Consider the following 57,671-nt stretch of genomic DNA (forward strand, 5'->3'; position numbering starts at 1 on the left):
TAAAACAAAAATCGTTTTATACAACCTTGATTATTTAACTTTTTCAGCAGCCTCTTGAAAAAATGGGTTCTTTTTTTTGGCTTGAAATCATGATTTAACTTACGTTATACTTAAATCATAAAGGCAGGTCTATAGTTAACACAAACAGATAATCACACTAGTTATTCTCAACACATGTAAAGTGTTCAAGATTATTAATACAACCAACTCTATGATTACCTTAAGGAGGAGGGGAGACATGTCGATTACTTTTTTACCAACTCAAGAAATAAAAGATGAACAATTAACATTTGCCGTTATCATCTGTTCTTATCAAGGAAAACATGTTTTTGTCAGACACCAAGAACGAGAGACGCTAGAAAGTCCCGGTGGTCGTCGAGAAACCGGTGAAACGATTGAAGCCTGTGCCCGTCGTGAGTTAGTCGAAGAAACGGGCGCAAACAGCTATGAATTATCGTTTAAGGGTTATTATCAAATTGGAAGTACTACTTTTGGAGCTTTATACGAAGCTTCTATCGAGGATTTTGGGATTAAGCCAAATTCGGAAATTGCTGAAGTTATCGTAAGAGAGTCCTTACCTACGAATTGGACCTATCCTGAGATGCAAGCCGTATTAATGGCTAAAGTTTATCTAGAACAAGGTTTAAATCAACTATAATAATATTATGTCAACTAAAGAATCTATTTTGTTAACATGTCAACCTCTAGTCTGATGATGTAATCGAAACTTCGTAATAAAATTAACAAGAGTCGAATATCTATTTGTATTTTATTACACGCAAAACACTCGATTAAACGCCTTTTTCGTTTTGAGGGGCGTATTTTGGTTTAGGTTATTTTCTTGTTTATTGATATGCTAATAGTATATTAAGCGATTGGAGTTGTTTTTTATGGTAGTTGATCATTCAGAAATTTTATTTATTATGAGTAAAGGAATTAATACATTTAAAATTGAGTTAAGAATTGATAAGCAATGTAAACGATATGACAATTTTGATATTGAAAAAGTAAACGAAGTAATTCTTTATTATAACACTTGCTTAGCGGTATTGAGAAAAGACGATTTTATAAAGTTGAAGTATCGAAATCTAAGGAAACATCGTTTAATTAAACTCAGAAAATGATACTAAACTCTCTAAATAACCTTGTCGGATGTATTTCTCCTCGAAAAAAATGGGAATAAGTTATACAATCAAATTCAAATCGGATAAAAGGCAAGTGTTTATCTAAAAATCGCTATATAGCATAAAAATCAGACTCATAGAAAACGAATGGGGAAGGGGGATAACCCCATTTAAACAGATAGAGAACAAGGCAATGCTAACTGTATTTTAAGTATGATTTAATACGGAATAGATCTTTTAATTTTGAGTAAGATGGTTCGTTCGACATACGCTCAAATAATTGTTTTCAGGAAAGTTAAGACACAACAAAAATTTAGCAACGTAGTGGTTAAAATTTAAATGAAATAATTACATTTTATCAACGCACATAAATTAAGTTTAGACACGAACGTGCTAACAAAGCTATTGAAACTTTGGCTTTTATCAGCCTGAATAGCTAGGAACGCTTATAAATGACAGATCAACGAAAAGGACTTGCTAAGGACTCTAAATCTGAGTTGAACCAACGCTAATGGTCAAAAGCGAATTGTTAGATAGTTTAAATCAAGTCTTAACTAATGGAAATCAAGTGTTTGACGACGATTCTATGACCACTTCATCAATTGATTACATAGACATGGTCGAGATTGAATCTGAAATGTTAGTCTCAAAACAGTTGGAGATATCAATGAACAAAACGTATGCTCCAGAAATACTTTGAGGAACAGCTGGTAACACAAAAACAGTTAAAATTATTAATAAGTCGTTATGGCGAACTGCCAAATATGTCAATTGATAATCATGCAAAACCCAACGGCACTTTCCAACAATACGATAAAGAAACTGGTGAACGTTTATTTTATAGTAGCAAGATTAGCCCAACCATCATTTTTCAGTCAATTATGTTTCAATTTCATTCAGTCTCAAACAGTTGCTATGACTGGGCTTAACATATTTCATTAAAAACTACTTTGTATAATATATATTATGTAAACTAAAATTAAATAATTTTAAAGTCCACTTATTCACAGCCCCCTTCCTTCTTGAAACCGACCTTCAACAGTAATTCAGAACATTAATTTATGAAGACCTGTCGATACCTACTCGATTAAAATCGATTTAACTTGCTCATAATCTTATTTGAGTTTACAATAGTTTAATTATGTTAATTAATTTTAGATCAGATGACAAAAAAACTTCCTTGAATTAGTCACTCAGGAAGTTTTTTTGTCAGTTCTTATTGATTGCCTCATTTATATCGATCAATTCTTCTTTAGTTAAGTAACGCCATTGCCCTTCAGCAAGATTTCCGAGTTTAACATTCATGATTCGTTTCCGTTTCAAATTGACAACCTGATAACCAAGTTCTTGACACATACGTCTTATTTGTCGGTTTAACCCTTGATTTAAAATTAAATTAAAGCTTTTGTGACCAATCACTTCGACTTTTGTTGGCAAAGTGATTTGACGCTTATCTGCCACTGGGTTATAAATTTCAACCCCTGTCTCCATGTTTATGACAAAATCACCTTCGATTTTTTTATCAACCATTACTTGATATTCCTTATCATGACCATTCTCTTCCCTAAGGATTTTATTAACAATATCACCATCATTAGTCAGTAAAATCAACCCAGTGGAATCTTTGTCTAGCCTGCCAATCGGGAAGATCATTTCAGGATAATTCATAAAATCAGTTAAATTTCCAGCGACCGCTTGATCTGTTGTACTGGTAACGCCTTTTGGCTTGTGTAAAGCGATGTATACTTTCTCAGTTTTTAAAGCAACAGGATTGTCGTCAACTGCCACAACTTGACCAGGCATAACTCTTAGACCAACAACGGCTAACTCTCCGTCTACAGTGACTCGGCCCGCTTCAATTAAACGGTCAGCTTCACGGCGAGAACAATGCCCTGTATCGCTGATGAATTTGTTCAATCGTAGGCTATCCTTTGCCTCATGTTGAATGTGTTGCCCTTCATTTACTTGGTTTACTGATTTTTGACGTGCTTGTTTCATAATTTACTCCCTTTAACTTATCGATATAGTCTGTCTAGCTTCTGTAATTATAGCATAATTTTGATAGGTCTTATATATAGCAGATCTATTATTAACCACTTTTTTTATCTCTTGAGGTGTAATAGATTAGATTTGAATTGCAGTGTTACGTTTTAAAGGAGGAATAACATGACAATTAAAAAGAATAAATACACCACAAAATGACTTTTACGAGTATGTAAATGCTGAATGGCTGAAAACTGCCCAAATCCCCGCAGAAAAGCCAGCAACCAGAAGCTATAATCAATTAGTGGTCGATGTAGAAAAACGATTAATGGCTATAATTTTAAGCCATATTTGAAACATGAAGATGGTCATTCTGAAACTAAACTTACTCACTTTATCAATTTCTATCGATTGACAGCAGATGACAATCAGCGTAATCTGGCCGGCGCTGCCCCACTTCTCCCGCATTTAGAGAAAACAGAGCAGTTAACCAGCTTTGATGATTTACAAAAACAAATGCCGGTATGAAAAGTTCTGAAGAGGATGCGGATATACTGGCATCTTATAACCCACAAACAATGTCAAAAGTTACTGCCAACAGTTCCTATCTTGATTTTACTGAGACATTAACACAACTGGTTGGCGAAACACCGGCTCATTTAATTGTGACAAACTTGGCCTATTATCAAGCCTTTAATAATATTGTGAACCCAGAACACTTCAACAAACTTAACAGCCGGATAATTATAGTTGAAACCCTCTTTTTAAGTAACTACTTAAGTGAAGCTGTCTTAGGCAGTCAGGTAATTACCAAACCAGATAAAGTGACTTATTATTTAGCCACTGCCTACTTTGATCAAGCAGTTGGTAATTATTATGCTAAGCGTTATTTTGGAAAAGATGGTTCTAATTAATGAATAACCCACGAACATAAAGATGGCTCTTGGGTTATTTTATCTTAAATTTAGCTGATGTAATACCACACAATAGCAAGTAGGATATATATTAAGATGCGATACCCTAAATAATTATTATACTTTATAACTTGGGCTAAATTGGTTTTTAAAAGCATGACGCCAGATGGATAACGAGGGTCTTTGTAATACCATGAATCATTTTCCAAAGGCAAATTATCTTCTAGTGAGTAAAGAGTCATATTAATATAAGCTAATTCATCGAAAGATCGCTTATAGATCGCAACTGCTACGAGTAAGCAAATAATCATCCAAAACATTGGTAACCAACGTACCACATATAATACCAATGTAAACGTTAAAAATATTTGATAATAAAGCATATATCGCTGCTCTTTCATCAGAGATTGATTAGAGAGTTGTAACCATTCTCTGAAATCACTTTCACTCATCGCAGCCTCTCCTTCCATAGTTAACACTTAACTCATCGGCTCTCCAGCCAACTACTCAACTCTTTCCATAAATATTGTAACACGAGATACGGCTTAACTCTAGCTAGCATTTTCATAAAGGGACAGCTTAATGAAAAACAAAAAAAGAAAGGAAAGTAGTTTCCGCTACTTTCCCCCATAGGATGAAAAAAATTTAAACAAAATTATTGTGAACATTTACATGTTTAATATAACATCTCTGCCAAAATTAACCAAATCAAATTCTTCATGATGATATGCAGTTTTTGAAACGTTTTCTACTAGTAATATAACTAAACTGTTCATTCTTAAGATAAAAGTGATATCTTTTGCACTTCTTTTCAATTTCCCTTAATATAATGATATGGATAATATGTTTATTCGTAAAAAAGAATCAGAAAAGGACGTGACTAGATTGACTCTTTTAGCACTAGATGTTGGCGGTTCAGCCGTTAAACACGGAATATGGCATGAGGATGAACTGATAGAAAAAGATAGCTTCCCCACTCCACTTACGCGCAAATTATTTTACGAAGCGATCAATGACTTGATAGAAGCTAATCAAGATACCTACCAATTCTCAGGCATAGCTCTTAGTTGCCCTGGGGATACCGATGAAACTACGGGAATGGTCAATGGCTTTAGTTATGTCCCCTTTTTACATTTAGGTGAGTTTCAACAAGAATTTTCTGATGCCGTTGATTTGCCTGTCTCAATGCTCAATGACGCAAATAGTGCTGCTCTAGCCGAGATGACAATGGGCATTGGTGTTGGTCATCAGGAAGCTGTTTTCTTGATTATCGGTTCAGGTGTCGGTCTGGCTGTCGTCAAAGGTGGTGACATCACTACAGAAGGATCCGACAAAATTGACCAGTTAGATAAATTAGTGGCCGATGGTGTTAAGACCTTTAACAACAGCAAAGTTTCCCCTGTCCATATTGCAAGAAGAGTTTCCTTAAAGAAATTGAAACTGCCATCAGCGATTGATGGGAAAGATGTTTTTCAGTTAGCTGATGAAGGCGATCCTGTGGCAACTAAGGAAGTCGCTTCTATGTATTCATCTTTAGCTGAAATTGTGATTTCAATCAACGGGGCGTTCAAACCAGAATTGATTGGAATTGGTGGTGGTATCAGTAATAATAAAGACTTGCTACCTAGCTTAAAAAAAGCAGTTGCTGAGTTGCTAAAAGACCAGAGTGGATTGCTGACGATATTCAAAAACCTCTTTTATAATCAGGAAGACTTACCCCAACCTAATATTCAATTATGCCAATTTAAAAATGATGCCAATCTTCTTGGAGCTGTTATTCATTTTCAAAAAACCAAATAAACCTAAAAAGCCAGCCACTCTCCTTCGGAGGATGGCCGGCTTTTTATTAAATAGTGATAGCGGAAACTTCAGTCATAAAGGTTTTAACTTCCTGAGCTCTGTTTTCTAAAAATAAGTTAACTATTTTACTGCCAATAACAGCTCCGTCACAGCTTTTGACAAAGGCTTCGACATGCGCCTTCTGTGAAATTCCAAAACCAGCAAGAACGGGGACATCCGTCTGTTGGCTTAATGACGTTAAATAACTACCAACTGATAAATCAAAATCTTGTCGTTGCCCCGTCGTTCCGTTCACTGTCACAGCGTAGATAAACCCTTCTGCTTGGCTAACAAGTTCACTGATTCGTTCTTCTGGACTAGTCAAAGATACCAATTGAACAATGGCAATATCAGTTCCCTCTAAATGAGGTCGTAAATAATCCTGATGCTCAGCAGGTAAGTCTGGAATGATCAAGCCTTTTACTGTCGTATCTTTAATGGCAGAGATAAATTCTTCTACACCCATGGCATAAATCGGATTAAAGTAACTCATGATTACTAAAGGTGTTTGTACATGTGTTTTTTGAATCACCTCAATAATCCCTTGAAGGGTAACCCCTGCCTTTAAAGCTTTTAAACCGGCTGTTTGAATTACTGGGCCATCCGCTACAGGATCGGAGAATGGTATACCGATCTCAATGGCACTGACATTTGCTGCCTCCAATAACTGTAGCTCATCCTCCAATTGATCCAATCCCTGTGCACCAGCCATTATATAAGGAACAATCAGCGCGTACCCATCATCTCTGATACCTTTTAAATGTGTTTCCAATGATTTAACCATGAACTTGATCTCCTTCAAAACGTTCTTTAATTTGAGCCACATCTTTATCTCCTCGACCAGATAAACAGATAATCATTGATTTGTCTGGTCCTAATTTTGCTGCCAATTCTACAGCGTAAGCAATGGCATGAGAGCTTTCTAAAGCAGGGATAATCCCTTCTGTTTGGCAAAGCAATTGAAATCCTTCTAAAGCCTGGTCATCGGTGATGCTGACATAGCGAGCTCGACCTAAATCGTCAAAATAACAATGTTCTGGACCCAAGCCAGGATAATCCAGGCCTGCTGAAATTGAGAATGCCTCTTCGATTTGCCCGTTTTCATCTTGTAATACTTTCATTAAAGCTCCGTGTAAGACACCTTCTTTTCCTTTCGTAATGGAGGCAGCATGCTGTCCCGATTCCAGACCTAATCCAGCTGCTTCCACACCGTACATAGCCACTTGTTGGTCATCGACAAAGGGATAAAAAAGTCCCATGGCATTGCTACCGCCGCCCACACAAGCTACTAGTGCATCGGGCAAATTACCGTCTAAAGCTAAAAACTGTTGGCGAGCTTCCTTACCGATGATACTTTGATAATCACGGACGATTTCAGGGAAAGGATGGGGACCTAAAACTGAGCCCATCACATAGTGAGTGTCCTCAACATTAGCAACCCAAAATCGCAAGGCTTCATTTACGGCATCTTTCAAGGTTTGACTTCCTGATTCGACACTTACAACTTTGGCCCCTAGTAATTCCATTCGGAAAACATTTAGAGCCTGCCGTTCAACATCTTTTGCCCCCATAAAAATAGTGCACTCCATGTTGAATAGTGCTGCCACTGTGGCTGTGGCCACACCATGCTGACCAGCCCCTGTTTCTGCGACAACTTTTTGTTTTCCCATCCGTTTAGCCAGTAGTACCTGACCCGTTGTATTATTAATTTTATGGGCACCAGTGTGATTCAAATCTTCTCGTTTTAAATAAATTTTGGCTCCCCCTGCTGCAGCAGTTAGTCGTTCAGCAAAATAAAGTGGGGTTTCTCGACCTACATACTGTTTTAAATAATAGTCAAGTTCTGCTTGAAAAGCACTATCTTCTTTTGATTCTGCGTAGACCGTAGTTAATTCTTTGACAGCTTTCATCAATGATTCTGGCACAAATTGTCCACCATATTGGCCGTAAAACCCATTTTTTGTCGGTGCTTCGTAATTCATTTGTTTATTCCCCTTTCGCCTTTGCGATAAATTCGATTATTTTTGACGGGTCTTTTTGCCCATCTGTTTCAACCCCTGATGAGACATCCACTCCATAAGGTTTAAAATATTGAATAGCCTCTCGGATGTTTTCAACGTTTAAACCACCTGCGATGAAGATACGCTCCATGGGTAAACTTTCTGGGTTAATCCCTTGCCAATCAAAAACGTGGCCACTGCCGCCCTCATAGGCATCACCAGGAGCATCTAGCAAAAAAGTCACATGCTCAGGATATAAAGCCATCTCAGATAACTCCTCCCCTGTTCTTAGTGTGAGAGCTTTGAGAACAGGAACATCAATGTTCGCTATTAAAGCCGAACTTTCTTGACCGTGCAGTTGAACCACATCAAGTGGGACTGCATTGACTGCTTCCGTGATTTCAGTCAATGAGGGATTAACAAAAACACCTACAGTCTTTACATTATTAGGGATACACTTGGCTAACTCTTGAGCCTCTTTAACGCTAACTTGTCGGCGACTTTCGGCAAATACTAAGCCAATATAATCAGCACCGGCTGTCACAGCTGCCTCAATATCTCTCTTGTGCCTTAAGCCGCAGATTTTGACCTTCATCTTGACACCTGTAAACTATCTGCTACAGCTCTAGGATTTTCAGCTCGCATCAATGTTTCTCCGACTAATACTCCATTAAAGTGGGCCGTTAAGCTAGCTACTTCAGTTGAATCACGAATTCCAGATTCGCTGAAATAGATCGCAGACGTGGTGAATTCTGGCCCTAACTGATGACTGACATCCAAGGAAACCTCAAATGTTGCTAAGTTACGGTTGTTAACACCAATTAACTTTGCGCCCAGGGCCTCGGCAATTTTCAGCTCCTCGAGATTGTGAACTTCAACAAGGGCTTCTAAGCCCAAATCTGTGGCTACCTGATATAAGCGAATCAAGCTTTCCTGATCGAGGGCAGCCACAATTAATAAAACAATAGAAGCCCCAGCATTACGAGCACGAATAAGTTGTTTTTCGTCAATCATAAAGTCTTTGCACAAAATTGGTAAGTCAATTTGAGCGGCGATCTCTTTCAAATCCGTGATAGAACCTTTAAAAAATTGTTCATCCGTCAATACAGAAATAGCACTAACCCCAGCTTTTTCGTAAGCCTTTGCTTGTTGGATAATATCGACACTTACCTTTATTTCGCCTTTAGAAGGAGAAGCGCGCTTAACTTCCCCAATCAGGTGCATTTGTTGTAATCGTCCTTTAACGGTGTCATACAAAGCAGGGCGTTTTTTTACAGCAATTAGTTCTTCCGCTGGCAACTGAGCTACTTCTTCTCGTTTCACGTCAATAATCTTAGATAAAAAATTGTTCATTGTTTAATTTCCTACTTTCAAATTTGCTTGAAATGCTAATAAATCGGTTAATACTTGATAAGCAGCCCCGCTTTGCAAGAGCTGATTAGCCTCATGCACGCCTTCTTGCACTGAGCTGACTTTATCGCCAGCAAATAATCCCAGACCAGCGTTAAGCAAAACGGTATCGTAATAAGGACTTTTGTGGCCTTTTAAGACGTTTAACAGGATCTCTGCATTCTCGTAGGCATCACCACCTTGAATAGCCTCATAATCATAATATGGGAGCCCCACATCTTCCGGTTTTAATACATGACCAGTGATTTTCCCTTCAGCCAATAAAACATAATGAGTCTCACCAGCTAAAGAAGCTTCATCCATTTCATAAGGCCCATTTACAACGATTGCTCGTTTCCGACCTAATTTTTGAATCGTCTCCGCTGTTTTTTTCAATAAACTACGACGGTTAATTCCCATTAACTGATATTCCAAAGCGACCGGATTAGTTAAGGGACCGATCAAATTCATAATTGTTGGTGTGCCAAGTGTTTTACGAGCAGGCATTACATATTTCATTCTCGGATGAACATGGGGGGCAAATAGAAACGTCAAATTAATTTCAGCAAGTTGTTGAGCCTGCTGTTCAGCAGAAACTAAAAAGTCAATTCCTAATGCCTCGCAAGTGTCAAAACTGCCAGCTTTACTTGAAATACTGCGGTTGCCAGTTTTTGCCACTTTCATCCCCGCTGCAGCTAATACAAACGCAGCGGTTGTGCTGATGTTAAAACTATTAGATAAATCCCCACCGGTTCCACAATTACAAATCGTATCCGTCAATTCGGTGTCAATTGGCACTGAGAATTCACGGATTGTTTCAGCTAATCCTGCCATTTCTTCTGCTGTCTCCCCTTTTATTTTTAACCCAATGAGTAAGGCGCCGATTTGAGCCTCACTTAATTCGCCTTTAAATAATTGTTGGGAAAGACTCTTCATCTCTTCTAATTCAAGATTTTCCTGTTCATATAGTTTGATCATTAATTCGTTCATCTGAATTTCCTTCTTTCTCAATAATTAACGTCATAAAATTCTTTAATAAGGCTAGTCCATAATCAGTTCCAATGGACTCAGGATGGAATTGCAAGCCGTAGACGGGTAAATTTCGATGTTTTAAAGCCATGATTTCCTGATCATCTGCTGCTACCCCGAGGATGTTTAGTTCATCCGGTAAAGTATCTGGTCGTAGGACCAAGGAATGATAGCGCATGATATCGAATTCATTGGGCAAACCTGCTAGCAATTGATCTTCTTTTTGACAAATCATCGTAGACACTTTGCCATGGCGTATTTCATTGGCTTGAGTAATCAAACCACCATAATATTGGGCAATGGCTTGATGACCTAAACAAATGCCTAACAGTGGTTTTAAATTAGCAAAGTGAGCAATTAATTTTTTCATCTCGCCTGCATCCTCTGGTCGCCCTGGGCCAGGAGAAAAAACAATACCTTGAGCTTCTTCGGCCATCTCCCAAAGATCAGCAGCATCATTGCGACGGACGATAACTTCGCCAAAAGGGCTTAAATAATGATGTAAGTTATAAGTAAATGAATCGTAGTTATCAACAAGTAAAATCATAGTTGTAAACCTCCACTAGTGCTTTAGCTTTGTGCAACGTTTCTTCGTATTCTTTTGTCGGATTAGAATCATGAACCACCCCAGCACCTGCTTGTACATGAGCCACTCCCTGATGTAACACCATCGTTCGAATAGCAATCGCAAAGTCAGCTTTTCCTGAGTGAGTTAAATAACCCACCGCCCCACCATAAACATTCCGTTTAACAGGTTCCATTTCGTAAATTCGTTGCATGGCTCGAATCTTTGGTGCGCCACTAACAGTGCCTGCTGGTAAGGTAGCTTTAAGTGCATCCATAGCACTTACATCAGAACGCAAGCGACCTTCGACTACTGAAACCAAGTGCATCACATAACGATATTTTTCGACTACTAAGTAAACTGGGACCGTAACTGAGCCAACCTCGGCAATCCGACTGATATCATTACGACTTAAATCGACTAGCATCTTATGCTCGGCTAATTCTTTTTCATCCTGAGCCAACTCTTCTGCTAACACCTGATCCTCACGGATGCTTCCGCCCCGCTTACGGGTACCTGCAATCGGGTTAGTTAATACTTTATCTCCCTGAACACTAACAAGACTTTCAGGAGAGGACCCAATAATGGTTGTGTCACCAAAATCAAGATAATACAAGTAGGCTGAAGGATTACTTAATCGCAACCCCCGATAATAGTCAAAGCTCTCACTAGTAAATTTGGCTGACAGTCGTTGTGATGGTACAACTTGAAAAAGATCACCTGATTGGATTAGCTCTTTACTTTTTAAAACAAGACCTTCATACTCTTTTTGACTAAGGTTGCTTGTAAACGTTAAAGGCTCTAGATTTATTTTTTTCTGTTCATCTAAATGAGGTTCTTTTAATTGGAGAACCATCTCTTGTAAACTCTTTTCCAAAACAGCTTCACTTCGCTGAGAATACAGATTGTCTTGAACCAATGTGACTTGTTCCTTAAGGTGATCAAATACCACAAACGATTCATAGACATAAAAGTGGCAATCCGGAATGCCTAACTGATCCGTAGGTATCTCCCCAACCGATTCATATAAGGCACAGACGTCATAGCCTACATAACCGATAGCCCCTGCTTCAAAAGGGAGTGTCGTGGACTCACCCTCTCGATTTAAAAATGACTCAATTGCTTTTAACGGATCTTTCACTTCTTCAATTCGATCATCGATTCTTAATTCATGACCAAAGGTCCTAATTTCATGAACTGGATCAACCCCGACAATTGAATAGCGTGCCTGATTTTTATCTCGAGGAATACTTTCCAGTAAACTCTTTTTCATTCCTTTTAATCGTAAATAAATACTTATAGCTGTTAAACAGTCCGCAGACATCGTCTTAATCTTTCTCATTTCTCAAGCATCCCTTCTTAATATACCTAGTATTATTCCTATCAACCTATCCAGCTTTAACCAAATCAACAGATTGACTACCTCTGATTTAACCAGATTTTTCTGGCGACCTACAAAAAAATAAAAAAAGCCCTCAAATGATTATTAATAATCATTTGAGGGCGAATTTCACTCACGGTGCCACCTCAATTTGGATAAATATATCCATCTCAACGGTTATCTAACAATAACCTGCTCTATAACGGGAGCTCCCGTAAATCCCTACTATTACTTCAAGATTTCACTAACAGGCCCATTCCTTCTTCTTTTGCTATTAGCTCACACCACCGCTAACTCTCTGAAAGCAACCAATAAAAAGTACTCTTCCTGCTTGACGCATTATTGTATTCAATTAAAATAAAAAAGCCCTCACACTTATTTTCTGATGAAAATAAGGACGAGAAACCCGCGGTACCACCTTAATTGATTGACTAGTCAATCCACTTAGTGATTCTGATAACGGATAATCATCCGAATGTGCTTACTAGCTTTCAGCACTTAGCTCAAAAGTCCATTCATAATTGTGATTTACTAACTCTCAGCCCCGCTAGCTCTCTTGAAAATCAATCAATTATTACTAATCTTTCTCATCGCCTGTCTTTTGTCTAATATTACTCGACTGAAGATTAAAAGTCAATGATAATTACTTATTTTATTTAACCTTAACTTCAAAAAACGTTTACAACCCTATAAAAACAAACAAACCAGTATTGCAATCATTTACTGGTTTGTTTGTTTTCAGTTAAAAAGATAACTTCTTTCGTATTCTGATTACGTTTAAGTAACTCATTAAATACCAAGGCTTTAAGTAAGTCATACTCCACTTCATTGATTCGTTGATGGCTGATAAGACTGTTCATAATCGCCTTTTCGATAATATCAAGACCTGATATCAATTCAGTTTTATCAATGACACTTAGTTTCCTAGTTAAGTGATAATGATCCGTTTCAATAATATAATCAAACGCCACTAAGGCCTCAATAAAAATATTGCTACGACTTCTTCTAGGTTGTTGACCATCTTGAATTAAGCTTAACTGTTTGCCGGCCATTTCAAGAAAATAATTGGCATTGACATCGCCAAGCTTCTCAAACAACTGTTGGCCCTTTGGTGTTATTGGCAAGCCTGAAAAATAATTAGCTAATCCGATAGGTTTATTATCAAGCCCATCAATATCAATAAATAAGTAATGACCACATTTTTGACAAGTTGACATCACGGGGCTAACAGTTTTAGTTGGTAAAGCAATTATGCGAGTAAGATCCTTTTGCTTCAATCGTGACACACTGTACGTGATGAGCCAAGGATTGTTTTTTAAAAGTGGAAATTCGCTTAATAAATAGTAACTTAATTCAGCCGTTATAGTCGTAGCCAGTTCAAGCAATTTTTTTAGTCTTTCAACTGATACCTCAGGAACTAAACTAGAGTATAAACGTTTATCCCTTTCAATTAACTTGTGACTAACAAACAATTCCATTTCCCGGTCTGCCTTTGGCCAAGAGATTGCTCTTTTTATCTCTTGCATACTAGCTCCACTATCTTGAGAAGACAGCCAGTTATGTATTAATCCTAGCTGATTTAAATTAATCAACTCAAAGGCGTCGGTTTGTTTTAAAAATGGTACTTTAACCATTTCAAACATATCATCACTCCATCTATCGTTTTTATCTTTCTAAATAGCCGGCGGATTTTATTAATAGAGAACCGGACAGTTTACATAATAAAATTATGTAAACTGTCTAGCTCGAAAATAAAAGAGCAACTCACAGATTCAAGTTGCCGCTTTATCTCTTTATTTGAATGCTTCAGTTAATTGCGGCACTACTTGTTTTTTACGCGATACGACGCCTGGCAAATGAGCAACCCCATTAACCAAGGTTGTACCAAAAGCTGCTTCAACTGTAGATTGGTGGTCCCCTACGACAATAATCGCAGAATCACTAGCCAAAATATTTGTCACGACTAAAATAAATAAATCATAGCCACCTTCTGTATTTTGCGCGGCCATTGCCGCTTCCAAAGCTGCTTGACGAGCTAGGACTTCATTCACATCAACAGTGTTAACCTGACCAATTCTAATTTGTTTATCGCCCATTGGGAAATTTTTAGCATCTGTATTAAGTAGCTCATCTTCTGTTTTCGTGCTTAAGTTTGTTCCTGCCTTGAGCATCTCTAAACCATAAGCCTCGATGTCGACTTGAGCAATTACCGCTAATTCTTTTGCCGCCGCAACATCTTCTGCTGTACACGTTGGTGATTTAAACAACAGTGAGTCAGAGATGATAGCTGATAACATTAAACCTGCAATATTTTGTGGAATATCAATGCCATGCTCTTTAAATAATTTTAGCAGAATTGTATTAGTACATCCGACTGGCTCTGCACGATAATAAAGAGGATTCGCTGTTTCAAAATTGGCAATCCGATGGTGATCGACCACGGCCAATACTTCCAAATCTTTAATATCGCTCACACTCTGCTGCGCCTCGTTGTGATCCACAAGCATAACTTGTGACACTTCATTAGCAGCCGTCTCAATGACGCGTGGAGCAGCAGTCTTAAAATGAGTTAAGGCATAATCCGTTTCTTCACTTGTCGTTCCTAAAGCGACCGCTTCAGCGTCGACCCCCAGTTGTTGTTGTAAATAAGCAAATGAAATCGCTGATGTAATAGCATCAGTATCGGGGTTTTGGTGCCCGAAAATTAAAACTTTAGACATAAATATGACTCCTTTATTCTTTATTTTTTAAACGAGAAATGTAATTCTCATTATTCACATACTGACCAAACTCATCAAAAAAGTGTTTGATTCGTGGGACTTCCAGTTTTTCTTTACGGTAAACAAAGGCAAGTTCCAATTGAATCGGTGGTTCAAAAGGGATGGCCCTAAGAACGCCCTCGCCTTGGTGTGCTTGGAAAAAAGAACGAGGCAAGGCGGTATTCGTGCCGGTTTCATTACTAAAACGGAACATTTGATCGGGTTTTGTAAAATGAGCCACACTTTCTGGTAAAGTTAAACCACGCTTTTCAAAGGCCGCCTGAATCACTTGGGAAACGAAATAACTTTTAGGGTAAGATACCCAAGGGAAAGCCACTGCTTCGTCAAAGCTAATACTTGTTTTGTCACTCAATTCCTCGTTATGGTGTAAAAAGAGTAGCTCATCATGAATGATATTACGGGAAGCGAAATCTTTGTGTTTCAGTAAGACACCAGTAGGCAAGTAAAGAATTGCAATGTCAATACGGTTCTTTTCCAGAAACTCCCAGACTTCTTTTCGACCAACCATAAAGAGGGTTACTGCTATTTCCGGGTATTCTTTGAAATACTCTGTGATAAATTTAGTGAAGACCTTATCTTCGACAGAAGCAGAAATCCCAATTGTTATTTTCCCTCGAGTACTGGAGTTCTCATCATGAATGCGCTCAGTAGCTTCTAATAAGACTTCGTAAATCGATTCAACTGTTTCTTTCATGATTAAACCAGCTTTTGTTAGATGCAGTTGTTTGCCCACCGTATAAAAAAGACTAGCTTCCAGTTTGGCTTCTAATTTTTTTATTTGTTGAGTCAACGCCGGTTGAGTAATGCCTAAAAGTTGAGCTGTCTTAGTGTAATTTAAAGTCTCTGCCAGTTGCAAAAAATAAGCAAACGCCCGTGAGGAAATTAATTTACTCGGGTGATCTTTCATCGACGAACCTTCTTTCTATCAAAGCTTTTTATCCCTAAACACTTGTATATTGTATCATAATTATAGCCAATTAGACATTCGTTTTAAGCCACTCCTCAAAAAAACAATCATTTTTCTCTCAGAGAAAAATGATTGTTGGCTATTCTTTCCATTTAGCTACTTTATCTGGATTTTTTTCAATCCAGTTTTTAGCTGCTACTTCGGGGTCTTCCCCTTTGTTGATTTGTAACATGACTTCTTCCATATCGGTTTCTTCCCATTGAAAATTATCTAGTACTCGATAAACTTCTGGTAAGTCCTCTTTGAGCCCTTGACGAACAATCGTATTAATAGACTCTTTTCCACCAAAACTATTTTCAGGATCATCCAGATACTTTAAATCATGTTTGGCAAACTTCCAATGTGGTGACCAGCCAGTTACGATGATGTCTTCTTTGTTGCGTATGGCTTGGTCTAAAGCGACAGTCATGACACCTGAAGAGGAAGTATCAATGGTCCAGTCTTTTAAATTAGGATAATCCTCCAACGCTTTTTCAGTCGCCATCACGACACCAGCGCCAGGTTCAATCCCAACAATTGTTTTTTTAGCCTCATCATCTAAGTCAGCAATCGAATCCACGTCCATATACGTTGGCACAACTAAACCCACACGAGCTGTTGGCAAATTCACACCTAAATTATCCACTCGGTCTTTAAACTTCTTGTAGTGAGCGCCGCTTGTATTTGGCAACCAAGCTGCCACCATTCCATCGGCTTCTCCCTTCGCCACAGATTCCCACATAATAGCATTATCTAGAGGCGTTAAAGAAACGTTATAGCCCATTTCTTCAATTACTTGAGCAATTACATTAGTTGATGCTAATTCTGTGTCCCACTCTACGTATACAAGAGACACGTCTCCTTTACTATCATTTTGTTTTTGGCCACACCCACTAAGGACGAGGGCAAATAAACAAAATAAAACCATTAGCCATTTAGTTTGTTTCACAGAAAAACTCCTTTTAACCTTCATATTTGTCCTTATTTAAGTATTGCGTAAAGCGGTCGATAATGATTGCAAGAATCACAATAGCTACGCCACTCACAAAACCATTTCCAACTTGGGCACGCTGTAAGGCTGAAAGGACGCCACGTCCTAAACCAGGTGCACCAATCATTGAAGCGATGACTACCATCGATAATGCTAGCATAACTGTTTGGTTTATTCCTGCCATAATCGTATTCTTCGCCAATGGCAGTTCTACTTTAAAGAGTTTTTGCCATCCAGTACTACCAAAGGAATCAGAAGCTTCAACTAATTCAGTCGGCACTTGACGAATTCCCAGATTAGCGAATCGAACAGTCGGCGGTAAAGCGAAAATAACCGAGGCAAAGACCCCAGGAACAACGCCGATTCCAAAAAATGCGACAGCTGGGATCAAATAAACAAAGCCGGGCATCGTTTGCATAAAGTCAAGGAAAGGTGTCACAATTGTCTGCACTTTATCCTTTTTAGCCATCAAGATCCCTAATGGTACACCAATGATGACAGAGACTAAACTTGACACAATAACCAAGGTAATAGTGTTCATCAAATCGTTCCACAGTTGCTGATTATAAATGAATAATAGCCCAATACCACTGAAAGCAGCTAACCCCCATTTTTTACCAGAGGCAAAATAAGCGGCAACTACGATAAGAATGATGAAAATAAAGGGAGGAATCATCACCAGTAACGATGTGAAAGAGTCCATAATAAACTGTCCCACTACTTGAATGATTCTAAAGAACCCGGCGAAACTTTCCGTTAGCCAATCGACAAAGATTGTCACCCATTTAGCAACAGGTAGTTTTGTCATCATAATTGTTTTATTCATTATTAGTCACCCCATTTGTTTTAGTCAGAGCCGCAACAATCGCACCTCTAATAATAATCCCTAATAGCCGACCATTGTCAGTCACAGCTACTGGAGCAGGTGAATCATGAATTAAATCAAAAATCTCATTTAATAGCGTATCTCGCTCAATTGCAATGATATCTGTTCGCATTACATCAGCTAAAGGCAAGTCCTCTTTCTGAGCTCTTAAGGCATCGTCAACAGTTACATAACCTTTTAATTGACGTTTTCGATCCACAGCAATTAGTAAACTGACTTCGGATTTTCTAATACGGCTCAAGGCCACATTTGGTCCATCAACATCGATGTTTGTCGTAATCCCAGGAATCATGATACTCTCAGCCGTTAAGACTTTCGAACGGTCGATGTCTTCAATAAAACTTTCCACATAATCATTGGCAGGATTTTTCAATATCTCTTCACCAGTGCCAACTTGCATGATTTCTCCATCTTTCATTAAAGCAATTCGATCACCTAAACGTAAGGCTTCGTTTAAATCATGAGTAATGAAAATAATAGTCTTTTTAACAGTCGCCTGCAAGTCCAATAGTTCATCTTGCATTTCATGACGAATCAGCGGATCTAAAGCGGAAAAAGCTTCATCCATCAGTAAGATTTCTGGATTATTTGCTAAAGCACGGGCCAGGCCAACTCGCTGTTGCATCCCCCCTGATAATTGATTGGGAAACTGATCTTTATACGGTAACAAGCCTGAATTTTCCAAAGCTTGAAGTGCTTTTTGCTCTCTTTCCACTTTAGGTATTCCACGAATTTCCAAACCAAACTCCGTATTTTCGAGAATTGTTTTATGAGGGAATAGCCCAAAATTCTGAAAAACCATGCTCATTTTAGTCCGCCGTGCGTCTCTTAACCCTTCTTTATCTAAAGTCGAAATATTTTGATCATCAATAAAAATATTCCCATCTGTTGGCTCAATTAAACGATTCAATAAACGAATCAACGTCGACTTACCGCTACCGGATAACCCCATAATAACAAAAATTTCTCCTTCTTCAACCTCGAAATTTACGTTATAGACCCCAACTGTTGCTCCTGTAGCTTTTAAAATTTCTGTTTTACTTTTACTTTGCTTTGTCATCGACAAAGCCTGTTTTACTTTTTTACCGAAAATTTTGGTTAAATTTTCAATTTTTACTTTTGGCAAATTAGTTCCTCCAACTAAACTTATTCTCTTACATTCCATGTAAAAGTGACTTATCAACCATATAACGATATAGTCACTTTGTCAAAAAAACCTGTTAATTATTCACGATAATTACAAGTTTAACCACCGATGTTAGACGTTTTCATACTTGTTACAAGAGGATTTACAAGATGACGAAAAAGAGACTGCATAAATCAGGATAACTGACTTATAGTAGTCTCTTTTTATTCTTATCACTAACTATTCTTCCGGATAAAACAACTTTTCAACTTGTTGATTAGATAAATCATTGCCTACAAAGTAAAGTAAATCATCAACCAATAATTGGGCGTAAGGTCCTGGGGAGACAAATAATTCATTCTCACGATTAATCGCAATCAAGGTGGCTGTTGTCTGTTGCCACAGGTTAATATCTGCCACAGTCTCATTTAAATAACGACAATCTTCTGTCACTTTCACGTGAAAAGGATTTAATGGATTAGTTGTATAAAAATTGTCAGTTTGAGTCAACAATTGATTTAAGGCACCAGCAAAAAAACTAAGTTCTTCCTGTTGGCGAATCATACTGTCTTCCAACATGGCTTTTAAATCTCCGATTGACTGAACATCATGATATTGTTCCACAAATTCTCTCGCTAAAGTTGTGGAAGCTACCGTAAAGCCACTGCCGTGCTTTACTTTCACAATATCTAAATCAACAAGGACCGTTACAGCTTTGCGAGCAGTTTCTGGAGAAACATTGTAATAGCTGGCTAGTTTTGAACGGGCGTGTAGTTTATCTCCCACTTGGAATTCATTTTGTGAAATGCGTTTTGCTACGTCCACCGCTACTTTTTGATAACGTGAGCGACGGGCTTTCGGCTGATTTAAGATAGGACTTCCCTCCTGTTGAAGTGAATAACAGCTTGCTCATCAAGCCACTCAATTAATTTGAGCTCGACGATGGCATCTCCTTTTAGGGGGACTTTATCAAGGAGTTCCAGTCCTTGTTGAGTGAGAGCTGCCCCCATGTGCCAATCTTCCTGAACAAAATAGTGATAGCTTGCTAGAATTCGTTTATTGCCCATTAAGGGTTGTTTTAAACTTTGAGTCACCTGTTTATCTGCCATTATTTCTTCGATGCGTTGATCTTCAGGTTCCAAAATAGCTAAACAAAACAGCAACTCCTTTTTTAATTCTACCTGATAAATGGCGATCAATGACTGACGATCATTCCATAGAACTTCTAAAACGGCTCTTCCTTGAGATAAATCTAAACGTTCAAGGTTATAAGCGTATCTAACTAATGCATGAAAGGTCATAAAATAATTGGTCGAATCATAGGTGTTTAAGGGTGAAACATAGGCCACTGGTAAAGACTCATACGTATTCCCAATCGACAGTTGATAGTTGATCTCAAACTGTAAAAAGAGTAAAAATTGCATAGTAGGATTACTCCATGCCATTTTTAAACTCATTCCATCATTAAATCCCATGGGTATGACATTGGTTAACACGATAAAGAGACCAATGATTGAAAATAGCTGGGTATAAATTGATGGAAATAGAATCAGAAGCAGCAAACTGATGATAGCATTAGCTAGGACCCCTCCAAGTAAATACAATTTAAAAGGATAGTTAGTTGTCTCGTAAGCTGGCGGACGCATTAGACACTGTCCTAGAGTCCCTGGTACCTTTTGACGTCTGAAAGAAATACTTTCTTCCTGCCAAACCCACAAGTATGACAGAACCCGATAACTAACCATTGTATAGCCTGTCATATAGCCGAAAAAACCATGGCCGGCTTCGTGAATCACAATATGAAACAAATAAAATAATGGCAGTAGAATAGCTAGTGTGATTGTCTCATAAACAGACAGTGATTGAGATGTTAAATAAAATCCAACATAATAGCCCATTGCCCCCCCAACCATCAATGAGATGACGATGGAAACCACTTTTTTTAATGAATGACTCATAGTTAACTTACTCCCATTCTATATATGAATTGATACTGTCCAATTATATCGCACAAGCAAAAAAAAAGCACCAAGCAATTCGCTTGGTGCCAGAAGATTAACGACCGTAAGTTTGAGTTGCATATCCTTGATAATCGTTGACATGAAGAATATCTTGAGCATTTTTAACCCGTTCTTGAGTTGGTGGATCAATACCCAATAATGGATAATCCAGACCAAGTTCATCCCACTTGTAGATCCCCATTTTGTGATAAGGCAAAATTTCAACCTTATCAACATTGTTTAGTGTTTCAATAAACGCATTCAACCGAATTAGATATTCATCGTAATCCGTCCGTTCAGGAACTAGTACGTGACGAATCCAAACCGGTTTACCAATTTCAGATAAATATTTAGCCATTTCAAGAATGTTTTCATTTGTATTCTGAGTAAGCACTTTATGTCCCTCTGCATCGATATGCTTGATATCAAACAACAATAAATCCGTGTACTTCATAAGTTCTTGGAATTCACTAAAAAAAGGTTCTTCTCTAGTAAAAGGCTTGCCACAAGTGTCAATGGTTGTGTGAATGCCTTCTGCTTTAGCTTTTTTAAAGAGATCTGTTAAGAAACCAAGCTGTAGCAATGGTTCACCACCACTGACTGTTATACCACCTTTTTCACCCCAATAACTCCGGTATCTAATTGCTTCAGCCAAAACTTCATCTGCTGTGACTTCACGTCCGCCGACACCGATTTTCCATGTATCTGGGTTATGACAAAACTGACAACGCATGCGGCATCCTTGAGTAAAAACAATAAAACGCACGCCTGGTCCGTCAACGGTACCAAAACTTTCTGTTGAGTGAATTCTTCCTACTGCTGTCTCTGCCATCTCTCTTCCTCTTCCCCTATTTCAAAAGGGATGACTTGGCTTAGTCACCCAGTCACCCCTTCAAGTTTATTTTAAGTTTAAAACTTTTTACTAATAGTTGCTAGTATTTTGATTTAATCATCCGTCAATACTAATCTTACATGTGGTCATGTGAAGTTCTAGCAATAACATCTGCTTGTTGTTCCGGCGTTAAATCACGGAATTTAACAGCGTAACCAGATACCCGAATAGTTAAGTTAGGGTATTTTTCTGGATGTGCTTGAGCATCCAATAACAATTCATTTGTAAAGACGTTGACGTTTAAATGGTAACCGCCATTATTGAAATAACCATCCATGACATTACGCAAGTTGTTAATACGTGTGTTGTCATCTTTACCTAAACCATTAGGATTAATCGTTTGGGTATTAGAAATACCGTCTAAAGCATGAGTATAATCCAAGCGAGCTGTCGAATTAAGTGAGGCCAACAAGCCATTTTTCTCACCTAAGTATTGGCCATCTTGATAACTTGGATTAGCCCCTGGAGCCAAAGGTTTCCCTGCACGACGTCCATCTGGTAAGTTACCAGTTGCTTTACCGTAAACAACATTTGACGTAATTGTCAATAAAGAGGTTGTCGGTGTAGAGTTACGGTAAGTATGTTGACGTTTAATTTGTGTCATAAAGTAGTTTAAGATCCAGTTAGCCATATCATCAGCTTCTTCTTGATCATTCCCATATGTTGGGAATTCATTCATTGGTTTGTAATCAATCGCAAGACCATTTTCATCACGAATGACTTGGACATTCCCGTGTTTGATTGCCATGATGCTATCAGTCGCATGTGAAATACCAGCGATACCTGTTGCGAAAGTCCGTTTTAAATCACTTTCCATAAAGGCCAATTGTGGTGCTTCATAAGCGTATTTATCATGCATGTAATGAATAACATTTAGTGTATTAACGTAAAGTTCAGCTAACCAATCTAAAATATCTTTATAACGATCCATGAATTCATTAAATTCTAATGTATCACCAGTCATTGGACGGAATTTAGGCGCAACTTGCGCTTTTGTCATCTCGTCTACCCCACCGTTAATAGCATATAAGACAGCTTTTGCTAAGTTAGCACGAGCACCAAAGAACTGCATGTCTTTACCCATAACAGTTGCAGATACACAACAAGCGATAGCACAGTCATCAGATCCCCAGTTAGCACGTAGTAGATCATCGTTTTCAAATTGAATAGATGAACTTTCTTTGGCAATCTTAGCCGCAAACGTTCTGAAGCCTTCTGGTTCATGAGATGAATACAAAACAGTTAAGTTTGGTTCTGGTGAAGGACCCATGTTAGTTAAAGTATGTAAAATACGGAAATCACTCTTCGTTACTAATGAACGTCCATCTAATCCCATACCAGCAATTGATAATGTCGCCCAAATTGGGTAACCGGAGAATAATTGATTGTATTCTGGCGTTCTAGCAAATTTAACCATGCGTAGTTTCATGATTAAGTGGTCAATCATTTCTTGAGCTTCAAACTCAGTAATAACACCATTGTCCAAGTCACGTTGGATGTAAATGTCTAAGAAAGCTGAAACTCGGCCAATAGACATTGCAGCACCATTTTGAGACTTAATTGCAGCAAGGTAACCAAAGTATAACCATTGGATAGCTTCCTGAGCGTTTTTAGCAGGTTTAGAAATATCAAAGCCATAACCAGCTGCCATTTCTTTAATTTGACCTAATGCACGGTATTGTTCCACGATTTCTTCACGTAAACGAATCACGTCATCAGTCATCACTTTATTACCAGTGTTCGCATGGTCTTTTGATTTTTCTTTCATCAAGAAGTCAATTCCATATAATGCTAAACGGCGGTAGTCACCAATAATACGGCCACGTCCATAAGCATCTGGTAACCCAGTAATAATTTTGTTTTTACGAGCAGCTCTCATTTCAGGTGTATAAGCATCAAAAACACCTTGATTATGTGTTTTGCGGTAATCCGTGAAGATGTGTGTCATTTCTTCGTCAACTTCATAACCATTTGCTTTTAAGGCATTGTTCGCCATGTTAATACCACCGAAAGGCGCAAAGGCTTGTTTTAACGGCACATCAGTTTGTAAGCCAACAATTTTTTCTTCTTCTTTGATTAAATAGCCAGGTTTATGAGATGTTACGGTAGCTGGAATATTGTTATCCATATCGTAAACACCATTTTTTTCATGTTGAACATCGAATAATTCTTGTAATTTTGTCCATAATTTGTCAGTACTTGGTGCGATTGGTTCTAAAAAGCTATCATCACCCGTGTACTCTGTGTAGTTCGCTTGAATAAAGTTTCTGACATCTACACTCGTTTTCCATTTTTTTCCTTTAAAGCCATTCCAAGATTCCATTTAATGGGCCTCCTTAAGATTATATGATTTACATCATATGTAACAGGTTTATAAACATAGTATAACACAAGATCATAATATCACAAGCTTATTTTGAATAAAAACCAACAAATTATCAAATATAATTGATAATATCTTTTAAAAGGCTTGTTTAACAGCGTTTCAACTTTGAACATCTTTGAACAAACTTTAATTAAATTCTCATAAAGCTGTGCTAAAATACCGGAAACCTGTACTATAACAGACTATCCTAACTCGATATATTGTATAACAGAAACGGTTTCCTTTGTGAAATAGATTGTATACGAAAAACCCATCCGAAATTCATCGGATGGGTTTTTGATTAATTAGTCGTATCAGGTTCAGGTATAATCACTTTTGTTAAGGTTCTAACAGCATAGACTAATCCATCTTTTTTCTCGTCAGAGATAAAGGAACCATTTGAAGTGCGATCACTAACAGGATAGTCCTTCGCTTCAAACTCATAGCGGGTATTATTCTGAGTGGTAACTTCAATCACCTGATTAGCGACTGACTCACCCATATAGGCCACTCGGTGAGGGTTATTTTTCAACTCGCGAATTACCATTAATCCTCGTTTAGCACGACTTAAGGTCGTGACTTCTTGAGCCAACATGCGTTTAATCGAACCTCGTTGAGTCACAATAGTAATGGGTGTATCCCCTTCTGGAATTACAAGAACACCATTGACAACATAATCACCGTCTTTAAGATTAATTGATTTAACGCCTGCGGCACGAGCACCAACTGTTGGTACCTCAGCTAGCGGATAGCGCAAACCAAATCCACGGTAACTGACTAGGAAAATATCCAAGTCGGCTCCATCATCGACTAAATAACAATTGACGATTTCTTCTGTTTCACCTTTTAAGTTCATGCACATAGTAGGTCGACCTTTATACGTTCGCCAGACAGCAAACTCTGACATCTTGGTTTGTTTAATCATGCCATCCCGAGTAATAAAGACAAATGATTTCTCTTTATTAATATCTTTGTAATCAAATACGGAAACCACTACTTCATCCACTTCGAGTCCTGAGATATGTTGCGAGATGTGTTCACCAACATCTTTCCAGCGAATATCTGGTAATTCGTGAACTGGGCGATAAATCATATTTCCTTGATTGGTCACCAGCAACACATGTTCCAGAGTATTTAGCTGTTTAGCAAAAATCAGATAATCTGTATCTTTCATACCAATTTCATCGGGGCTAGAGGCTCCAAACGACCGTAGACTACTACGTTTCATATAACCTTCTTTGGTCACCGTGACAATCACATCTTCTTGAGTGACCAATACTTCTGTGTCAACCACAAGTTCTTGGATTTCATCTTCGATGATCGTCATTCTTGGGTTAGCGTATTTCTTTTTAACATCTCGCAATTCTGCCTTCATCAGCTTCATTAACTCGTGCTGATTGTTCAGGATGCTCATCAAGAAATCAACTGTTTCCTGTAAGTCTTTTGCTTCACTCTCAAGAGCGGTGATATCTGTATTAGTCAAACGATAAAGTTGTAACGACACAATGGCCTCAGCTTGTTCTTCCGTGAATTCATAAGCTTCTACCAAGTTCATTTTAGCATCTTTCTTATCTTTACTGCCACGAATCGTCGCAATGACTTCATCTAATATCGACAATGCTTTTATTAAACCATCAACGATATGCTGACGTTTGCGGGCTTTTTTCAAATCAAACTGACTACGGCGGGTAATCACTTCTTGACGGTGAGTGATATAAGCCTCCAGAAAACGTCTTAAACCAACTTGTTTCGGTCGTTGTTGATCAATTGCGACCATGTTAAAATTATAATTGACCTGCAACTCCGTATTTTTAAACAAATAGTTTAAAATCCCAGTGGCATTCACGTCTTTCTTTAGTTCCACCACAATTTGTAAGCCCGTTCGGTCGGTTTCATCACGAACTTCAGCGATACCATCAATTTTTTTGTTTAGACGAATTTCGTCCATCTTCTTCACTAAATTGGCTTTATTGACTTCGTAAGGAATTTCATTAATAACGATCTGTTCCTTACCGCCTTTAATACTTTCAATTTTGGTTTGTGAGCGTAAAACCACCCGCCCTTTCCCAGTTTCATACGCTTGCTTAATTTCATTTTTACCTTGTAAAATCCCACCCGTCGGGAAATCCGGTCCAGGAATGTATGCCATCAATTTATCAAGACTGGCATTTGGATGATCAATCAGATAGATTGTTCCGTCAATGACTTCGCCTAAGTTATGAGTAGGAATGTCTGTTGCATAACCAGCAGATATTCCCGTAGAACCATTCACTAACAAATTAGGATACTTTGCCGGTAAAACAGTTGGTTCCTTTTCTGTATCGTCAAAGTTCCAAACCATATCAACAGTTTCTTTTTCGATATCTTCTAGAATTTCCCCACTAAGTTTGGATAACCGCGCTTCTGTGTAACGCATGGCAGCTGGTGGATCACCATCCATACTCCCGTTATTTCCATGCATTTCAATTAAAATCGCACGAAGTTTCCAATCTTGACTCATCCGCACCATGGCTTCGTATATACTGCTATCACCATGGGGATGATAATTCCCCATAATATTCCCCACAGATTTAGCAGATTTTCGAAATCCTTTATCAAACGTATTACCATCATGATCCATCGCGTATAAAATCCGGCGTTGAACCGGTTTTAGGCCATCACGAATATCAGGTAAGGCCCGCTCTTGAATTATATATTTTGAATAGCGACCAAAACGATCGCCCATGACTTCTTTCAGGGCAAGTTCTTGAATATCATCGCGTGCACTCATATCAATCTTCCCCCTTAATCCTCTAAGTCAAATAAATTAAGTTCATTTGACTCGTCATTTGTTTCGTGATCATCTTCTTGACTAGTGAACTCCTCATAGGACAGAGCTTCATTATCGTCATGATTTTTATTTTCTAAAATACTATCAGCTTCTTCCAAAGTAAAAGCCACATTGTTTTCAATCCATGTCCGGCGACGATCGACTTTATCACCCATTAAAGTGGAAACAATTCGCTCGTTGCTACCGGCTTCGCCATCTTCTTCATCTAGCGTTACCCGAATTAAAGTCCGAGTTTCTGGATCCATGGTCGTTTCCCACAATTGATCGGCATTCATTTCACCAAGACCTTTATAGCGTTGAAGCATGTAGCCTTTACCAATTTTTTGAGCCGCAATTTCCATCTCTTCATTCGTCCAAGCATATTCAGAAATCGCCTTGCGTCCAACACCTTTGGAAATCTTGTAAAGAGGTGGTAAGGCAATATAGACTTTACCGGCTTCGACTAAAGGTTTCATAAAGCGGTAAAAGAAAGTCAAGAGCAAGGTCTGGATGTGGGCACCATCGGTATCCGCATCGGTCATGATAATGACTTTATCGTAATTGCAGTCTTCTAAAGAAAAATCAGGATCAATCCCAGCACCGATTGTATAGATCATCGTGTTAATTTCTTCATTTTTTAGAACATCTTGAATTTTAGCTTTCTCCGTGTTTAGGACTTTTCCTCGTAAAGGTAAAATCGCTTGGAATTTACGATCACGGCCTTGCTTGGCTGACCCACCGGCGGAATCTCCCTCGACTAAGTACAATTCATTGCGTTTAGGGTTGCGGGATTGCGCAGGTGTAAGTTTACCTGATAGTAAAGATTCACCTTTACGACGCTTTTTCCCTGAACGGCTTTCTTCACGCGCTTTACGAGCTGCATCACGAGCTTCACGGGCTTTGATAGCCTTGCGAATTAGCATCTGACTCATTTCACTGTTCTCTTGTAAATAGAAGCCCATTTGCTCACTGATGACATTCTCAACAACTGAACGTGCCATCGGCGTGCCTAATTTTCCTTTTGTTTGGCCTTCAAACTGCAACAAGTTTTCAGGAATCCTCACAGAGATAATGGCTGTTAAGCCCTCACGGAAGTCGCTTCCTTCTAAATTTTTATCTTTATCCTTTAGAAGACTGGCTTTTCGGGCGTAATCATTATAAGTCTTAGTCATGGCCGTTTTCATTCCCACTTCGTGGGTACCACCATCTTTTGTTCGAACATTATTTACAAAAGAGAGAATATTTTCTGAATAGCCATCGTTGTACTGATAAGCATATTCAACTTCAATGCCTTCTTTTTCACCAGAAAAATACACCACAGGCGTTAAATCGTCTTTGTCTTCATTTAAATACTCGACAAACTCTTTAATCCCCTCTTCATAATGAAAGATTTCTTCAACTGGTTCTTCTGGGCGTTCATCACGAATCGTGATTTTTACTCCTTTTAATAAGAAGGCAGACTCACGCAAACGCTCAGATAAGGTTTCATAAGAATATTTGGTTGTCGAAAAGATTGTGTCATCTGGTAAGAAACGGATAAATGTTCCATTTTTCTTTTTCGTTTTACCTATTTTTTTTAATTTCCCATCAACTTTGCCGCCATTGATAAATTTTTGTTCGTACTCAACGCCATCTCTAACAATTGACACATAAACCCATTTAGATAAAGCATTAACCACACTTGCCCCGACACCATGAAGCCCACCTGAGGTTTTATAACCACCTTGGCCAAACTTTCCGCCTGCATGGAGGACAGTGAAGATAACCTGAACTGTCGGCACACCAGAAGCGTGCATTCCAACAGGCATACCACGACCATAGTCTTGGACACCGATACTGTTATCTTTATAAATTGTCACATCAATTTCACTACCGTAACCGGAAAGAGCTTCATCCACTGCATTATCAACAATTTCGTAAACCAAATGATGAAGGCCACGAGAATCTGTTGAACCGATGTACATTCCTGGCCGTTTACGGACTGCTTCAAGTCCCTCGAGAACTTGAATGGAAGCATCATTATAATCATTCATAACTTTTTTTGGCATTATATAACTCCCTTGTTTCAAACTAATCAGGTTTTGTAGCCAACGCTACTTATTGTAGTCATTGCCCACACCATTTTTAATCATACTCTAAATTTTGCGAATTGAAAAGCTATTTTAAATCATAAATCATCTTTTTTTAGCTAAAACTAGCCTTTTCTAGCTAACATTATACTCAACTCTCAAAGATAAATCAAAAATCAGCTAAAATAAACCAAAAGATGAAAGCTGTGCTACTTTACCATAAAAAAAGCGACAGTTCAACTTTTACGTCAAGAGACAATCATCCTTCTTTTGATTTGAAGAGAAATAAGCTATGATTATCATCATGGCTATTTCTAAATAAAGATAGACATTATTTTTTTTGTAACTGAGACAATGGAAATCCCAGACCTCTGCCCATTCATTCTATAATGGCAGTAATAGTTAACCACAAACTTAAAATTAAAGGAGAACCTAGTATGACACAATTATTAATATTTGGTGGCACCCGTTTTTTCGGAAAAAAAACCGTTGAACACTTTTTAAATCAGGGATATGAGGTAACTGTCGCCACCAGAGGACGATTACAAGACGATTTCGGTAAGCGAGTCAAACGGATCACGGTAGATCGTCAAGACCGCCATCACATTGGTTGGCAAGCCATTGCTAAAACAAATTGGGACTTGGTCTTTGATAATATCTGTTATACCAAGGAAGAAGCCGCCATTGCCTTGGATTATTTGACGACAGTTCGTCATTATTTAGTCACATCCAGTTTAGCAGTCTATGAGGGAGAACCCGCATCTATGGGATTTACTGAAAATCAATTTGATCCATCTAACTATCCTATTGAGAAAAAAAATGTGGACTATGGGGAAGGCAAGCGACAGGTTGAGGCTTATTTCACTGAACACGCCAGCTTTCCAGTCACTTATTTGCGATTTCCTGTTGTACTTGATGACGACGACTACACCCAGCGTCTTCACTTCTATATTCGCCAGGCGTTAGCTGAAGAGGAAATTGTCTTTCGAAACGAAACCGGGCATTTTTCTTATATTAAGGGATCGGAAATCCCATTGGCTATTCAGTTTATAATTGATAACAAGATCTATGGCCCTGTTAACATCAGTTCTAGCGAACCTTTTTCAACTGCTCAATTTGTGTCAAATATAGCTTTAGCAACTAATAAGGAATTAAAGATTAGCTTTACTGAGGCAAAAGAGCAGTCTCCTTTTTCTCATTATGATGTGGCAATGGATGTTAGTTATTTAGCCCAACTCGGTTATCCAGTGACCACTTTAGCATCATGGTTACCAGATTTAATGAAGCGTTTGGTTGCTGAGGAAACAGCGTCCTTTGGATAAACTGGTCTTTCACCAGTCAGCAATTAACGGCTTGCTGAGCACACCGCCATATAGAAAAAAACTGTCCGTAACTGGACAGTTTTTTTATTTATTTGGATAAAACCAATGTCGTTATTAAGTCTTGTTATGAAGCACCCGAGTTAAAAAGTGCTTGGCTCAATTAATCTTTACTGCGTTTCTTTTTCTTACGGGCACCATTATCTCTAGATGACATTTCTTCTAACTTATCCTCAAGATACTCTACCCGTCCTTTAGTCCCACCGGCTTTAATAAATGCTACTAGACTGATGATTAATGCCAAAATACTAGCTACTAGGCCAACGTATTGCATAATTGCTTCCATCACACACTTCCTCCATTCAATAACTTCGTTTGTTTTTAATTCGTTAATTAACTGACGCTCGGATGTAACCGTAAAATAAATCCATTGTTACTACACTTCTTCATTTTATCACATGTTACCATCGTTGTTAACTAATTCATCGTATAATTAGAACACTTTTTGCAAACGGACACTGATCATAGGTTGAATTAGTGCTTGTGCCCTCAGTTATGAAGGACTATCTTTACCATCTACAATAGCGGCTAGGAGTTCACTAATCTCATTTTTTTTTGCAAGTAAAGCCCCTTGCTTATTATCACTGGTTTCTGTAAATACTTCTAAGCCTTTAAAAATCAACTCCTGATACAAAGGTGATTGCCTACTAGTACTCCGATCAATTTGCTGACGTAACATCTTAGCTTCTTCCCTTGAATAATGCCCAAATCTTTCTAACATCTGCCCTTCAATCTCCTCAACCACTTTATCTTTAGCCTTAAGAGCTTTTAAATAAGCACTTAGATAGCCTAATCCATACGTCAACCAGTAGTCTTTTTCTTGGTTAGTTAAATCAATTGACGATTCTTGAAAAAAGGAATTCATCAAAGGTTGCCAATCTCTTTCAGGAGAAGTCTTAGACTGCTTTTTTCTAAATCCAAACATCAATCTTCCTACTTTCTATTGTGCGTCAAACAAACGCAGTTCAATGGCGATACAACGGTTCATAATAACGTCTTTGCGATCTGCTTCCGCTAAAATAGTTGCTGCTTTCTGGCTTTCCAATTCCAGTTGCGCCCAAAATACTTTCGCATCCGTTTGGATAAACTCGTTGGCAACATCCGCCAAATACTCGCTGCGACGGAAAACATCCACAATGTCAATCTTGCCAGGAACCTCCATCAAAGTTCCGTAGACGGTTTCGCCTAAGATATCTTGGCCGACTAAAGTCGGATTGACAGGGATAATTTCGTAGCCGCGGCGCTGCAATTCCTCAGCAATTTGATAACTGGTTCTGTCCGGTTTGTTACTCAGACCAAACACAGCAATCCGCTTAGCCTCTTTTAAGTAGTTAAAAATGGTCTCTTGATCGGGATTAATAAAACTCATCTAAATACCTCCTATATATTCTCTAATATCCGTTTTATCGATTAGGGAATGAATCTATGTTAATATCTTCTATTTTAGCTTACTTTAAATGTTTAGCAAAGTAATTAAGTACTTCTTCGACCTTCTAATTTGGTTTGATGAGCAAGTAACAACTCTTCTAGGGTTATTTCATACTTACTTGCTAAAATAAGCACATTGCCTAGCACGTCACCTAATTCTTCTGTCAACTCTGCCATTAGTCGCTCCTCTGATTTAGGGGCTTCGTCAGCTCGGTCACGACCAATTTCCAGCGCCCTAATTGCTCTTGCAACTTCTCCAGTCTCCTCTGCTAAAAAACCAATCCGAATAAAGGCGTTAAGGTCCTTCCATCCCCTATCCTGGTAATACGCATCCAACCACATTTGAAATTCGGTAATATCCATCATAGCTCTCCTATCTGCTTATAATCTCCTCATCAGCTCTTCAGTCAAAAAGTAAATACGCTGGTCATAACTCCTGACAGAAATTCACACAATTGTAAAAAAAACGTCACGGTTTAATATAAAAAATGAGTATGGACTTGAATAGAACCACTTCATTATGATACTATATATTGTGTTGATGGTAAACAACTATCTACATATAGTGTTACAAAAATGAAGGAGTCGTTGCAAAATGATAAAAAATATTGCCGTTTATTGCGGTTCAAGTACGGGTAAAAAACCTGATTATACAAAAGCAGCCGTCGCAGTTGGCGATTGGTTAGTGACTCATAAATACGGATTAGTTTACGGTGGCGCCAGTTTGGGCTTAATGGGAACCGTCGCCGATACTGTTCTAGCTGGTAAGGGTCATGTATGTGGTATTATGCCTGACATTCTTGCTAATAGAGAAATAGCGAAGCCTGCTATTAGCCAGTTTATCACCGTTCCAGATATGCATGCTCGCAAAAAATTGATGATGGAGAAAGCAGATGGCTTTATTGCTCTACCAGGTGGATGTGGAACGATGGAAGAAATATTTGAAGTCATCACTTGGTCCCAAATTGGTGCCCATGAAAAACCATTTGCCTTTTATAATGTGGCAGGTTACTATAACCACCTTTTTGATTTCTTAAATGTTATGGAAGACGAGGGCTTTACTAACCCGAAACACCGCCGAGATATCATAATCAGTGATTCTTTAGCTGATATTTACACTCACTTTGCGACATATCAAAGTCCTGGTCTGAAAGACTATTAAATATTAACACTGCTTATTGTTACTGCCCCCCTTTCATGGTAAAATGATTGCTAGTCTTAGTATGAGGAGTTATTTTATGAAAATTGCAATCATGGTGTTAATCGGCTATCTATTGGGATCCATTCCCTCTGGTGTTTGGATTGGCAAAATATTTTTTAAGAAAGATGTCAGAGATTACGGCAGCGGAAATTCCGGTACGACCAATACCTTTCGCGTGCTTGGGAAAAAAGCAGGAATTGCGGTCCTTCTGTTGGACATCTTGAAAGGAACTCTGGCAACTTGCTTGCCTTTGTTTTTTAACAGCTCGATTAACCCTCTTTGGATTGGTCTGAGTGCCGTAATAGGACACACATTCCCTGTGTTCGCTAAATTCAAAGGTGGCAAAGCAGTTGCCACTAGTGCTGGTATGTTATTGGGATATAACCCAGTGTTCTTTCTTTTCTCTGCAACCATCTTCATAATCTCATTGTTGTTAACAAGTATGGTTAGTCTTGCCAGCATGGTAAGTGCAGTGTTAATTACATTATCAACAGTTATTGTGCCATTCCTTTGGCCAACTATTTTACCAGGGTTTAACTGGCTACTGACATTAATCGCTTGTGGCCTAACGATTTTTATTTTTTTCCGTCACAAAGACAATATTGTTAGAATCAAAAATGGGACAGAAAGTCGAGTCCCTTTCGGCCTTAATAAAGTAAAAAAATAAGCTTTTATTAAACCCTTAACAAAAACACAGGTTAAATCGTGAGCGATTTCACTTGTGTTTTTTGCGTAACGACTGCTTTTTTAGAAAATTATCCGCGATTATGAGAACATTTTAATAATATTCATGTTATACTATTTAGGTAACTATTTTTCAAAAAGTGAAAGTGGGTTTATTATTATGATAATTGGAATACCAAGAGAAGTTAAAAACAATGAAAACCGAGTCGGCATGACTCCTAACGGCGTGGCATCTTTTGTCGCAAACGGCCATGAGGTTCGAGTAGAAGCAAATGCTGGAGTAGGTTCGGGTTTTTCCGATTACGACTATGAACAGGCAGGCGCTTCGATTTGCGGATCAGCACCGGCTGTTTGGGCATCTGAGATGGTCATCAAAGTAAAAGAACCTTTGGCTGAAGAGTACCACCATTTAAGAGATGGTTTAATTTTATATACTTATTTACATCTGGCACCTGCCAAAGAGTTAACCCAACAATTATTAAATAGCGGCACGACGGGTGTTGCTTACGAAACCATTCAGCTGCCAGATCGCAGCCTACCACTACTAGTACCAATGAGTGAGATTGCTGGTCGCATGTCCGTTCAAGTAGGGGCTGAATTCTTGGAAAAAACAAAAGGTGGCAAAGGTATTTTATTATCGGGAATACCTGGTGTGAAACGTGGGAATGTGGTGATTATTGGCGGAGGAAATGTTGGGGCTAATGCAGCCAAAATAGCCTGTGGTTTTGGTGCAAGCGTCACGATTTTAGATGTTAATCAACAACGTTTAGCTGAGTTGGACATTCAGTTTGGCAATCAGATTCAAACTCTGGTCTCAAACCCTCACACCATTGCGGAAGCCGTTAAAACTGCTGATTTAGTCATTGGAACAGTTTTAATACCAGGTGCTAAAGCCCCTACCCTAGTAACTGAAGAAATGATTATGGCTATGGAAGAAGGTTCTGTCATCGTTGACGTCGCAATCGATCAAGGTGGGATTTTTGAAACAATCGATAAAATAACCACCCACGATCACCCTGTGTATGTTAAACACGGTGTTTTACATTACGCTGTTGCAAACATGCCTGGAGCTGTTGCTAAAACAGCTACTATAGGCTTGACGAACGCCACGTTACCATATGCCATGTTGATTGCCAATAACGGCTTAGAAAAGGCACTAGCACAAAATGAAGCTTTGCAAAAAGGTGTGAATACCTATCAAAAACATTTAACAAATAAAGCAGTTGCCCATTCTCAAGATGTGGATTATACTGAACTGCTTGCCTTGATTTAATTAAAAATTCCCGCCAGCGGTATTCGCTGACGGGAATTAAATTATCATTTAGTTTACATAATAATATTATGCGATTTCTATTTGATACACCTGAGTGAATAACTCTCCTATCCCCAATTGATTAATGCCTAGTTTATCGGTTAACTGCCCTGTTGCTTGAACAGTATCAGCAATGCCGCACCACGGTTCAATGCAAACGAAGGGCGCTTCCTTGGGATAAGGACTCCAAATCCCTACAAACGGCATGTCATCATAAGAAACAGTCACACTATGAGGTGTTTCTTCTGATTTAATACTGTAACTGTTTGGTCCAACTGTCTCATAAATCAACGCATCATTCTTAAAGAGCTCTCTAGTCAGTAATATATCGGTATTGGTTTGTCCCAATGTTTTATTATCATTGTCTACATAAGCTCCTGCCAAAGGTAAACTTAAGCGAGATTTTCGAGGTGAAAACTGTAAGAAATAATCATCAAAATCTCCTTTTCCATCGATTGGCACATTAAAGGCAGGATGCCCGCCAATTGAAAAGAACATTTCTGTTTCACCGCTATTGCGCACTTCATACCCACATTTCAGACGACTGTCTTTTAATTCATAAGTTAAAACCAACTCAAACTCAAAGGGATACAACTTCCTTGTTTCCTCATTGCTTTTTAAGACAAATGAGAGACGTGTTTGACTTTCTTGCTTTGCTGTAAAGACTTGATCACGAGCAAACCCGTGTTGTCCTACGTGATAAGTTTGACCTCGATACACATATTGATCGTCTTTTAAGCGACCCACAAAGGGAAACAGAACTGGGGAGCGACGACCCCAGAATTCAGGATTACCTTGCCATAAGTACTCAATGCCTGTTTCTTTCGCCACCAGGCTCTGTAACTCGCCACCCAGTTCTTTAAAACTTGCTCTTAACACGTCGTTCTCAATTACCCATGCCATAAACAATAATCTCCTTTTAAACAGATTCTTTTTCTAATTCTTCTTTAAACTGCGTATTGATAATCTTAATGTAAGTCCCTTTCATTCCTAAAGAACGAGACTCAATAATTCCCGCAGATTCTAATTTGCGCAAGGCATTAACAATCACCGAACGGGTAATCCCAATACTATCAGCAATATTTGATGCGGTTAAACGCCCCTCATCTCCTTCAAGTTCTTCAAAAATGGCTTTCACCGCTTTTAATTCACTGTAAGATAAGGTACTAATAGCCATCTGAACAGCTGTCGAGCTACGAATTGTCTCTTCGATACCACGAGAGACTTGATACAGCATCTGCATGCCTACCACAGTTCCACCATACTCAGCTAAAACTAGATCGTCTTCCGTAAACGTTTCTTCCAACCGCCCTAAAATAATCGTTCCAAGTCGCTCGCCAGCCCCATAAATTGGCACAATAGTCGACAAAGCGTTAGGAAACATCTCCTGAAGTTCAACAGGAAATGCAGTCATTGGATTGGTAATCCCGACATTCGCTTCAGTCATTTGCAGTTGCAAAACATTATTGGTGTAATCCTTTGGGAACTTTAAAATTTCCAGCATATTTTTAACACGATCATTGTTAATATCGTGAAGCACATTATAACCTAAAACACTCCCATCCGTATTAATGATATACGTATTGGAATCTAAAGTAGTTCCCAGGACCTTGGCCATTTCATTATAGGGAAATGAAACTCGGTCACTAAAGGTGTTTTTTTGTTGCAACATTTGGTTAATATCCCTTGTTTTCTCTAACAAACTTGCCATTTATTTAACCTCCTAAGTTATTTTTATAAAATAAAGCGGCTTAAATCCTGATCCTTGATAATATGACCCAACTTTTCATCCACATAGTTTTCAGTAATCATAATTTCACCCATTTGCATATCTGGTGATTCGAATAGCAAGTCCTCTAATAACTTTTCTAAAATTGTATGCAAACGACGAGCCCCAATATTATCTGTTTCGCTATTAACGCTGAAGGCAATATCGGCAATTCGTTGAATAGCTTCAATCGTAAAGGTCACATCAATGTTTTCAGTCCCCAGTAAAGCGATGTATTGTTTAATAATCGCATTAGTTGGCTCCGTTAAAATTCTGACAAAGTCCTCTGCTGTTAAATCATCTAATTCCACACGGATTGGGAAACGTCCCTGTAATTCAGGAATTAAATCACTAGGTTTGCTTAAATGGAAGGCACCTGAAGCAATAAACAAAATATGATCTGTCTGAATCACACCGTATTTAGTTGTCACAGATGACCCCTCAACAATTGGTAAAATATCTCGTTGAACGCCTTCTCGTGAGACTTCCCCAGATTGTTGAGATTTCGACGTGATTTTATCAAATTCATCGATAAAAATAATCCCACTATTTTCAGCCAGTTTAATGGCTTCGTTATATAAATCACCCTTGTTAACTAACTTTTCCGATTCCTCGCGAATCAGTATTTCACGAGCCTCTGAAACGGGAACGCTACGCTTAATTTTTTTCTTTGGCGTCAAAGCACCTAAGGTATCACCCAAATCAATTCCCATTTGCTCTAAGCCGTTATTCATGGCAGGAACAGCATTTTTAGGTTCATCCATTTCAATCGTCACTTCACGATTTTCCAAGGTTCCTTTAGCTAACTCCTCTGCAATTGTTCGGCGATTAGCGCGAATGGTATCTGTCACTTCTTCTTTTTCTTCTTGAGGATTTTGCATAGCATTCATCATTTGGGTCATCATATCAAATTGATTTGATGCTTTTTTCTGTTCTTTTTTGATTCCTGGAACTAGCAGTTTTACCAAACGACTTTCGGCTTGCTTTTTAGCTTGGATATAAACACGGCTGTATTGCTCTTTTTCAACTATCCCTAGACTTGACTCAACTAAATCCCGGACCATGGACTCAACATCTCGACCAACATAACCGACCTCTGTAAATTTAGTTGCTTCAACTTTAACAAAAGGAGCTTGAATGATTTTAGCTAAACGACGAGCAATTTCAGTTTTACCGACACCTGTAGGTCCGATCATCAACATGTTTTTAGGCGTCACTTCTTGTTGCATCTCTTCATCTAACAACATACGGCGATAACGATTGCGTAAGGCAACTGCAACAGCTTTTTTTGCCATTCCTTGACCAATAATATAGTCATCTAAATCTTTCACAATTTCTCTTGGTGTTTTATTCATCTGATTCATAGCTGATCCCTCTACAATTCTTCCACAATAATATTGTGGTTAGTAAATACACATATATCACCTGCTACACGCAAGGCTTCGCGAGCTATATCACCGGCAGACAACTCATCTTTACCATGTTGCTTCATGGCACGTGCTGCTGCCAACGCATAATTACCGCCAGAGCCAATCGCTAATATGCCATCATCTGGGGCAATAACCTCGCCAGTACCAGAAACGATTAACATCTCTTTGTCGTTCATGACAATCAACATCGCTTCCAGTTTTTGCATCATTTTATCGCTACGCCATTCCATAGCCAATTCAACAGCTGCACGCATCAAATTACCTTTGTATTCACTTAATTTAGCTTCAAACTTACCTTCTAAATTAAAGGCATCCGCCACACTGCCAGCAAACCCTACAACGACTTGATCATTGTAAATCCGCCGGACTTTTTTTGCTGTTCCTTTCATGACGACTGATTCTCCCATTGTGACTTGACCATCACCAGCCATTGCGAATTTACCGTCTTTTTCAACGGCACAAATTGTTGTTGAATGAAATGTTGTATAAGCCATTCGTGTACCTCCTGATTAATTATCTATATTTATGACTACGAAACCTATGCTCGGGGATGGAAATTTCGGTAATTCTTTTGTAGACTTTCCTTTGTCACATGAGCATAGATTTGCGTAGATGACAAACTAACATGACCTAATAATTCCTGAACCGTCCGCATATCTGCGCCATTATTAAGTAAATGGGTGGCAAAAGTATGACGCAACATATGAGGATGAATTTCAGCTGTTAAACTGCTTTTTTTTATAATTTGCTTCAAAACATATTGAATACCTGTAGACGTAATTTGCTCGCCATGATGATTAACGAAAACATAGTGATGGCTTTTCTGATGTTTTTCCATCAAGACACTGCGACCACTTTCAAAATAATCCAGCAGTGCCTCACCGGCAAATGATCCGAATGGAACATAACGTTCCTTATTGCCTTTTCCGTGTATTAGTAGGACATTGGTTTCGAAATCCACATCTTCCAGTTGAATGTTAGCACATTCACTGACACGAATCCCCGTTCCGTAAAGCACTTCTAATAATGCTTTATTACGATAATCTAGAGGTGCGTGACCTTCAGCAGCTTGGAAAAGGACTTCAATTTCCTTCTCATAAAAAAAACGAGGTAAACGTAATTTCTTTTTCCGCATTTGCACGTATGAAAAAGGATTTTCTTTAACTACCTGTTGCTTAAGCAAATACTGGTAAAAAGAACGTAAACTTGAGATTTTCCGACTAACGGAATTTCGACTATAGTTTTTATCGTAAAGAAAAGATAAATAAATACGTATATCCTGATGGTTGACTTCTAAATACTGATCATCTCCTGTTTCTTTTAAGAAATCAAAAAAATCATTGATATCATCCCGGTAGGCTTCTTGTGTCTTAATTGAATAATTTCGCTCCACCACTAGGTAATCAATAAACTCCTGAAACCAATCTCTATCCAACATAAAAACTCCTCCACTTTTCTTCACATGGTTAATGTATCACAATGAAAAAACGAATACAATTAAATTGTCAGAATTTAATCAATTTTTTCACATTTAGACACACTTTAGTCACAAATGAACAGAATTATCCAAAAAATCAAAAATAAAAGTCATCTAATCAGATGACTTTGTCACTGGATATTTAACCTGAGCCTCGTATGCTGATATTCTTACTCATCGTCTATTTGTTTACCTTATTAGATCCACTTAACGAAATGGCTATAAAATAAAAAGACCTCTCATCGATTGCTGAAAAGTCCCTTGTATTGACGTTTACCTTAAATCACAAATAACCTTAAACCATTCGCAATGGAGTTTCGTTTCTGGACCGAGCACGTCATCAATCAACGTCAGTTGATGCTGATAATAAGCCTGGTGAATAGTTAACCAGTTTTCAAAGGATTCGTCCCCTTCTTCTTCGGCGAATTGTTGCGTAATGTCACTAAAAATACGGGTTTCCGTTTGGACTACTTGAAGAAAGCCAAGGCATTCTTGAGTCCCATTCATTAATACATAACAATCTCCTACTTGACTCGATTTGCGATTGTAGTAATCATTAAGTTGAACCAGTGACGATGTCGCTATCTTTTGACCCTTCATGACTAAAGCCCCTAACTCATTGGCCATCTCTATCGTATTGCCGAATTGTAAGACTGTCAAGTCTTCCGGCAAAGAGTATTTGTGAGCATCTCTAAAAGTTTCCCACTCATCAGCTATGTTATCTAACATGACCTTCCTCCTTAAAAAATAAAGCCAGAGACTATCGCTCTGACTTTATTCTAAAACTGCTTTGCTTTATTTTTTTTATTTTTATTGACAATCAACATCTTCATAAATGCAATCACGTCAGTCAACACAAAGGATATAAACAGGTAACCAAGTAACAGATAAAGATGGTAAGAGGCTTCTGTGTATGTCACATTTTGATCCCATATATTTTGTACACCAAAAAATATTAAACTCCCTGCTATTAGAAAAACACCGAAAATCCTGTTAGTTAATTTCCAAATTCTTCTGCCAAAGTAATAAAAGCTCATACCTTTATACCCAAAAGAACAGGGCTTAGCAGATGCACTAAAACTAAAATAACTACCACTTAACAACATCAACAACACACATGCATTGACGATAAAAGTCATGTTTCCCCTCCTAAATAACCCGAACTCAGCCCATTCGCTTTAACGCGCTAAAGCGAATAGTCGTTCCCCACTTAATATGTCTTTATTATAAATCCAAGTGACTGGCGAATATTGTCAGTTTTTTCTTTTGTTTCTGCAAAATTTGAGACAATCATTAATAATCAGATACCAACAGCAACTATTATTAACTAGTTTAGCTTTTTCTCCGAAGATATGCAACAACATTTTAACGACCTTAAATTGAACTGTTATTTTAAAAAATAAATCAGAAGGCTAAACTTAAGTGTATCCCTCTTTTTGACCTTTCAAATGCAGCTTTATTTAGTTCTTTAATAAACACGGAAACGTCACTCCCTTTAACAATGGAGTTTTTATCGAACGTTATAAAAGGATCTATAATTCGGCTTTTTTGTCGTTGAAATACAATTTGATTATGAACACTTTCAACTAGTTCTGGCGGGTTCTCTAGTTGTTCAAATAAGAGAACCAAAAAAGGAAGAGAAAGATTTTTCAATCGCTCTAGCAATTGCTGGTCATCTAAAAGCAAGTCATCAGGACCTATAAAATCGTGGTTTAAACTGTACTGGATAATTTTAGCCATTCGATCTGCACTAAAAATATTTGCCGGGTCATAAAAAAAATCGATGACCACTTGATAAAACTTTTTAACGAACCACTCTCCCTGCTCAAGAGAGTTAATAACGATTTTTCCTGAGATGATGGTTAAACTTTCTAAGAACGACTGAATTTCTTTAAGAGGATTATCAAAATAATGAAAGGAGTCCCGTAAGGTATAATCGATTCGGTCAGCACACAAAGCTGGTAACTCTTGTTCTAACAGTGTCCACTGCTGATCGTTTGTCAAAATATCTTGCCAGTTAAAACCATAAGCTCCTAATATCTCCGGTATATCCGATTGGGCTAGCAATGAGGCACGAATTAGCTCGTGATAATTTTCTTCTTTATTAGCCAACGCCACATCAACGACGTGGGAAAAGGCTGTGTGTGACACATCGTGGAGCAAACCAGCAATTTGCTCCGATAGGCTACCACCTAATTGTCGGATCAATAACATAACCCCCACTGAGTGCTCATAGCGTGTGACATTCCAAAGGGGATTAACTAGATAACTAGCTCCAGCCTGATGAACCCCCTTTAACCTTTGAATAGCCTTCGATTCAATCAGACTCATTAAAACAGGCTCTATTTCAAATTCTCCATAAATTGGATCCACTATCATACTACTTCACCCTTTCACTGCTGTCTCTCAAGTTTAACCGAACGTACATTCTAAATCAAGTATGAATCAACGAATAGTAAGAAAGTTGACAGACAAAAAAGTTGCTCTATAAGAACAACTTTTCCTCGAGATAGTTCCTGTAAAATAATCATGATAAGTTCGAATTATTTTACAGGATGCCTAAATTTAATTTAATTGAAAGCCACTAACCTGATAATCTGCTTCCGTAAACTCACCTATATAACGACAATTTTGTTCCTGATAAAAACGTTTGAGTTTATCATTACCTGACCAACAATCCAAATAGACTGTCAGACCTGAACTCAATCCTAGTTCTTCACAAAATCGCAAAATAGTTTTTCCATAATCCATCCCTTGATAGTCAGGAAGAACGGCAATTCGCCATAAATACAAAGCTTTTTCCATGACGCCTAAACTCTCTATCTGCTGTTGAGTCCCAAGAAAAAATGTGCCAACAATTTCATTATTTGATTTAACCAAATAAACATTGTGCAAGCCAATTTCTTTTTTTATATCTCCTTGTTGCCAAGGGTAACGCCACTGTCTAACGCCCTTTTCCAACAAGTCCAAGGTCACGTGATTTAGAATCGCCGTCACCAAATTAATGTCTGATATCTTCGCTAAAGTAATCCCTACCGCCATCATATTCTTCCTCTCACACGTTCTCCGAGCTCTATCTTACCTTAATCCACTTCGTCTGACAAGTCCTCTTTTCTGAGGTATAATGGAACAAATACAGTTAAAGGATGTTACAATGACTTATTATCGATTTAAATCACTAAAAGCCTATTGCCCAAAATGCTCTCGCAAACTTGATTTACTTTTCCCCGATGAAAATGTAGGAGAAAGTTTTTATATTTGCTTTAAGTGTCGGTCAATTAGCCAATTTGGAGTTGGTCCCTTAACAAATAAAAATAGTTTAGCTGCCTTTACACTACCTGACCGTAAAACTCAAATTAATCAAGTTCTGGATTCATTACCAGCCAATTTCCACTATAAAGCTAAAGGTAGTCAACTGAGGCTAACAGGAGATACTTATACTCGCCAGTGGTTAAGTATCAGGGAGTACCGCATCAACTTTGACAGTGAACCTCCAACTGCCAGTCTTGATCTAAGAGAAGACCCTAAAAGTTGCAAATGGTGTGGTGACTCCCTGATTGGTTCAAGACGATCCTTTTGTTCAGATCGTTGCTCTCGGGCTTATACTAAAGCTACATTTCGCAATCGCACAATGGCTGCTCTGCCCTATCGGATTGCTTGTCGGGATCGTTTCTTTTGTAGGGGAACAGGCCAGGATCTAGCTCTAACCAACAAATACGGCGTGCGAATTCCAGCTAGTAATGGCCAATTAGACGTCCATCATTTAGTGCTTGTTTCTCAAGGCGGCAGTGACCATGAAAGTAATCTTATTACCTTAACACGTGAGGTTCATCATGACTACCACAGTCAAGTCCCTTATGCTACAGAAATTATTGATAGCATAAAGAACCAGCAATTAGCCCTACATTCAAAAAAAATGATCACTTAATCGATTGTTTTAAGTAATAAAGAACTAAAACTGCTGGCAAAGCCCAAGCGCCATTAAGGCAAAAGGTTGTTAAGGTTAGAGTTGGGCTGATGAGTGCAGAGCCAGTTAAAAAGCTGGCCACAACTGCTAACACTAACTTAAATACCTGCAAGTAATATGGCCACACCATAACAGCTTTCCCACGAGCAAATCTATGATGATTTTGAAAAAAAGTTGCCACTAAAACTAAACTAATCAAAAGCATCACAATCGTATAGAACTGATAAAATGGATTAGCTAAAATAGCCAGTGATTTCTCAACTGTGTGAATGATGGCCGGATCGGTAACATTTGCTAAAGATGGGTTATTCATATCTACGGGCGTTTCCGGATTAAAAATTGCAGGTACCTCCACAAGACTCATGACCCCATTAACGGCTCCAAAAACCAATAAAACCATGTTCCAAAATTTTGCTTTTTTTAAATAATTAGTTAACTTATTCATCTTGACTCCTTTCATTAATCAACAAACCCCTCATCAGCAAATCGCCTGATGAGGGGTTTGTTTGGCTGCTATATTGAACTTAATACATCAGCAGTCGCTGCTAAGGCACGCTCTGAGATAGCGGTGTATCGTTCTTTTTTATCGCGAATTCTTTCAGGCAGTTCCGGAAAAATACCGAAATTAGCATTCATTGGTTGAAAATGTTTACCTGCTGTATGAGTAATATAATAAGCCATACTTCCTACAGCTGTTTCCCGAGGGAAAATGACTGGTGCTTCACCCTTAGCAAGCTTAGCAGCATTAATTCCTGCTACCATACCACTAGCAGCACTTTCCACATAGCCTTCTACTCCAGTCATTTGACCAGCAAAAAACAAGTCGTCTCGTTTACGAGATTGATACGTTGGTTCCAATAGTTCAGGAGAGTTCATAAAGGTATTGCGATGCATAACGCCATAACGGACGATCTCAGCATTTTCCAAACCAGGAATCATCTGAATGATTCGTTTTTGCTCACCCCATTTTAAATGGGTTTGGAAACCAACAATGTTGTACAATGAGGCAGCGGCATCATCTTGTCGTAATTGAATGACAGCATGAGGACGCTTATCAGTTTTTGGATCTTCCAGACCAACCGGTTTTAAAGGACCAAACAGCATGGTTTTTTCTCCACGGTTAGCCATCACTTCGATTGGCATGCAACCTTCAAAGAATTTTTCTTTTTCAAATTCTTTCAGTGGCGCAACTTCCGCATTGATTAATTCATTACGAAAAGCGGTAAATTCTTCTTCATTCATTGGACAATTGAGATAGGCTGCTTCCCCCTTATCATAACGTGATTTTAAATAGACTTTATCCATATCAATTGACGCTTTATCAATGATTGGAGCGGCGGCATCATAAAAATACAAACCGTCAGAGTCGGTAAATTCAGCAATCTCTCCAGCTAGAGCCTCTGCCGTTAAAGGACCTGTGGCAACAATCGTAATTCCTTCGGGAATCGCAGTCACTTCTTCATCAATCACAGTGATATTAGGATGATTACGAATTTTATCGGTGATGGTTTGTGAGAAAGTCTCACGATCCACCGCTAAGGCACCGCCTGCGGGCACGGCTGTTTCGTCAGCTGAATGGATGATTATTGAGTTAAAACGTCGCATTTCCTCTTTTAGAAGGCCTACAGCGTTAGTTATGTTGTTTGCCCGCAACGAATTGGAACAAACTAACTCAGCAAAATTTTCAGTGTGATGAGCAGGAGATTTTTTTATCTTACGCATTTCATAAAGATTTACCTTTACACCAGCCTCTGCTGCTTGCCAAGCAGCCTCACTACCAGCTAAACCAGCACCAATTACATTTACTTCTGTCATTTTGTCACATCTCCTCTATTAATCAAGAATAGGGCAGCTCACTGTTGTGGCTGTCCTATTCGTTCTGTTTTCATGTTTGTTACGGAACTGATGCTTATTTACTTTTGTACATCCTCTTTGTAATCACAGTCGCTACAGACGATTTGTTTACCGCCCTTCACTTTTTTCTCAACTAAGTAGTGCTCACATTTCGGACAACTACGAGCAATCGGTTTATCCCACGAAGTAAACTCACATTCCGGATATCGGCTACAACCGTAAAATAAGCGATTTTTCTTGGATTTACGCTCAATAACTTCCCCTTCTTTACAGGTCGGACATTTAACGCCAATTTCTTTTACAATTGCCATAGTATTGCGACAATCAGGGAAATTACTACAAGCGTAGAATTTACCGTATCGGCCTAATTTAATCACCATTGGATTGCCGCATAACTCGCAATCAAAACCAGCAGGCTCATCTTTAATTTGAATCTTTTCCATATTCTCTTCCGCTTTTTCTAACTCAATAGCGAAAGGTTTATAGAACTTATCGACGACTTTGACCCATTCTTCTTGCTCTTCAGCAATCTTATCCAAGTCTTGTTCCATGGAAGCTGTAAAGTTTACATCAACAATTTGCGGGAAGAATTCAACAATCAAGCCATTGACAATTTCCCCTAGTTCAGTCGGTTCAAATCGCTTGCTAACGAGTTTAACGTAATAACGTCGTTGAATTGTTTCTAAAGTAGGCGCATAAGTCGATGGACGACCTACACCGTTTTCTTCCAAGGTCTTAATTAGTGTAGCTTCACTAAAACGAGCTGGCGGTTGAGTGAAATGCTGTTTAGGCTCCAAGTCAACTACTTTAACAATTTCACCTTCTTCTAAATCAGGCAAGATGTTTTCTTTTTCTTCTTTACCTTCGTCATTTCCTTCAACATAAACTTTCATAAAGCCGTGGAATTTAATTTTAGAACCATTAGCTACGAACATCACACCGTTTTGAACCAAATTCACCCGCATCGTATCGAGTACAGCAGGAGTCATTAAACTTGCCACTACCCGAGACCAAATCAAACTATATAATTTCATTTGATCTTTATCCAAGCGGTCTTTTAAAGAATCAGGAGTTCGCATAATGCTTGAAGGACGAATTGCCTCATGGGCATCTTGAGCCCCTTTCTCACTAGCAGCCGTTTTTTTAATCCCGACGGAATATTCCTTACCGTATGTTGTTTCAATGTATTCTGCCGCTTCTGTCTTACAGACATCAGACAAACGTGTGGAATCGGTACGCATATAAGTAATTAACCCAACCGTTCCTTCTTTACCAAGATTAATACCCTCATATAATTGTTGGGCTACCATCATGGTTTTTCGTGTTCGGAAGTTTAATTTACGAGCAGCTTCCTGTTGCAAACTACTTGTCGTAAATGGTTTAGCCGGATTACGCTTCCGTTCTTTTTTCGTGATTTTTTCAATGGTGTAGTCTTTTGTTTTTAGACGTTTTGTTACCTCTTTAACATCATCTGCATTACTTAATTTGGTTTTCTTGCCGTCAATGCCATAGAAACCCGCCTTAAACTTTTTACGCTTTTTCAAGAAATTACCGTTGATGCTCCAATATTCTTCCGGTTCAAAAGCGTTGATTTCAGCTTCCCGCTCCATGATGATCTTAAGGGCAACTGATTGAACGCGGCCAGCACTCAAGCCTTTTTTAACCTTTTTCCAGAGGATGGGACTAATAGAATACCCAACTAGACGGTCCAAAATCCGACGGGCCTGTTGTGCATCAACTAAATCCACATTGATTGAACGTGGTTCCTTAAAGGCCGCCTTAACAGCATCCTTCGTGATTTCATTAAAAACAACTCGATTTTTATCCGCTAAATCCAAATCCAGTAAATGAGCTAAATGCCAAGCAATAGCTTCCCCTTCTCTATCCGGGTCACTTGCGAGATAGACTTTTTCAGCTTTTTTTGCATACTTCTTTAATTCTTTGATAACCGGACCTTTACCACGAATGGAAATGTAATGAGGTTCGTAGTTGTTTTCGACATCCACACCCATTTTACTTTTAGGTAAGTCGCGGATATGACCCACACTGGCCACGACTTTGTAATTTCTTCCAAGATACTTTTCAATTGTTTTTGCTTTGGCTGGTGACTCAACGATCACTAGATATTTATATGCCATGTAGTTAATTACCACCTTTTTCAATAAACTCTTCTTATTTAATTATAGAAACAAATTATTCATTAACCGAATCGTTTCAATCTTATGTCATATTACACGGGTTTGTCAACATTTGTTCCTTAATTAACAAAAAATTCACGATTAAAGTGATAATTCTTCCAAAATATCCCGGCCCTTTATGACACATTTTGCTCCTTGTTGAATCAGCTCCAAACAGCCTATTGAGTGACCATCGATGACACTTCCTGGGACTGCAAAAACTTCTCTACCAGATTCAAGGGCTAATTGAGCAGTAATTAAGCTGCCGCTTTTTTGTTTTGCTTCTATTATAATAGTTCCCTGAGCTAATCCGGCAATAATTCGATTGCGTGCTGGAAAATGATAAGGCAGTGGAGCAGTCCCCTGAGGGTATTCACTTAAAAGAAGATGCCTATCAGCCAGATACTGTTGCAACCGAAAATTTTCCTGAGGGTAAACCACGTCCAAACCTGTGCCAACAACGCCAACTGTTTGCCCTTGATGTCGGATAGTCTGTTGGTGAACACTGGTATCAATTCCTTTGGCCAGCCCACTGACAATGACGTACTTTTCGACTAATTCAGGAACTAAATTACTGACAATTTGCTTGCCATAACCCGTTGCTACACGAGATCCAACCATGGCCAAAGCTGGTTTCTTTAATAAATCAAGATTCCCACGATAAAAGAGCCCCACTGGAGGATTATAAATTTCTTTTAAGTAAAGCGGATAGTTCTCTGATAAGATTGTTAAAAAACCATCCCGCTGATAAGTTTGCCATAAGTTACTAATCTCACTTCTTGAGCGATCAAAGGACTTTAAGAACTCATGCCGGTAATTAGTTTTAACTTGCGCAATTGTTAGCCATTCACTGGCCGTAATTGATTGCCAATCCCCTTCTAACGCAAAAGCAACCACTTTTAATAAACCCTTATTCCCAATTCCGCGAACATGTTTCATCCGATAAATAAAAAAATCCAATTCATCCATAAAAAAGCCTCCTTTTTAGTATCTATAATAAAGATACGCAAAAAAGAAGGCGAGTCATTTTTTAAACAAAAAAGTTTTTGACTGGAGCAAAGGTTTTACGATGAATGGGACACGGTCCGAATTCGTCTAAACCAGCCAGATGGTCTTTTGTGCCATAACCAGCATTTTTCTCAAAACTGTAACCAGGATATTGTTCCCCATATTTTTTCATTAAGCGATCACGGGTGACTTTTGCTACTATACTTGCCGCAGCAATCGACACACTTTTAGCATCACCTTTGATAATACTTTCTTGGGCGATCGGTACATCTTCTAATTTCATAGCATCCAATAACAAATAATCCGGTGTAAACGATAATTTTTCAACGGCTTCCTTCATGGCAAGCTTAGTCGCTTGATAGATATTAATCTGATCTATGGTTTCTTCGTCCACGATGCCAATTCCAACTGCCACAGCAGTTTCACAAATTTGAGTAAACAAACTGTCTCTTTTTTTCTCGGATAATTTTTTAGAATCGTTGACTTCTAATAATTCACAATTATTAGGTAAAATAACAGCTGCTGCGATGACTGGTCCAGCCAATGGACCACGGCCCACTTCATCAATCCCAGCAATTACCTGATACCCCTTTTGAATAGCTTGTCGCTCAAAATGACGCAGAGTGTGAGCTTCCAAACGTAAAGCTTCAGCCTTCGCCAGGCGTTTGTGAAAAGCCACCAAAAGCATGGCAACCCCCTTACGAGAATCTTGTTCCAATTCTAAAATATAAGGATCGTCAGACATGTGTATATGGCTCAATTTCGCCTTGATTTCAGCGATTGGTGCCGGCTTACTCATTTCTCTCAGCTCCCATTTCATCGTAACGATCCAAAGTGAATCGGCCTAACATTCCATCTCTAAGTTCCCGAATAATCATTAAGCTAGCTCGTTCATAATCATCTCTAAAGCCACGCTTTTTAGCAATTAAAAGAAGTTGGTCAACATCAGACAGTGCTGCTTCTGTCTCACTAAACTGATAACGTTTTGCCAGTTCGTCAGGGTAAAACTGATTAAAAAAGCGAAGACCATATAAAGCTAAATCATCCATATGGAGCAAGTCGTCTTTAATCGCACCAGTTAATGCCAATTTTCGGCCAATTTCTTGGTCTTCAAACTTTGGCCATAAAATTCCTGGTGTATCTAATAATTCCAAATCTTTGCCGGCTTTTAACCATTGTTGTCCTTTTGTAACGCCTGGACGATTACCGGTTTTAGCCACATTCTTTTTGATTAGGCGGTTCATCAAGGTGGATTTTCCAACGTTGGGAATACCGATAACCATGGCGCGAACCGCTTGGGGTTTCATGCCTTTTGACAGCTGTCTTGCAATTTTTTCTTGCAGCACTTCTTTACAGGCCGGCACAATATTGTTAATACCACGGCCTTCATTTGAGTTAATAATAAGGGTTCGGTGGCCTTGTCTTTCAAAATACTGTTGCCATTTTTGAGTTTCACGACCATCAGCCAAATCTGCTTTATTTAATAAAACCAAACGTGGTTTTTGTTGGATAATTTCATCCATCATCGGATTTCGACTTGAAATTGGCAAACGAGCGTCAACCAACTCCAGCACTATATCAACATACCTTAATTTTTCAGTTACTTCTCGGCGGGCTTTCGCCATATGACCTGGAAACCATTGAATTGTCATTTACGCACACTCCATATCTTCTATCTGATTAACCCAAAATCATTTAATGGGTAGTATACCATGCGAGCTTTCCCAATTACTTGGGTACTCTGGACTTCTCCAAAAGAACGACTATCCTTGCTTAAGCGACGGTTATCACCTAAAACGAAGTAAGAATCTTTTGGTATTTCTTTTTGAGACAGTATATCTGCTGTATCAAAATTAGTGGTGTATTGATTGCTGCTACGTTTTATTTTCGCTTGACCAAGAAAATCTTCCTCAACCCTTTTGCCGTTGACTAGCAATTCATCATCTGTGTACTGAATATGCTCCCCTGGCATGCCAATCACTCGTTTGATATAGGTATTTCCATCGGGTAATTTAAAAATAATCACATCAAATCGTTTAATTCGGGAAAATTTTTCATACACAATTTGATCATTTTGTCGCAGTGTTTTAGCCATTGAATTGCCTTCAACTTCCATGGGAATGAAGACGAAACCTCGTATTAAAAACACTAAAACGCCGGCAAGGACGATCATTTTAAGCCAATATAACGTCACTTCAATTAGTCGTTCTCTCATCTGCCACTCCCATCTTGTTACTTTTACTCTGTGACTATTTTAATTTCTTTACTTCTTCCAAGGCTTTTTCATACGGCAAGTCTTTTGCGGTCATCTTGCTAATTAATTTTAATTCAATGGCTGAGGCAGTCTCATCATCCACAATCCCAGTCACAGGTAATTTATCAGTTTCTTGGACTTTTTTGACAGCTTCAATGGTTTCGGCTGTATAAGTATCTGAGTCAGCTGAAACAGACTCATCTATCCCACTAAGTACCAGATTCAAATTCTTAATCTCTGGGCTTTTTGCTCCTTCTTCATAACTTTCTTTACGATCAATGGCACTCGATTCATAGTAATCAGGTAACTCAACTTTAACACTAGGCTCAAATCCTTTTTCGTGAATCCATTCTCCTTTAGGCGTTAACCACTTACTAGTTGTTAATTTCAAATCAGTATTATTTTCAAGTGAATTAACTGTTTGAACCGTGCCTTTACCAAAGGTTGTGCTGCCAATCACGGGAATCTTAGCTGACTCATTTAAAGCAGCTGCAAAAATCTCTGATGCACTGGCACTGCTGCCGTTTACCAGAACAACTGTCGGTTCCTTGATTTTGAAACCACCGTCCAATTCCTTACCAGCCACCAACTCCTGCTTATTCTGGTCTTTATCTTCAAAACTAACAATCGTCTTACCGTTTTTCAAGAACATGCTAGACATTTTAGCTACTTGATCCAATAAACCACCAGGATTATTTCGCACATCCACCACAAAGGATTTCGCACCGTCTTTTCGCAAAGCTGTCACAGCCTCTTCAAACTCTTCTGCCGTATGTTTCGTAAAGCTTTTAACTTCAATATAGCCAACGGTCTTATCTGTTTCATCGAGAGTCCCTTTGACCGTTTCCAAGGCTATTTCATCTCGGGTAAGGGTTACATCAAAGGTTTCGTCCCCTCTTAAAATCGTTAAGGTCACGTCAGTTCCTTTTTTCCCTTTAATCGTCTCCACCACATCATTTAATGTCCGTCCTTTTGTTTCTTTACCGTCCACTTTTGTAATGATGTCACCTATTTTCAGATCAGCATTTTCGGCGGGCGAGTTTTTCATCGGTTTTTCTGCAATAACCGGCTGTTCATTCTCCATGCTCATGGTTGCGCCAATTCCTTCAAAACTGCCGTCAATCGTCGAGTTCAAACTTTCAGCATCATCCCCGCTAAAATAATCCGAATAAGGATCATCCAAAGCCGTTGTCATCCCTTTAATAGCACCATCAATCAAGGCTTCTTTATCAATCTCACCGACATAATCAGATACAATTGTTTCATAAGTACTTGTTACTTTTTCCAGATCAGACGAATGAGGGTAGCGATTCACTTCATTTACCTTTTCTCGCTCATGTTTAATTTCATTTAGTTGATAAGCACCACCACCAGCGATTATCGCCACGCAAATTAAAGAAATAATATGGCGACTATAAGGAATCCCATTATTATGTTTGTTATTCACTCGTTCACACTCTTTCCGTCATATATTAAGCTTACTTACAGATTTATTTTGTTTAACTATCCTGTATCAGCTCAAAACTGCTTCCTCCATTCTACCATAAAATGACAGGAATTCCCGATAAAAACCTGATATCTTCCCAATAAAATCATAATTTATGCATAAGAAAAGCGGTCTTCACCCAATTTTTTTAGATAACACCCAAAAAAGTCAGGAAGAATTTTCTTCCTGACTAAATAATCACTTCTATTAAGCTAAAACACTAGCTGCACCACTGAAAATCATACCGTGACGTGGATCGATAGTCACAAGTGTGTCATTAGCGATAACAGTTGTCGCATCTTTAGCTCCAACGATAACTGGAATTCCTTTAGCGATACCGACAACAGCCGCATGTGATGTTAACCCACCATCTTCAACTACCAAAGCCCCAGCTAAATCGATTGCAGGCATGTAATCTTTATCAGTTGTTTTAACAACTAACACACAACCTTCAACTGCGAATTTATTGGCTTCTTCAGCAGAGTTAGCAACAACAGAGGTACCGATAAATGAATCGCGGCCAATCCCTTGACCGTCTAATAATTTAGAGCCAATTAATTGAATTTTCATCAAGTTAGTCGTACCACGTTCACCTACTGGAACACCAGCAGTAATTAAGATTAATTCGCCTTCTTTTGCAAAACCTGATTCTTTTGCAATTTCAGTTGCCACGTTAAACATGTCATCCGTTGATTCAGGTTTGCCAGTAACCGTTGGAAAAACACCCCAAGTAAGTGCTAAGCCACGTGCTTTACGCTCGCTGAATGTCAAAGCCACGATATGTGATTTTGGACGGTATTTAGAGATCATTTTAGCTGTGTGACCAGATTCTGTTGCAGCGACGATTGTTTTAATTCCCAAGTTACGAGCAGTATGACCAACAGATTGACCAATCGCTTCTGTCATGTCAGTTTTGCTGTATTTTTTAAGTGCGAATGCATCTTGATCAACAAGAGCTTCTTCCGTACGTTCAGCAATACTTGTCATTGTTTTCACTGATTCAACTGGGTAATCGCCAGCAGCTGTTTCACCTGATAACATAATAGCGTCTGTACCATCATAGATAGCATTGGCAACGTCACTCGCTTCAGCACGAGTTGGACGAGGATTTTTTTGCATAGAATCAAGCATTTGTGTCGCAGTAATAACTGGTTTGCCAAGTTCATTACATTTTTTAATCATTAATTTTTGAGCGATAGGCACTTCCTCAGTTGGAATTTCCACACCTAAGTCACCACGAGCAACCATCAAACCATCAGAAACGCGTAAGATTTCGTCAAGTTTATCAACACCCTCTTGGTTTTCAATTTTAGAAATAATTTGAATATGAGTTGCGTCGTTTTTCTCTAAAATATCAGTGATTTCCAATACATCGCTTGCACGACGAACGAAACTTGCTGCGATAAAATCAACATCTTGAGCGATACCAAACTCAATATCAGCCGCATCTTTTTCAGTAATACCAGGTAAGTTAATTGAAGCACCAGGAACGTTAACCCCTTTTTTACTACCTAAAAGACCTTCATTTTGAGCGATTGTCACTAATTCATTGGCAGCTTTATCGATTTCCACTACTTCTAAGTCGATTAAACCATCATCTAATAAGATATGAGTACCAACTTCTACATCATTGATTAAGTCTTCATAAGAAACTGAGAATTTTTCCGGTGTTCCTTCAACTTGGCTCATTGCAATGCGAACACTTGAACCTTTAACGATTGTAATTTTTTGACCGCCAGCCATGTCATGTGTGCGAATTTCTGGACCTTTTGTATCCAATAAAATCGCCACGCGATGACCTGAAATTTTTGATGCTTCGCGGATATTTTTAATACGATTGCCATGTTCTTCAAAATCACCATGAGAGAAATTAAGGCGGCAAACGTTCATTCCCGCATTCATCAAGTCTACTAGCATTTCAACTGTTTCACTAGCTGGTCCAATGGTACAAACAATTTTCGTTTTTTTCATTAATAAAACGCTCCTATATTCAAATTATTTAATAACAAAGTTAAGGTGTTACTAGAAAGAAATTTCTTGATTCAATGTATACAATGACAAATCAGGATGGTGTTTCCCATTCTCTAAGGTGTCAACAATATCAGTTGCCACGATTTCATTGTCGCGAATACCGATACACAATCCGCCTTTGTTCTCTTTTAATAACTCAACAGCTTTCCAACCAAACTTACTGGCTAAAACCCGATCTCGAGCAGAGGGAGAACCCCCACGAACCACATGGCCTAAAACAGACACACGGGCATGGAAATCACCATATTCAGCTAGTTTATCAGCAAAATCATTACCGCCCATCACACCTTCAGCTAAAACAATTAAGCAATGTTTTTTGCCACGGTCACGACCTTCTTTGATTTTCTTAGCCACAGAAGCCATATCAAATTCATGTTCAGGAATAATGATGTCATCGGCACCACCAGCCACACCAGCCCAAAGAGCGATGTCACCAGCATTGCGGCCCATTACTTCAATAATAAATGTCCGAACATGAGATGTTGCCGTATCACGAATTCTGTCAATTGATTCCAACACCGTATTAATAGCAGTATCAAAACCAATAGTAAAATCAGTTCCAGGGATATCATTGTCGATTGTACCAGGAATCCCAACAGCCGGGAAACCATGTTTCGTTAATGCCATGGCACCGTGGTAAGAACCATCGCCACCGATGACAACCAAGCCTTCAATGCCGAATTTCTTTAATTGTTCAATCCCTTTTAATTGCCCTTCAACTGTTGCAAACTCAGGGTAACGGGCAGAATACAAGAATGTACCCCCACGTTGCACTTTGTCGCCAACATCAGCAATCTCTAATTTACGAATATCTCCAGCTACTAGACCGGCAAATCCGTAATTAATTCCGTAAACTTCTAGTCCATCAAAGATTGCTTTGCGGGTTACCGCTCTGATGGCCGCATTCATTCCTGGGGCGTCCCCACCGCTTGTTAAAATAGCGATACGTTTCATTCAACTTTCACCTCAATAATTATTTTGAAACTGCTTTAGAAAAGACGGTTAAATGTATTTAATACTTAAACCTCGAATTCATTCTACCATTTTTTAAATGAAAAGTCTTTGTAAAACAGAAAAAATCATGAAAAAACATGAAAACACGTAGATAAACCCTTTATCACCTAAAAATAATATTCTGCTTATCCACTAAATAGGATAACTTATTTTTTAGCTCAACGGTCTCTTTTACCCAAAATTCGTCAGATAACGCAATTTTTTGGGCACTTTGTTCGTCAAAGATAATCACTGGGTTATTTCCCGGATGTTTCTCTAGAGTTTCTTTGATGCGGTCTAAGACATCTCGCGTTTCCTGTCCCCTACTAATTTTTAAATAGCAAATCTTTGAACCGATGCTCTCTTTGAAACTTTCGGCCAAAACGACCGTTTCACCGATAATCTGTAAAGCTTGATTGTACGTACTTCTTTCCACCTTCCCTTCAACAAAATAAACTTTATTTTCATGTAAATCATTCCCAATTTTACGGTAAAGTTGAGGGAATATCGTTACAGAAATTTCTGCAGTTGAATCATTGCCTTCAATAAACGCCATTTGCTCGCCCTTTTTAGTGCGAATCACGCGTATTTGGCGACTGTAAACCAAAATACTACCTCGCTTGCCAATCTCCACCTGATCGATTGAACGAGCATTTTTGACAATTCGCAAAGTCTGGTATTCGTCTACTGGATGGCCGGACAAATACGTTCCCAAATAAGTTTCTTCTTGATCCAGTTTTTCTTCAATGGAATAATCACTGACGGTTTCCTTCTTCAAACTTAAGATGGAAAGAAGATCTAGACTGCCACCACTGAACGAAATATTTTTAATCATCCCTTCTAAATCAACGACCAGTTGCTTACGGTTACCGTGAAGGGAATCAAAAGCGCCAATATAAATTAATGGTAAAATATTGTCTTCTTTTAGCCATTTTCGATCAATCCTCAAAAGAAAATTATCCAAGGATTTATATGGACCATCAGCTTTCCGAACGTCCAAGACATTACGGATAAAGTCCTTTCGAATCCCTTTTAATGAGCTAAAACCGAAAAGAATCGCATTTTTCTCTAGAAAAAAACTGTAACGACTTTGATTGATATCAGGTCCTTTTACTTTTAGACCAAACCGCTTAGCTTCCGTAATATACTCTTTTATTTTCCCGAGGTTGTGCCTTACGGAATGAAGTAAGGAGGCAAAAAAAGGAGCTGGGTAATGGACTTTTAAATAGGCCATTTGATAGGCGATAAAGGAATAGGCCATGGCATGAGATCGGTTAAATCCGTAGTTGGCAAAACGCTCAATATAATCATAAACTTGATTAGCCACACCCTCAGAATAACCTAAATTTAAAGAGCCTTCAACAAAATGACGACGCTGCTCATCTAACACCGTTTTTTCCTTTTTACTGATGGCCCGACGCAAAATATCCGCTTCGCCATAAGAAAAGCCCGCCATCTTGGAAACGACTTGCATAATCTGTTCCTGATAAACAATAACACCATAGGTCACATCGAGTATTTCTTGCAAATTTGGATGAGGGTAATCGACTGGCACCTCCCCTTTTTTTCGAGAGATAAACAAGTCAATGTTATCCATTGGCCCCGGTCGATAAAGTGCGTTAACCGCAGCTACATCTTCAATTGAGGTCGGTCCTAACTTGCGCAGAACATTTTTAATCCCTGCTGACTCAAACTGAAAAATCCCAACAGTTTGAGCCTTGTAAAAAATATCCAAGGTCTTTTTATCATCCATTGGCAAATCTTTCAAAATAATTTCTTCTTTATAGACCCGTTTAATCTGTTGAATCGTATCGTCCAGAATAGATAGATTGCGCAGGCCTAAAAAGTCCATTTTCAGCAAGCCAATCGCTTCCACGTCTCCCATTGTAAATTGAGTTAAGGGAATTTGATTGGAGCCAAGCTGCAAGGCAACCAAACTAGTTAAATCTTGGTCGCTAATCACCACACCAGCTGCATGAGTTGACACATGTCTGGGCAAGCCCTCAATTTTAACTGCTACTTCAAAAATCAACTTATTACGTTCACTGTCTTCTACTAGTTGCTGTAACTTGTGAGATTGTTTAAATGCCTCTTCTAAGGTGATTTTAAGGACGCTAGGGACCGCTCCAGACCA

The 57,671-nt window shown here is 38.6% G+C and carries 53 protein-coding genes, 1 pseudogene and 2 other annotated features (1 of these 56 running past the window's edge); of the genes and pseudogenes, 10 read left to right on the forward strand and 44 right to left on the reverse strand.

Annotation, left to right across the window (positions count from 1 at the left end; genetic code table 11):
- The first annotated feature begins 238 nt into the window (after positions 1–238).
- Positions 239–658: an NUDIX domain-containing protein gene (locus RWN13_RS07215; RefSeq protein ID WP_314061808.1), complete on the forward strand. Its 420-nt coding sequence runs from the start codon at positions 239–241 to the stop codon at positions 656–658.
- Between the two features lie 1,146 nt (positions 659–1,804).
- Positions 1,805–2,053 (forward strand): hypothetical protein, encoded by a 249-nt coding sequence (locus tag RWN13_RS07220; protein WP_314061809.1) that lies wholly within the window; start codon positions 1,805–1,807, stop codon positions 2,051–2,053.
- A 280-nt stretch (positions 2,054–2,333) separates the two neighbouring features.
- On the opposite strand, the gene RWN13_RS07225 is transcribed toward RWN13_RS07220, so the two are convergent.
- Positions 2,334–3,122, reverse strand: coding sequence for a pseudouridine synthase (locus RWN13_RS07225; RefSeq protein ID WP_314061810.1), 789 nt, complete (start codon positions 3,120–3,122; stop codon positions 2,334–2,336).
- Positions 3,123–3,306: 184 nt separating this feature from the next.
- On the opposite strand from RWN13_RS07225, the gene RWN13_RS07230 reads away from it, so the two are divergent.
- Entirely contained in the window at positions 3,307–3,462 is a 156-nt protein-coding gene (locus RWN13_RS07230; RefSeq protein WP_314062000.1) for a hypothetical protein, read from the forward strand.
- Positions 3,463–3,631: 169 nt separating this feature from the next.
- The gene (locus RWN13_RS07235; RefSeq protein ID WP_314061811.1) at positions 3,632–4,021 is read left to right on the forward strand and encodes a hypothetical protein; all 390 of its coding nucleotides are present in this window, start codon (positions 3,632–3,634) and stop codon (positions 4,019–4,021) included.
- 50 nt (positions 4,022–4,071) lie between these two features.
- On the opposite strand, the gene RWN13_RS07240 is transcribed toward RWN13_RS07235, so the two are convergent.
- Complete coding sequence (locus RWN13_RS07240; protein WP_314061812.1) at positions 4,072–4,473, reverse strand: hypothetical protein; 402 nt, start codon at positions 4,471–4,473, stop codon at positions 4,072–4,074.
- A gap of 391 nt (positions 4,474–4,864) precedes the next feature.
- Here RWN13_RS07240 and RWN13_RS07245 point away from each other — a divergent pair, with 391 nt between their 5' ends.
- The gene (locus tag RWN13_RS07245) at positions 4,865–5,821 is read left to right on the forward strand and encodes an ROK family protein (RefSeq protein ID WP_314061813.1); all 957 of its coding nucleotides are present in this window, start codon (positions 4,865–4,867) and stop codon (positions 5,819–5,821) included.
- A gap of 46 nt (positions 5,822–5,867) precedes the next feature.
- On the opposite strand, the gene trpA is transcribed toward RWN13_RS07245, so the two are convergent.
- From trpA to parE, 18 genes and pseudogenes are all read right to left on the reverse strand, one after another.
- Positions 5,868–6,644 (reverse strand): tryptophan synthase subunit alpha, encoded by a 777-nt coding sequence (trpA, locus tag RWN13_RS07250; protein ID WP_314061814.1) that lies wholly within the window; start codon positions 6,642–6,644, stop codon positions 5,868–5,870.
- Positions 6,637–7,842, reverse strand: coding sequence for a tryptophan synthase subunit beta (gene trpB / locus RWN13_RS07255; protein WP_314061815.1), 1,206 nt, complete (start codon positions 7,840–7,842; stop codon positions 6,637–6,639). The genes trpA and trpB overlap by 8 nt, the downstream gene beginning before the upstream one ends.
- Before the next feature lie 4 nt (positions 7,843–7,846).
- Positions 7,847–8,455, reverse strand: a complete 609-nt coding sequence (locus RWN13_RS07260) for a phosphoribosylanthranilate isomerase (RefSeq protein WP_314061816.1) — start codon at positions 8,453–8,455, stop codon at positions 7,847–7,849.
- Positions 8,452–9,213: an indole-3-glycerol phosphate synthase TrpC gene (trpC, locus tag RWN13_RS07265; protein WP_314061817.1), complete on the reverse strand. Its 762-nt coding sequence runs from the start codon at positions 9,211–9,213 to the stop codon at positions 8,452–8,454. Before trpC ends, RWN13_RS07260 begins: the two co-directional genes overlap by 4 nt.
- 3 nt (positions 9,214–9,216) lie before the next feature.
- On the reverse strand, positions 9,217–10,239 hold the full coding sequence (gene trpD / locus RWN13_RS07270; RefSeq protein WP_314061818.1) for an anthranilate phosphoribosyltransferase: 1,023 nt from the start codon (positions 10,237–10,239) through the stop codon (positions 9,217–9,219).
- Positions 10,211–10,825: an aminodeoxychorismate/anthranilate synthase component II gene (locus RWN13_RS07275; protein ID WP_314061819.1), complete on the reverse strand. Its 615-nt coding sequence runs from the start codon at positions 10,823–10,825 to the stop codon at positions 10,211–10,213. Before RWN13_RS07275 ends, trpD begins: the two co-directional genes overlap by 29 nt.
- A complete protein-coding gene (gene trpE / locus RWN13_RS07280; RefSeq protein WP_314061820.1) occupies positions 10,809–12,185 on the reverse strand; it encodes an anthranilate synthase component I in 1,377 nt (458 codons plus the stop codon). Before trpE ends, RWN13_RS07275 begins: the two co-directional genes overlap by 17 nt.
- A gap of 154 nt (positions 12,186–12,339) precedes the next feature.
- Positions 12,340–12,568, reverse strand: a binding site (T-box leader).
- Positions 12,569–12,614: 46 nt separating this feature from the next.
- Positions 12,615–12,824, reverse strand: a binding site (T-box leader).
- A gap of 116 nt (positions 12,825–12,940) precedes the next feature.
- Complete coding sequence (locus tag RWN13_RS07285) at positions 12,941–13,867, reverse strand: hypothetical protein (RefSeq protein ID WP_314061821.1); 927 nt, start codon at positions 13,865–13,867, stop codon at positions 12,941–12,943.
- 150 nt (positions 13,868–14,017) lie between these two features.
- Positions 14,018–14,944: a manganese-dependent inorganic pyrophosphatase gene (locus RWN13_RS07290; RefSeq protein WP_314061822.1), complete on the reverse strand. Its 927-nt coding sequence runs from the start codon at positions 14,942–14,944 to the stop codon at positions 14,018–14,020.
- Positions 14,945–14,957: 13 nt separating this feature from the next.
- Complete coding sequence (locus RWN13_RS07295) at positions 14,958–15,911, reverse strand: LysR family transcriptional regulator (RefSeq protein WP_314061823.1); 954 nt, start codon at positions 15,909–15,911, stop codon at positions 14,958–14,960.
- A 139-nt stretch (positions 15,912–16,050) separates the two neighbouring features.
- Positions 16,051–17,752: pseudogene (locus RWN13_RS07300) on the reverse strand (ABC transporter permease/substrate binding protein).
- Positions 17,753–17,759: 7 nt separating this feature from the next.
- Positions 17,760–18,953: a glycine betaine/L-proline ABC transporter ATP-binding protein gene (locus RWN13_RS07305; RefSeq protein WP_314061824.1), complete on the reverse strand. Its 1,194-nt coding sequence runs from the start codon at positions 18,951–18,953 to the stop codon at positions 17,760–17,762.
- Positions 18,954–19,193: 240 nt separating this feature from the next.
- Positions 19,194–19,826 (reverse strand): GntR family transcriptional regulator, encoded by a 633-nt coding sequence (locus RWN13_RS07310; protein WP_314062002.1) that lies wholly within the window; start codon positions 19,824–19,826, stop codon positions 19,194–19,196.
- Positions 19,820–20,911 (reverse strand): hypothetical protein, encoded by a 1,092-nt coding sequence (locus RWN13_RS07315; protein ID WP_314061825.1) that lies wholly within the window; start codon positions 20,909–20,911, stop codon positions 19,820–19,822. The genes RWN13_RS07310 and RWN13_RS07315 overlap by 7 nt, the downstream gene beginning before the upstream one ends.
- A gap of 97 nt (positions 20,912–21,008) precedes the next feature.
- A complete protein-coding gene (pflA, locus tag RWN13_RS07320; protein WP_314061826.1) occupies positions 21,009–21,785 on the reverse strand; it encodes a pyruvate formate-lyase-activating protein in 777 nt (258 codons plus the stop codon).
- 136 nt (positions 21,786–21,921) lie between these two features.
- Positions 21,922–24,168, reverse strand: coding sequence for a formate C-acetyltransferase (gene pflB, locus RWN13_RS07325; RefSeq protein ID WP_314061827.1), 2,247 nt, complete (start codon positions 24,166–24,168; stop codon positions 21,922–21,924).
- A gap of 343 nt (positions 24,169–24,511) precedes the next feature.
- Entirely contained in the window at positions 24,512–26,980 is a 2,469-nt protein-coding gene (parC, locus tag RWN13_RS07330) for a DNA topoisomerase IV subunit A (RefSeq protein WP_314061828.1), read from the reverse strand.
- A gap of 14 nt (positions 26,981–26,994) precedes the next feature.
- Positions 26,995–29,067, reverse strand: coding sequence for a DNA topoisomerase IV subunit B (parE, locus tag RWN13_RS07335; protein ID WP_314061829.1), 2,073 nt, complete (start codon positions 29,065–29,067; stop codon positions 26,995–26,997).
- A gap of 458 nt (positions 29,068–29,525) precedes the next feature.
- Here parE and RWN13_RS07340 point away from each other — a divergent pair, with 458 nt between their 5' ends.
- On the forward strand, positions 29,526–30,410 hold the full coding sequence (locus RWN13_RS07340; protein WP_314061830.1) for an NAD-dependent dehydratase: 885 nt from the start codon (positions 29,526–29,528) through the stop codon (positions 30,408–30,410).
- 160 nt (positions 30,411–30,570) lie between these two features.
- Here RWN13_RS07340 and RWN13_RS07345 read toward each other — a convergent pair whose 3' ends face one another.
- The 4 genes from RWN13_RS07345 to RWN13_RS07360 form a co-directional block, all read right to left on the reverse strand.
- Positions 30,571–30,756, reverse strand: a complete 186-nt coding sequence (locus RWN13_RS07345) for a hypothetical protein (protein WP_314061831.1) — start codon at positions 30,754–30,756, stop codon at positions 30,571–30,573.
- 204 nt (positions 30,757–30,960) lie between these two features.
- A complete protein-coding gene (locus RWN13_RS07350; protein WP_314061832.1) occupies positions 30,961–31,392 on the reverse strand; it encodes a hypothetical protein in 432 nt (143 codons plus the stop codon).
- Positions 31,393–31,407: 15 nt separating this feature from the next.
- Complete coding sequence (locus tag RWN13_RS07355) at positions 31,408–31,836, reverse strand: CoA-binding protein (RefSeq protein ID WP_314061833.1); 429 nt, start codon at positions 31,834–31,836, stop codon at positions 31,408–31,410.
- A 104-nt stretch (positions 31,837–31,940) separates the two neighbouring features.
- Entirely contained in the window at positions 31,941–32,258 is a 318-nt protein-coding gene (locus tag RWN13_RS07360) for a MazG-like family protein (protein ID WP_314061834.1), read from the reverse strand.
- 232 nt (positions 32,259–32,490) lie between these two features.
- Here RWN13_RS07360 and RWN13_RS07365 point away from each other — a divergent pair, with 232 nt between their 5' ends.
- From RWN13_RS07365 to ald, 3 genes are all read left to right on the forward strand, one after another.
- A complete protein-coding gene (locus tag RWN13_RS07365) occupies positions 32,491–33,057 on the forward strand; it encodes a TIGR00730 family Rossman fold protein (protein ID WP_314061835.1) in 567 nt (188 codons plus the stop codon).
- A gap of 76 nt (positions 33,058–33,133) precedes the next feature.
- A complete protein-coding gene (gene plsY, locus RWN13_RS07370) occupies positions 33,134–33,763 on the forward strand; it encodes a glycerol-3-phosphate 1-O-acyltransferase PlsY (protein ID WP_314061836.1) in 630 nt (209 codons plus the stop codon).
- A 177-nt stretch (positions 33,764–33,940) separates the two neighbouring features.
- Positions 33,941–35,053 (forward strand): alanine dehydrogenase, encoded by a 1,113-nt coding sequence (gene ald, locus RWN13_RS07375; RefSeq protein ID WP_314061837.1) that lies wholly within the window; start codon positions 33,941–33,943, stop codon positions 35,051–35,053.
- A gap of 66 nt (positions 35,054–35,119) precedes the next feature.
- Here the strand turns inward: ald and RWN13_RS07380 are convergent, their stop codons facing one another.
- The 9 genes from RWN13_RS07380 to RWN13_RS07420 form a co-directional block, all read right to left on the reverse strand.
- Positions 35,120–35,995 (reverse strand): aldose 1-epimerase family protein, encoded by an 876-nt coding sequence (locus RWN13_RS07380; RefSeq protein ID WP_314061838.1) that lies wholly within the window; start codon positions 35,993–35,995, stop codon positions 35,120–35,122.
- A gap of 16 nt (positions 35,996–36,011) precedes the next feature.
- Positions 36,012–36,803, reverse strand: a complete 792-nt coding sequence (gene codY, locus RWN13_RS07385; RefSeq protein ID WP_314061839.1) for a GTP-sensing pleiotropic transcriptional regulator CodY — start codon at positions 36,801–36,803, stop codon at positions 36,012–36,014.
- A 23-nt stretch (positions 36,804–36,826) separates the two neighbouring features.
- Entirely contained in the window at positions 36,827–38,224 is a 1,398-nt protein-coding gene (hslU, locus tag RWN13_RS07390) for an ATP-dependent protease ATPase subunit HslU (protein WP_314061840.1), read from the reverse strand.
- Between the two features lie 11 nt (positions 38,225–38,235).
- Positions 38,236–38,784 carry an ATP-dependent protease subunit HslV gene (gene hslV / locus RWN13_RS07395; protein WP_314061841.1) on the reverse strand — a complete coding sequence of 183 codons (549 nt, stop codon included), beginning with the start codon at positions 38,782–38,784 and terminating at the stop codon, positions 38,236–38,238.
- Positions 38,785–38,828: 44 nt separating this feature from the next.
- Positions 38,829–39,728 (reverse strand): tyrosine recombinase XerC, encoded by a 900-nt coding sequence (gene xerC, locus RWN13_RS07400; RefSeq protein ID WP_314061842.1) that lies wholly within the window; start codon positions 39,726–39,728, stop codon positions 38,829–38,831.
- A 312-nt stretch (positions 39,729–40,040) separates the two neighbouring features.
- Positions 40,041–40,496 (reverse strand): ASCH domain-containing protein, encoded by a 456-nt coding sequence (locus RWN13_RS07405; RefSeq protein WP_314061843.1) that lies wholly within the window; start codon positions 40,494–40,496, stop codon positions 40,041–40,043.
- Between the two features lie 50 nt (positions 40,497–40,546).
- Positions 40,547–40,906 carry a hypothetical protein gene (locus RWN13_RS07410; RefSeq protein ID WP_314061844.1) on the reverse strand — a complete coding sequence of 120 codons (360 nt, stop codon included), beginning with the start codon at positions 40,904–40,906 and terminating at the stop codon, positions 40,547–40,549.
- Positions 40,907–41,171: 265 nt separating this feature from the next.
- A complete protein-coding gene (locus RWN13_RS07415) occupies positions 41,172–42,146 on the reverse strand; it encodes an HD domain-containing protein (protein WP_314061845.1) in 975 nt (324 codons plus the stop codon).
- 186 nt (positions 42,147–42,332) lie between these two features.
- Complete coding sequence (locus tag RWN13_RS07420; protein WP_314061846.1) at positions 42,333–42,812, reverse strand: GNAT family N-acetyltransferase; 480 nt, start codon at positions 42,810–42,812, stop codon at positions 42,333–42,335.
- Positions 42,813–42,921: 109 nt separating this feature from the next.
- On the opposite strand from RWN13_RS07420, the gene RWN13_RS07425 reads away from it, so the two are divergent.
- Positions 42,922–43,695 (forward strand): HNH endonuclease, encoded by a 774-nt coding sequence (locus tag RWN13_RS07425; protein WP_314061847.1) that lies wholly within the window; start codon positions 42,922–42,924, stop codon positions 43,693–43,695.
- Here RWN13_RS07425 and RWN13_RS07430 read toward each other — a convergent pair.
- The 11 genes from RWN13_RS07430 to dnaE all read right to left on the reverse strand — a co-directional run.
- A complete protein-coding gene (locus RWN13_RS07430; protein ID WP_314061848.1) occupies positions 43,688–44,179 on the reverse strand; it encodes a hypothetical protein in 492 nt (163 codons plus the stop codon). The genes RWN13_RS07425 and RWN13_RS07430 overlap by 8 nt on opposite strands.
- A gap of 68 nt (positions 44,180–44,247) precedes the next feature.
- Positions 44,248–45,549, reverse strand: coding sequence for an FADH(2)-oxidizing methylenetetrahydrofolate--tRNA-(uracil(54)-C(5))-methyltransferase TrmFO (trmFO, locus tag RWN13_RS07435; protein ID WP_314061849.1), 1,302 nt, complete (start codon positions 45,547–45,549; stop codon positions 44,248–44,250).
- 98 nt (positions 45,550–45,647) lie between these two features.
- Complete coding sequence (gene topA / locus RWN13_RS07440; RefSeq protein WP_314061850.1) at positions 45,648–47,726, reverse strand: type I DNA topoisomerase; 2,079 nt, start codon at positions 47,724–47,726, stop codon at positions 45,648–45,650.
- 141 nt (positions 47,727–47,867) lie between these two features.
- Positions 47,868–48,734 (reverse strand): DNA-processing protein DprA, encoded by an 867-nt coding sequence (gene dprA / locus RWN13_RS07445; RefSeq protein ID WP_314061851.1) that lies wholly within the window; start codon positions 48,732–48,734, stop codon positions 47,868–47,870.
- 61 nt (positions 48,735–48,795) lie between these two features.
- A complete protein-coding gene (locus RWN13_RS07450) occupies positions 48,796–49,572 on the reverse strand; it encodes a ribonuclease HII (RefSeq protein ID WP_314061852.1) in 777 nt (258 codons plus the stop codon).
- Entirely contained in the window at positions 49,565–50,425 is an 861-nt protein-coding gene (gene ylqF, locus RWN13_RS07455; RefSeq protein ID WP_314061853.1) for a ribosome biogenesis GTPase YlqF, read from the reverse strand. Before ylqF ends, RWN13_RS07450 begins: the two co-directional genes overlap by 8 nt.
- 20 nt (positions 50,426–50,445) lie before the next feature.
- Positions 50,446–50,988 (reverse strand): signal peptidase I, encoded by a 543-nt coding sequence (lepB, locus tag RWN13_RS07460; RefSeq protein WP_314061854.1) that lies wholly within the window; start codon positions 50,986–50,988, stop codon positions 50,446–50,448.
- 34 nt (positions 50,989–51,022) lie between these two features.
- Positions 51,023–52,474: a S41 family peptidase gene (locus tag RWN13_RS07465; protein ID WP_314061855.1), complete on the reverse strand. Its 1,452-nt coding sequence runs from the start codon at positions 52,472–52,474 to the stop codon at positions 51,023–51,025.
- 246 nt (positions 52,475–52,720) lie between these two features.
- Positions 52,721–54,484 (reverse strand): pyruvate kinase, encoded by a 1,764-nt coding sequence (pyk, locus tag RWN13_RS07470; RefSeq protein WP_314061856.1) that lies wholly within the window; start codon positions 54,482–54,484, stop codon positions 52,721–52,723.
- Positions 54,485–54,535: 51 nt separating this feature from the next.
- Positions 54,536–55,498, reverse strand: coding sequence for a 6-phosphofructokinase (gene pfkA, locus RWN13_RS07475; RefSeq protein WP_314061857.1), 963 nt, complete (start codon positions 55,496–55,498; stop codon positions 54,536–54,538).
- Positions 55,499–55,661: 163 nt separating this feature from the next.
- Positions 55,662–57,671 carry the 3' portion of a DNA polymerase III subunit alpha gene (gene dnaE, locus RWN13_RS07480; RefSeq protein WP_314061858.1) on the reverse strand. The gene runs 1,323 nt beyond the window's last position, so only the last 2,010 of its 3,333 coding nucleotides appear in the window; its start codon lies off the right edge, out of view; its stop codon occupies positions 55,662–55,664.

This window comes from uncultured Vagococcus sp., from assembly GCF_963518325.1.
Classification (GTDB): domain Bacteria; phylum Bacillota; class Bacilli; order Lactobacillales; family Vagococcaceae; genus Vagococcus_D.

Coding starts and splice junctions, on each gene's coding strand:
- RWN13_RS07425 (WP_314061847.1), top strand. CDS start 42,922: ATGACTTATTATCGATTTAAATCACTAAAAGCCTATTGCCCAAAATGC.
- dprA (WP_314061851.1), bottom strand. CDS start 48,734: ATGGATGAATTGGATTTTTTTATTTATCGGATGAAACATGTTCGCGGA.
- RWN13_RS07285 (WP_314061821.1), bottom strand. CDS start 13,867: ATGTTTGAAATGGTTAAAGTACCATTTTTAAAACAAACCGACGCCTTT.
- RWN13_RS07315 (WP_314061825.1), bottom strand. CDS start 20,911: ATGAGTCATTCATTAAAAAAAGTGGTTTCCATCGTCATCTCATTGATG.
- RWN13_RS07410 (WP_314061844.1), bottom strand. CDS start 40,906: ATGACTTTTATCGTCAATGCATGTGTGTTGTTGATGTTGTTAAGTGGT.
- RWN13_RS07430 (WP_314061848.1), bottom strand. CDS start 44,179: ATGAATAAGTTAACTAATTATTTAAAAAAAGCAAAATTTTGGAACATG.
- pflA (WP_314061826.1), bottom strand. CDS start 21,785: ATGGCAGAGACAGCAGTAGGAAGAATTCACTCAACAGAAAGTTTTGGT.
- xerC (WP_314061842.1), bottom strand. CDS start 39,728: ATGTTGGATAGAGATTGGTTTCAGGAGTTTATTGATTACCTAGTGGTG.
- topA (WP_314061850.1), bottom strand. CDS start 47,726: ATGGCATATAAATATCTAGTGATCGTTGAGTCACCAGCCAAAGCAAAA.
- RWN13_RS07340 (WP_314061830.1), top strand. CDS start 29,526: ATGACACAATTATTAATATTTGGTGGCACCCGTTTTTTCGGAAAAAAA.
- trpB (WP_314061815.1), bottom strand. CDS start 7,842: ATGAATTACGAAGCACCGACAAAAAATGGGTTTTACGGCCAATATGGT.
- trpC (WP_314061817.1), bottom strand. CDS start 9,213: ATGAACAATTTTTTATCTAAGATTATTGACGTGAAACGAGAAGAAGTA.
- hslU (WP_314061840.1), bottom strand. CDS start 38,224: ATGAATCAGATGAATAAAACACCAAGAGAAATTGTGAAAGATTTAGAT.
- RWN13_RS07350 (WP_314061832.1), bottom strand. CDS start 31,392: ATGTTTGGATTTAGAAAAAAGCAGTCTAAGACTTCTCCTGAAAGAGAT.
- trpE (WP_314061820.1), bottom strand. CDS start 12,185: ATGAGAAAGATTAAGACGATGTCTGCGGACTGTTTAACAGCTATAAGT.
- RWN13_RS07260 (WP_314061816.1), bottom strand. CDS start 8,455: ATGAAGGTCAAAATCTGCGGCTTAAGGCACAAGAGAGATATTGAGGCA.
- RWN13_RS07240 (WP_314061812.1), bottom strand. CDS start 4,473: ATGAGTGAAAGTGATTTCAGAGAATGGTTACAACTCTCTAATCAATCT.
- RWN13_RS07245 (WP_314061813.1), top strand. CDS start 4,865: ATGTTTATTCGTAAAAAAGAATCAGAAAAGGACGTGACTAGATTGACT.
- lepB (WP_314061854.1), bottom strand. CDS start 50,988: ATGAGAGAACGACTAATTGAAGTGACGTTATATTGGCTTAAAATGATC.
- RWN13_RS07235 (WP_314061811.1), top strand. CDS start 3,632: ATGAAAAGTTCTGAAGAGGATGCGGATATACTGGCATCTTATAACCCA.
- RWN13_RS07415 (WP_314061845.1), bottom strand. CDS start 42,146: ATGATAGTGGATCCAATTTATGGAGAATTTGAAATAGAGCCTGTTTTA.
- parE (WP_314061829.1), bottom strand. CDS start 29,067: ATGCCAAAAAAAGTTATGAATGATTATAATGATGCTTCCATTCAAGTT.
- RWN13_RS07290 (WP_314061822.1), bottom strand. CDS start 14,944: ATGTCTAAAGTTTTAATTTTCGGGCACCAAAACCCCGATACTGATGCT.
- RWN13_RS07225 (WP_314061810.1), bottom strand. CDS start 3,122: ATGAAACAAGCACGTCAAAAATCAGTAAACCAAGTAAATGAAGGGCAA.
- pyk (WP_314061856.1), bottom strand. CDS start 54,484: ATGAAAAAAACGAAAATTGTTTGTACCATTGGACCAGCTAGTGAAACA.
- hslV (WP_314061841.1), bottom strand. CDS start 38,784: ATGGCTTATACAACATTTCATTCAACAACAATTTGTGCCGTTGAAAAA.
- plsY (WP_314061836.1), top strand. CDS start 33,134: ATGAAAATTGCAATCATGGTGTTAATCGGCTATCTATTGGGATCCATT.
- codY (WP_314061839.1), bottom strand. CDS start 36,803: ATGGCAAGTTTGTTAGAGAAAACAAGGGATATTAACCAAATGTTGCAA.
- pflB (WP_314061827.1), bottom strand. CDS start 24,168: ATGGAATCTTGGAATGGCTTTAAAGGAAAAAAATGGAAAACGAGTGTA.
- RWN13_RS07380 (WP_314061838.1), bottom strand. CDS start 35,995: ATGGCATGGGTAATTGAGAACGACGTGTTAAGAGCAAGTTTTAAAGAA.
- RWN13_RS07360 (WP_314061834.1), bottom strand. CDS start 32,258: ATGGATATTACCGAATTTCAAATGTGGTTGGATGCGTATTACCAGGAT.
- RWN13_RS07220 (WP_314061809.1), top strand. CDS start 1,805: ATGCTCCAGAAATACTTTGAGGAACAGCTGGTAACACAAAAACAGTTA.
- RWN13_RS07295 (WP_314061823.1), bottom strand. CDS start 15,911: ATGAAAGATCACCCGAGTAAATTAATTTCCTCACGGGCGTTTGCTTAT.
- RWN13_RS07355 (WP_314061833.1), bottom strand. CDS start 31,836: ATGAGTTTTATTAATCCCGATCAAGAGACCATTTTTAACTACTTAAAA.
- trmFO (WP_314061849.1), bottom strand. CDS start 45,549: ATGACAGAAGTAAATGTAATTGGTGCTGGTTTAGCTGGTAGTGAGGCT.
- trpD (WP_314061818.1), bottom strand. CDS start 10,239: ATGAACGAATTAATGATCAAACTATATGAACAGGAAAATCTTGAATTA.
- RWN13_RS07275 (WP_314061819.1), bottom strand. CDS start 10,825: ATGATTTTACTTGTTGATAACTACGATTCATTTACTTATAACTTACAT.
- ald (WP_314061837.1), top strand. CDS start 33,941: ATGATAATTGGAATACCAAGAGAAGTTAAAAACAATGAAAACCGAGTC.
- RWN13_RS07420 (WP_314061846.1), bottom strand. CDS start 42,812: ATGATGGCGGTAGGGATTACTTTAGCGAAGATATCAGACATTAATTTG.
- ylqF (WP_314061853.1), bottom strand. CDS start 50,425: ATGACAATTCAATGGTTTCCAGGTCATATGGCGAAAGCCCGCCGAGAA.
- trpA (WP_314061814.1), bottom strand. CDS start 6,644: ATGGTTAAATCATTGGAAACACATTTAAAAGGTATCAGAGATGATGGG.
- RWN13_RS07450 (WP_314061852.1), bottom strand. CDS start 49,572: ATGAGTAAGCCGGCACCAATCGCTGAAATCAAGGCGAAATTGAGCCAT.
- RWN13_RS07405 (WP_314061843.1), bottom strand. CDS start 40,496: ATGTTAGATAACATAGCTGATGAGTGGGAAACTTTTAGAGATGCTCAC.
- parC (WP_314061828.1), bottom strand. CDS start 26,980: ATGAGTGCACGCGATGATATTCAAGAACTTGCCCTGAAAGAAGTCATG.
- RWN13_RS07365 (WP_314061835.1), top strand. CDS start 32,491: ATGATAAAAAATATTGCCGTTTATTGCGGTTCAAGTACGGGTAAAAAA.
- RWN13_RS07215 (WP_314061808.1), top strand. CDS start 239: ATGTCGATTACTTTTTTACCAACTCAAGAAATAAAAGATGAACAATTA.
- pfkA (WP_314061857.1), bottom strand. CDS start 55,498: ATGAAACGTATCGCTATTTTAACAAGCGGTGGGGACGCCCCAGGAATG.